This window comes from Candidatus Centipeda massiliensis, assembly GCF_900290285.1.
GTDB classification, from domain to species: Bacteria; Bacillota; Negativicutes; order Selenomonadales; family Selenomonadaceae; genus Centipeda; species Centipeda massiliensis.
The window spans coordinates 1,140,791-1,198,461 of the sequence record NZ_LT985754.1; the positions used below are offsets into that span (position 1 = coordinate 1,140,791).

Sequence of the window (57,671 nt, forward strand, 5' to 3'; positions counted from 1 at the left end):
AGCAATACATGGTCAGCCTGTTTTCCTATGAGGTAAAGAGGCTCTCTGCCCTTGGTGCACTCTGGCAGACGGAGAGTGGGATCTTATCTCTGCGGGAGGAATACTATGATGAGGCGTTTGGCGTGCAGGTCAATGAACAGCGCAATACGTGCTGCATGATATAAAGAGGTGAAGGCATGAGAAATGCAATCGAGTTTCAGGTCTACGGACGGATGGCGCTCTTTACCGATCCGATTACGAAGATTGGTGGAGAACGCTCCTCATATTCTGTGCCGACCTATCAGGCACTGAAGGGGATTACAGAAAGTATCTACTGGAAGCCCACGTTCTATTGGGTCGTGGATGAAGTTCGTGTCATGAATCGAATCGCAACGCAGTCGCGTGGGGTAAAACCTCTGAAATATGGCGGCGGAAATGACCTCTCCATCTACAAATATCTGAGCGATGTGTGCTATCAGGTGCGGGCGCATTTTGAGTTCAATCTGCATCGTAAGGAGCTAGCGGAGGACAGAGATGAGCATAAACATCACAATATCGCAAGGCGGATGGTGGAGCGCGGTGGTCGACGTGATATTTTCCTCGGCACGCGGGAGTGTCAGGGCTATGTGGAGCCTGTGAGGTATGGAGCAGGTGAGGGATACTACGATCACGCGGGCGAGATGCCACTCGGCACAATGTTTCACGGATTTAACTATGTCGATGAAACAGGCGGATCTATGTTGCAAGTCCGCCTTTGGCAGCCAGTGATGGAGAATGGTGTGATTCGCTTCCCGCGTCCGGAGGAGTGTACCCTCGTGAGAGATATCCGCCAGGTCAAGAGCAAGCTCTTTGATAAGAACAGTGTCACCTTTGCCGCAGAGGAATACGAACTCCTAGGAGAGGAGGGACGTTTATGAGCTGGATGGAGCAACTGGTACAGACATACGATGAGAATGAGCACTTTGCCGGAAGGGATGATGTTGATGGGATGAAAGCTATGCTGCCCCCCGTTGGTCATATTATCCAGAATGCACAGATCGAGATAACATTGAGTGAGGAGGGGGAGCTGATTCGGGCAGAGGTGATTCCGAAGGAATACCGTTCTACACTGATTCCCTGTACTCCAGACTCGGCATCGCGGACATCCAGTCCCTCACCGCATCCGCTGCATGATAATCTTTCTTACATCGCAAGAGACTATTATGACTATGTGAAGAAGCCACCTCGCGGGGAGACAATGCCCTACCTCTTGTATAAGAATCTTCTTGGTACATGGGCTGCCTCGTCCAACAATCCGAAGGTACAGGCGGTCTATCAGTATATCAGCGGACATGATATCATTCATGATCTGATTGAGAAAAAAGTGCTCTATGAAGATGACGCTGGCAAACTGATTGAGAAATGGACGGATAAGGAAGTGGCAAGACCACTTATTTTCTCAGTCATTGCAGGCGACATTCTTAAATCCATGGTGCGGTTTCGTGTTATTGTAGATGAAGATGATTGTCCGGAACTGTGGAAGGACACGAATCTGCAAAAAGAGTATCAGCTTTTTATTCAGAAGACATTTGCAGCAGATGACGAGAGCCTCTGCTATGCAACGGGGAAATATCTTACGCCAACCGATAAGCATGGTAAAGGGATTCGATTTCCGGGGGATGGGGCAAAGATCGTCTCATCCAATGATGTGAGCGGATTTACCTTTCGTGGGCGCTTTACTGATGGTGGTGAGTGTCTCTCCATTGGCTATGAGACATCTCAGAAGGCGATGAATGCACTGATGTGGTTGGTGCGCAGTCAAGGCTATACCGTTGATGGACGCGTATTTCTTGCGTGGGGGAGATGCGGACAGATACCGCCGTCTGTATTCGATGATACGGCGCGCCTGACGCGTCGACGGCGACCTGCAGGAACAGCAAGACCGTCCTCGCTGAAAGGTTGGGCAGAGTCCCTGATAAAGACACTCATGGGCTATCGCCACGAATTCAAGCAGGCAGAGATGAGTCAGGTGAATGTCATGATTCTCGATGCGGCGACGAAGGGGCGCCTCTCGATCTGTTATTACAGTGAGATGGCGGGTGAGGACTTCATCGAACGCATCGAACGCTGGCACAGGCTTGGGCGTTGGCGCCAACATGGCTATGACAGTGAGAAAGATGAGTCGTTTACCTATTTTGGCGTACCGGCTCCGAAGCGTCTGGTCGAGGCTTGTTATGGCGTGAATGTCGGCGATAGTCAGATGAAACTCGAACTGGAGCGCATCTTTTACGCCATTTTACAGGGGAGTCCCCTGCCCGTAGACATGGAGCGCATAGTGATGGGGCGTGCAGTAAAGAGAGCCGTTTGTGACGGCTACTACGACTGGCGCAGGCAACTTCTAGAGCCGGCATGCTCCATCATTGTGCGGCGTCTCAACCAGGAGAGGGAGGAATATACAGTGGCACTTGATGAAACGAAGGATGATCGGTCGTATTTGTTCGGTAGGCTCATAGCGGTAGCGGATCAGATGGAACGTGCAACCTTCAGTCGCGATGAACTTGGCAGCCGCACCACGAATGCAATGCGCTATATGGAGATTTTCTCCTCCCGTCCTGCCTCTACATGGATGACCCTCCAAAAAAAGTTGTTGCCTTACCAGCAAAAGAGGGAACTGTATGGCGGGAAAGAGCGCCAGCTGATTAACCGGATTGGCAGTATGTTCAAAGAGGAAGATTTTCTCTCTGACCGCCCGTTGAATGGGAAGTTCTTGTTGGGGTTCTACTGTCAGCAATATGCCATGGAGTTGGCGCGGGAAGAAAAACGTAAGAATAAAGAAACGCTGCAAGAGGAGGAAGTATGATGGCTGTATTAACCAAGAAAATTGACTTTATCGGATTTATTACGGTAGAACGCTCAAATCCAAACGGTGATCCCTTGAATGGAAATCAGCCGCGCACCGATTACGGTGGTTATGGTGAAATCTCCGATGTTTGCCTCAAACGGAAACTACGTAATCGGCTGCAGGACGCAGGAGAGAAGATTCTTGTTCAGTCCAATGAACGTGCCGACGATGGCTGTGACAGCATTCGTGCACGCGTTGAGGAAAATCCTGCGATGGAAAAGCCTCTGAAAATGAAGGACAAGGAGCAGGGACGCACGCGGATCTTTGCGGAAGAGGCCTGTAAGGCATGGATTGATGTGCGAGCATTTGGTCAGGTATTTGCACTCAAGGAGGCAAAAAAACAGGGCGTTGATTCGGTCTCTGTTGGTGTGCGCGGTCCGGTGACACTTCATACAGCGGTCAGTCTCGATCCTGTAACTATCACGGGAGTACAGATTACCAAGAGTGTGAATAACGAGCCAGGGGATAAGAAGGGCTCTGATACGATGGGCATGAAGTATCGCGTTGACTTCGGCGTTTATAAGTTCCAAGGAAGCATCAACGTCCAGCTTGCAGAGAAGACGGGCTTCAGCGAGGAGGATGCGGCAAAGATCAAGGAGGCATTGCGTACAATCTTTGAAAATGATGCATCGTCCGCTCGGCCTGAGGGCAGCATGGAGATGAACCGATTCTACTGGATTGAGCACGGCAACAAGACCGGAAGTGCCCCAAGTGCCAAGGTGCATCGCAGCGTTCTTGCACAGAAAAAAGAGGGCGTAGAAACGCCTGCGCGGATAGAAGATTATACCATTGATGATGGTGCTCTCTACGCAATCGATGGAATTCGTATTGAAAAGTATGTCGAGGGGAGTCTGGTCAACTGATATGGGCTATGCTGAGGAAGAGTATCTTATGCTCTCGGAGATTCAGCATTATGTATTTTGCCCACGTCAGTGGGGACTGATTCATCTCGAGCAGCATTGGCAGGAAAATGTTTTGACGGTTGAGGGGCACGCTCTGCATGAAAGAGCACATGATGAAAATATCAAGGAAAAACGAGGCAATAAGATCATTGTGCGTGGCATGCGCGTGGCATCTCCTCGGATTGGAATTTCCGGTGCCTGCGATGTTATCGAATTTCACGCGGATGCTGCAGGGGTGTGTATTCCCTCCTATCAGGGAAACTATCGCATCGTCCCGATAGAGTATAAGCGCGGCAAACCAAAGGAGGGGGAGGAGGATGTACTCCAACTGACACTCCAGGCACTCTGTCTTGAGGATATGTTCATGACGGATATTCCATTTGGCTATCTGTATTATGGGGAGATTCGGCGGCGAGTTAAGGTAGAGTTTTCAAATGAGCTGAAAGAACGGATTCCCGTGCTGGTACAGGAAATGCGGCGGTATATCCAGAGAGAGCATACGCCGCGTGCGAAGCGCCGCAAAGGCTGCAAGAACTGCTCTCTAAACAATATTTGCGTACCGAAACTGAATCGGCTCGGATCTGCTAAGCATTATCTTGAGAGGAGACTGGCAGAAGGATGAAGCCTCTTTTGAATACGCTTTTTGTCAATCAGGATGAGGCATACTTGGCATTAGACGGCGGCAATATTGTAGTCATTCGGGAGGATAAGGAGCTGGCTCGTTTTCCGCTTCATAACTTTGAGCAGATTACAACCTTTGGCTATACGGGTGCAAGCCCTGCACTCATGCGGAAATGCGCAGAGGAGAATATTGCCTTGACCTTCATGAGCCCAGAGGGGAGATTTCAGGCGCGCGTTATCGGCAAGATGAACGGTAACGTTCTCTTGCGTAGGGAGCAGTATCGTCGTGCAGATAATGAGACAGACAGCCTCGCACTTGCGAAGAACTTTATCCTTGGCAAGATCTATAATGCGCGTTGGGTGATGGAGCGTACGCGCAGAGACTACGCCATGCGAATTGATGAGGAGAAATTTCAGAGTGTCAGTGATTTTCTTCGGACATCCTGTCATGAGGCAACGTGTGCATCTGCCTTGGAGGAACTCCGTGGTATCGAAGGAAAGGCTGCCGTCAGCTATTTCTCTGTGTTTGATGATATGATACTCAAACAGAAAGAAGAGTTCTTTTTCACTGAGCGTAATCGTCGGCCACCGCTTGACAACATGAATTGTCTCTTATCCTTTCTCTATGCACTTCTCATGAATGACGTGGGAGCAGCGCTTGAGGGAGTAGGTTTGGACTCCTACGTTGGATTTCTTCACCGAGATCGCCCAGGACGGCAGTCGCTTGCGCTCGACCTGATGGAGGAATTGCGGCCAATGGCGGATCGCACTGCATTTTCTATGGTTAATACCAAGAAAATCAGTGGAAAGGACTTTCACATGGAAGAGGGAGGCGCAGTATATCTGACCGATGATGGTCGTAAGAAAATTCTGGAGGCGTGGCATACACACAAAGAGAGTATGATGACACATCCTTTTTTAGAAGAAAAAATCAAATGGGGACTTGTTCCGCATGTGCAGGCGATGCTGCTTGCACGCCATCTGCGTGGTGATCTTGATGCTTACCCGCCATTTTTGTGGAAGTAGGTACTTGCCATGTACGTTTTAATCACCTATGATATTAGTACCGTTGATGCTGACGGGAGAAGGCGTTTGCGGCAGGTCGCGCGAAAATGTAGAGCCTACGGACAGCGTGTGCAGAACTCTGTCTTTGAGTGTAAGGTTGATCCGACGCAGTGTAAGCAGTTGGAGCTTGCGCTGCTGGATATCATCGACCTGCAGGAAGACAGTCTTCGATTCTACTATCTTGGCAAAGACAAAGGACCGAAAGTAACGCACTATGGTGTTAAGGAATCCTATGACCTGGAGGCCGCTATTATCATCTGAGCCTGTTGTATGAGTGCGAAGGTGAAGTGAACAGAAAATGACAAAAAAATCTAGGTGCGAGAATCACGTTATAGGAGGGGCGTGAGACTTAGGCACTGAGAAAATCATAATTTGTGGAGGAGAATACCCATAAATATGTGGCAAAAGGGGGAAGTCGTGCCTCCAGTTGCTGTCGCGCCCCGTACGGGGCGCGTGGATTGAAACTGCACAGTCGCTCCACCTCCTGCATCGCGCAGTAGTCGCGCCCCGTACGGGGCGCGTGGATTGAAACGCACCGCTCACCAGTGCCGCCTTAATATCTGCTACGTCGCGCCCCGTACGGGGCGCGTGGATTGAAACGCCAGATCAATCAACAAAAGCAAGCGTAGCAAGCGTCGCGCCCCGTACGGGGCGCGTGGATTGAAACCAGCCATACACGCCCGCGCTATAGGCGTATGGCTGTCGCGCCCCGTACGGGGCGCGTGGATTGAAACCGGAAAGCGTGAATTTGAGAATCATTTCACGCACAGTCGCGCCCCGTACGGGGCGCGTGGATTGAAACTCCGCTCCTCCGCAGATCCCCTCTGTAGGTTAGGTCGCGCCCCGTACGGGGCGCGTGGATTGAAACGTTACATAATCCCTTGTAAAATATGATGGCTTGAGTCGCGCCCCGTACGGGGCGCGTGGATTGAAACCGCTTGTGCTGCAAATTGATACCCAACAGCCTACGTCGCGCCCCGTACGGGGCGCGTGGATTGAAACCGCTTGTGCTGCAAATTGATACCCAACAGCCTACGTCGCGCCCCGTACGGGGCGCGTGGATTGAAACCCGCTTGTGCTGCAAATTGATACCCAACAGCCTAGTCGCGCCCCGTACGGGGCGCGTGGATTGAAACTTTGCCGCTATCGCTACAGCCCGCAGCCCTACAGGTCGCGCCCCGTACGGGGCGCGTGGATTGAAACCTGTTGATTTTGCGCCGGATGAGATCAACGACAGTCGCGCCCCGTACGGGGCGCGTGGATTGAAACGCTCATGAATACCCTCCTGTGTGTCCAAGACGACGTCGCGCCCCGTACGGGGCGCGTGGATTGAAACCTATCACGCCGGAAAACCGTGCGGAGCTGGTACGGTCGCGCCCCGTACGGGGCGCGTGGATTGAAACGGTTTGAGTGCAGCGAATGCCTCATCCTTGACAGGTCGCGCCCCGTACGGGGCGCGTGGATTGAAACATCGATCTGCGGCTGTGCTGTGATCCCGCCGTTGGTCGCGCCCCGTACGGGGCGCGTGGATTGAAACATCGATCTGCGGCTGTGCTGTGATCCCGCCGTTGGTCGCGCCCCGTACGGGGCGCGTGGATTGAAACTTGTCCACATAGACGGCTCGCCAGTCGTCATATGTCGCGCCCCGTACGGGGCGCGTGGATTGAAACTCCTCTGTATGCTCGGGCGGCAGATAGGTCGCAAGTCGCGCCCCGTACGGGGCGCGTGGATTGAAACAGGACAATTCAAGCAGTCTCGCCGAGGCGCGTGGATTGAAACATCGAGACTGCAACGTGGGGGCTGCCCTCATGGGTCGCGCCCCGTACGGGGCGCGTGGATTGAAACTCGAGATCCCGTGCGATCTGGCGCTCATCCTTGGTCGCGCCCCGTACGGGGCGCGTGGATTGAAACCCCCAAGAAGCTCCATATCCGTCGTAGAATGGACGTCGCGCCCCGTACGGGGCGCGTGGATTGAAACACGTGAAACAATTACGCTATCAGATTCCGCATAACGTCGCGCCCCGTACGGGGCGCGTGGATTGAAACTCTATATAATGTAGCTTTCTGTTTAGTTTTTGTGTGTCGCGCCCCGTACGGGGCGCGTGGATTGAAACTTGATCGAGTGTCATTGTCTATTACCTCCACGCCTGTCGCGCCCCGTACGGGGCGCGTGGATTGAAACGTACGTTTGCGACGCAGCAGGTAACTGCTACGGAAAGTCGCGCCCCGTACGGGGCGCGTGGATTGAAACTCAAGATTTCCGAGGAGCGGTGCGATTGCTCCGAGTCGCGCCCCGTACGGGGCGCGTGGATTGAAACTTCCCCCCGTAAACACCACGGCGGGACTGCCCGGTCGCGCCCCGTACGGGGCGCGTGGATTGAAACGTATCACTGGTTGACATAAAACTTGACGATAAAGTCGCGCCCCGTACGGGGCGCGTGGATTGAAACACAGAAAAAGGCGGATTGGCGATAATCGCACGGAAGTCGCGCCCCGTACGGGGCGCGTGGATTGAAACATTAAGAACGCAAAGGCAGAATCTGCACGGCTGGTCGCGCCCCGTACGGGGCGCGTGGATTGAAACCGGCATCTAGCTTGGTAGCGTCTGCGATCCGCAGTCGCGCCCCGTACGGGGCGCGTGGATTGAAACATCTAAAATCTCCTGTAATGCGGCCAGAAGCGGGGTCGCGCCCCGTACGGGGCGCGTGGATTGAAACATGATGGCGGAGATACGAGCAAATGGCGACTGAGTCGCGCCCCGTACGGGGCGCGTGGATTGAAACGTGCTACCTGCCACGCGCCGCAGCACCGAGAGGAGTCGCGCCCCGCACGGGGCGCGTGGATTGAAACCATCACAACGCCCGTATCCTGAAACCCCTTGTCGTCGTACCCCGCACGGGGCGCGTGGATTGAAACAAGTCGTGGTCAACGACTTGCAGAACCGCAGATGGTCGCGCCCCGCACGGGGCGCGTGGATTGAAACTGTTAAGGATAAGAAGAAGGAGGCGGCTGCATGGTCGCGCCCCGCACGGGGCGCGTGGATTGAAACCAGCCGAACACGCCCGCCGCATAGGCGAACGGTTGTCGCGCCCCGCACGGGGCGCGTGGATTGAAACGCAGATGTGGCACGACGTATTCCGCCTGTGCACGGTCGCGCCCCGCACGGGGCGCGTGGATTGAAACAAAAAGTAACGGATGATCTCGCGCTCCTCCGCAGTCGCGCCCCGCACGGGGCGCGTGGATTGAAACCCCGGCGGCAGACTTATCATGTGCGGCTCGAACTGTCGCGCCCCGCACGGGGCGCGTGGATTGAAACTGCTATAAAAAAGTAACCCGATAAGGGATATAGGGTCGCGCCCCGCACGGGGCGCGTGGATTGAAACTTTTCTTGACTAGAGGATAACATAAAATAAATGGTCGCGCCCCGCACGGGGCGCGTGGATTGAAACAAGGAACGGCTGCGGCGATTTAAGGAACACGTTCGTCGCGCCCCGCACGGGGTGCGTGGATTGAAACATACGTTGAAAGATCACTGCTCCGAATGCTCGGGGTTGCGCCCCGCATGGAGCGCCTGGATTGAAACAGGACGCCTAAAGAATCGCTGATAAATTCTTTTGTATGCCTCTTCCTTGCAAATTACAATAAAGGAAACTGCCACACGACGAGGGAGAGAGGCAACATCATGGTACAGTAGATCTTTACGGAGATGGAATACGAAAACCAAAAGGGGATAACACGGCGTGAAGCCTTTTTGGAAGCCATGGAATCCATCATTCCTTGGAACGAATGGATGGCACTCATCCACCCGATGCCACAACATTCCTGCACTTTCGTCACCTGCTCGAAAAATCCGACATCGCCCACAAGATATTCGATAATGTGAAACAGCGGCTGGACGCTTCAGGACTCATCATGTACGGCAGTACGATTGTGGACATAACGATCATTCATACACCGAGTTCGACCAAGAATGCAACGAGGTCGCGTGCCCTTGAGATGCACTTTACGAAGCAGGGGAAACAGCGGTACTTCGGCATGAAGGTCCATTTTGGTGCGATGACGGAACAGGCTATGTTCATACGACTACACCAATAACTGCCAACGTGCACGACATTACCCAACCCCATGCGCTGGTTTGCGAAGATAATCATATTGTTTATGGTGTTTCGGGATATCCGGTGTGGAAAAGCGCACGGAAATCAGAAAACTTCCGTCCTTTAAGAGGTGGATTATCGCATTGCAAAAAACTCGCAGAACCACATGACGAAAGAATACAAAAGAATGAATCGGGAACTGTAGAATTTATGCCTGTGGGTAACATGAGTCTTATGGATCGTGTTTTATCAGCGTTTCCTTATGCAAATCTCTCGAAAACCCTTGCGCGCCGTCTTCAAACATGTTATACTGTTTCTTGTCGCGTGAGCGTGTGCTTCTTTCGTGCGCGCTCGCATAGGATTAACTCTGCCGTTCCGATAGGGGCGGCCATAGACCGAAGAGGAGGTGATTTCGTGAGATTGTACGAAGTCATATTTATTGTGAAGCCGATGGAGGAAGAAGCGACAAACGCCGTCATCGAGAAGTTCACGAAGCTCATTCAGGCAAATGGCGGTAAGATCGAGAAAGAGGATCGCTGGGGTAAGAAGCGCCTCGCCTATGAGATCAAGGACAACACAGAAGGATACTACGTTCTGCTGTACGTCAATGCAGAGCCCGCCTGCGTCGCCGAGTGCGACCGCGTGATGAAGATCACGGACGAGCTTTTGAAGCACATGATCGTCCGTGCGGACGGCGTCGAGGAATAATCGACTGACGGGAATCCATGCAGGAGAGAGAAACCGATGAACAGAGTCATATTGATCGGTCGCCTTGCGCGCGACCCTGAGATTCGCTATACACAGAGCGGCAAGGCGTTTTGCCGCTTCACGATCGCGGTTGATCGTCGCTTTTCGCGGGCAGCTCAGCAGGAAGGTCAGCAGACGGCGGACTTCATTCCCGTCACCTGCTGGGAAAAACTTGCCGAGATCTGCGGAAACAATTTGACAAAGGGGCGCCGCGTCGGCGTTGAGGGGCGCATTCAAGTGCGCAGCTACGACGGCAATGACGGACAGCGCAAGTATGCGACGGATGTTGTGGCGGACAATGTGGAGTTTCTCGATTCGAAGAATGCCGGTGGCTCATCGGGTAGCTATGATGCGCCGATGGGGCGCAGCGCAGCACCTGCCGCTGGCGGTGCTGCACCGGATATGATGGGTCCCGTGATTCCTGACGACGACATTCCATTCTGAGCAGTTGATGCTCAGCACATCCCGTAATAAGGAGGGACAGCGAAATGATGAAACGAGATCGAGGCCGCAAGCCTCGTCGTAAGGTCTGCTCGTTCTGCGTGGACAAGGTGGATCATATCGACTATAAGGACGCCGCAAAGCTGCGTCGCTTCACGACGGAGCGCGGCAAGATCCTGCCGCGCCGTATTTCCGGCAACTGCGCGAAGCATCAGCGTCAGGTGACGCTTGCGATCAAGCGCGCGCGCAACATTGCGCTTCTTCCGTTCACAGCGGAGTAAGGGAAACTTCAGGGGGCTGCTGCACGAAACAAACGTGCAGCAGCCTTAATTTTGTGCAAAAAACACGGGGCAGTTGTACGAGTGCATCGTATAACTGCCCCTAAAATATATTCTGTAGGAATCGCTGATAAAATGAAGTCCGTCAAATTGGCGTAGATTTTTTCGTCCGAACAAGGAGACAAACCGGACGCATAGCAGGGGCTATGTGGAGGATTTGTCGACACAGTGCGGGCAAAAAAGATGCGTCAAGATGGCGTGTCTGAATTTATCAGTGCTTCCTGTACTTCTTTAGAGCTTAAAGCCCCCGACGATCCGCTGCAGATCCTGTGCAAGCTGCGCCAGTGTCTGACTGGATGCCGCAATCTCCTGCATGGAGGCTGCCTGCTCCTCAGAGACGGCAGAAACATTTTCTGCCTCCGTGTGGACGGCGTTCGAGACTTTCTGAACAGCCTCGACGGAGTTCATCATGTTCTCACTGCCCGCCTTGATGCCCTCGGTACTCTTCAGGATCGCATCCACTTTTTCGGTGAGCTCGCTTACAACGCCAGCAATGCGATCAAACTGCTCACCCGCCTGATTGACCTGCTTGACGCCCTCACCGACGTGTTCCTTCTGCTGCTGCATGACCTTGAACGTGTCTTCAATACGGTTTGCGTTTTCGGTGATGAGACCTGTGATCTCCTGCGCTGCCGTTTCGGACTGCTCGGCGAGCTTTCTGACTTCCTCGGCGACAACGGCGAAGCCACGTCCCTGTTCTCCCGCGCGTGCCGCCTCGATGGCTGCGTTGAGTGCAAGGAGATTCGTCTGTCCGGCGATTTCGGTGATCATCTCGACGATCTCGGAGATGCGCTTGGAACTCTCGTAGAGTGCGGTGACGGCATCGGAAACATCCTGTGCACTCTGATTGAGCACGTCCATCCCCTTGACGGCGATGCCAAGCCCTTGTTGTCCCTCTACCGTTGCTGTTTCGGCGCGGTGGGTAGCGGCAGAGACGTCTGAGATCCCCTTTGTGATGTCGTTGATCGCATGGGTAATGCCATCGACGGTCTTAAAGGACTGGTCGACGACTTCGTTCTGTTCCACCGTACTGCCTGTGATCTTGACGATCGCCTCGGCTGCGCTCTGCGCACCCTGCGCTGATTGATCTGCCGAAGCGGTCAGCTCCTCGGAGGCCGCGGCGAGCTGCTCGGAGGTCTGCGCTGTTTTTTGGATGAGTTCGCGCAGATTTTTGACCATGGTGAGCAGGGAGTTGTGGAGCTGCCCGATCTCATCGTCGCGATCCATCTGGGGCGGGACGATGCCAAGATTTCCCTTTGCAACCTCCTGCGCTGCCCCTGCCATATTCTCAAGCGGTCCCGCAATCGAGTCGGAAATCTTGTAGAGAAGACCGCCGATCAGGGCGAGGGAAACGATGAGCCCAACGATCATTGCCCACTTGAGATTGTTCACATCGGCGAGCACTTCGTCCTTCGGTACGAAGAGAACGAGAGACCAACCCGTTGTGCCGACCGGATGGACGGCGTAGTAATTCTCAACACCTGCGTATGTGTTGGTAAAGAAAATAGGCTCCTTTGAGAGGAGGCGGCGCGCGTCTTCCTCGCCTTGTGCGTGCACATTGTCATTGAGTCCGAGCGAAGAGTGGTAGATGAAGCGTCCCTGCTCATCGAGGAGGAAGGCAGCACCGTGCTCGCGGATCTTGATCTTTGCGACGATATTCTGAATGTCGGAGAAATTGGTCTCGAGCCCCATAACGGCGAGCAGCTGCCCTTCGTGACGGATGGCGCGGCTCAGGGCAAGCGTCGACTTTCCGGTGCGCTCGTTCGTGGAGACCTCGTTGAGCTGTACGCCCTCCTTGGATTCGGCGAGTTTGTACCATGGACGGCTCGTTGCGTCGAACTCGTTCAGTGGTACGATTCCCTCCTCGCTGTAGAGGAAGGGGCGGTTTGTCTCGCGCGGGAACCCCATATAGATGGAATCAATGTCTGGGCGTGAAGTGAAGTCCTTGGCTGTTTCAAGAAAACGCTCATCTGTCGGTATATTCGTCGACCATACACGACCAATGCCCTCGAGGATCCCCTTCGGTCCCTCGACCATGCGGTTGACCTCCTCGGCATGGAACTCCGAGAGCGCCCGCATCTCGCGTTCCGTAGCTTTTTCGATCATGTCGCTTGCTTCCCAGTAGGAGAACACTGCCATCGCGGTAAAAATCACGACGAGCGGCGTTCCAATCCACAGGAGCATCTTTGACTTTAGTTTCATTCCGTCACCTCTCTAGTAATGTATCATGGATATCATGGGAAGCGCAGAACGCTTCTTTTCAGATAAATATAATTCAACACAAATGAAATAAATCCTCCAAAAGTCCTAAGGATTTTGGAGGATTTATTTGTAAAAATTTCGTCAGTCGGATTTTTTCATGCGACTGGATAGGTAGTTTGCAGCCAGTGACCCTGATATGTTGTGCCAGACGCTGAAGAGTGCGCCCGGGATCGCAGCCGCCGCACCGAAGTGGAGGAGAGCCAAGGAGGTCGCAAGTCCCGAGTTCTGCATGCCGACCTCGATGGAGACTGCCTTGACCTTTGCGATGTCCATACGCAGTACCTTTGCGACGACAAAGCCGAGTGCATAACCGAGGAGATTGTGGCACATGACGACGAGCATGATGAGTGCGCCCGTTTCGATGATACGCCCCGCATTTGCCGCGACGACACCACCGACGATGAGAACGATGGCAATGACCGAGATGAGCGGGAGTACCTTGACTACTTTTTGTACGGGGCGTTCAAAGAAATGATTGATGAGGATGCCGAGGAGGATCGGTGCAATGACGACCTGCGCGATGGAGATCATCATTTTCCCCGCCGGTATGTCAATCCACTGACCTGCCAGCCAGAGTGTGAGAAGCGGGGTCATGATCGGGGCGAGGATGGTGGATGCCATCGTCATGGAGACGGAGAGCGCCACATCGCCGCGTGCGAGATAGGTCATGACGTTGGACGAGGTGCCGCCGGGGCAGGTGCCGACGAGGATGACGCCCGCCGCAAGCTCGGGCGGGAGTGAGAAGGCGTGTGCCAACGCCCAAGCAAGGAGCGGCATAATGCCGAACTGCGCGACTGTGCCAATGAACACGTCGCGCGGACGCTGCAGGACGAGCTTAAAGTCCTCAAAGCGCAGTGTCATACCCATGCCGAACATGACAATGCCGAGCAGAATTGTGATCCAGGGAACCGCCCAAATAAATGTCCATGGTTGGAAGAGTGAAATACCCGCGATGAGAATGACGAATAATGCCATGTAGCGAGAGACAAAATTACTGAGATGTTCGAGTGTCTGCATAGATGCAAACTCCTTTCGTTTTAGGAATCGCTGATAAAATGAAGTCTGTCAGATTGGTACAGATTTTTCGTCCTGTCAAGGAGATAAACCGGACGCATAGCAGAGGCTATGTGGAGGATTTGTCGACGAAGAGAGGGCGGAAAAGATGTGCCAAGATGGCAGTGCTGAATTTATCAGTGCTTCCTTAATGGGAGATCTTGATGAAATCCTCAAGTTTTTTGAGCGCCGTGCCATCCGTGATGGTCTGACGAGCTGCCGCGATGCCGTCCGCGATGGAGGGGGCGGCACCGCCGATGTAGATGGCGGCACCTGCGTTCAGAAGGCAGACATCCGCGCGTGCGTCCGTGATCTCGCCGCTGAGGATGCCGCGCGTGACGGCAGCGTTCTCGTCGGGCTTGCCGCCGCGAATCGCTTCCTTGGATGCGAGGCTGATGCCGAAGTCCTCGGGGCGGATCTCGTATGCGCTCTCCGCACCGTTCGTGATTTCGTAAATCTTCGTCGGTGCGCCGACGGAGATCTCATCCATGCCGTCCGTTCCGTGAACGATGAGTGCACGCTTGATCCCGAGATCCGGCAGTACCTTTGCGAGCGGGCGCAGTAGATGCTCACCGTAGACGCCGAGGAGCATATAGGAAGGACGCGAGGGATTCGTGAGCGGTCCCAGAATATTGAACACCGTACGGATGCCCAGTTCGCGGCGAATTGCCCCGACGTGCTTCATGGACTGATGATAGCGCTGAGCGAAGAGAAACGCCATGCCGACGGCAGCCAGTTCCTCGCGGACTTTTTCGGGTGACTGGTCAATGTTTACACCGAGTGCCTCGAGGCAGTCCGCCGTGCCGCTCCATGAGGATGCAGCGCGGTTGCCGTGCTTGCAGACCTTGAGTCCTGCCGCCGCCGCAAGGAACGAGGCAGTCGTCGAAACGTTGATGCTGCCGGAGTGATCGCCGCCCGTGCCGACGATGTCGATGACGTCCATATCGTGCTCTACGCGCTCCGCATGCTCGCGCATGGCCGCCGCAGAGCCGGAGATCTCTGCGATGGTCTCCATGCCGCTGCTCTTTGTGGACAGCGCCGCGAGATAGGCGGCGTTCTCGACTGCCGTGGTTTCGCCCGACATGATCTCGTTCATGACCGCGTATGCTTCGACGTAGGTGAGATCTTGCTTGCCCACGACCTTTTTGATTGCTTCTTTGATCATTCCATTTCCCCCTTGAAAAAGAATTTTGCAAGAAAATGACAGGGCAGTATTATAGCACACATATCGTTATATGACAAAAGTGTATTTGTGGGGACTGCACGAATGTGATATAATCTCTTATCCTGTGTATTATATGGTTCGCTGGCAACGAAATAGGAGAGGTTATGTTTGAACCGCGTTTTACGACGCTGAATATGAACGAAATTCTAAAGTATCTTGGATTCCGCGGGCAGGAGCTGACGGAGGAGATTGCGGCGCAGATCAAGCGCTGTACGGATGAGGTGCTCGCCGCAGCGACGCCGCGCCTCACGTATCGGCAGGCACCGCTTGTGGACGGCGCCGTGCTCGGCGTGACCTTTGCGGGCAAGGATATCCCGCAGATGCTCGCACCGTGTGAGGAGGCGGTGCTCTTCGGTGCAACGCTCGGCTCCGGTGTCGAGCGGCTGATGATGCGCTATGAGGTGACAAATGCCGCTGACTCCGTGATCATGGACGCGTGCGCGAGTACGGCGATCGAGAATATATGCAACAACTTCGAGAGCGATATGCGCAGTGCCGTCGAGGCGGAGGGGCGCTATCTGACGGATCGGTTCAGCCCCGGCTACGGTGACCTGCCAATCTCGGAGCAGCCGAAATTCTTTGCACTGCTCGACATGACGCGGCGTGTCGGCGTCTCGCTGACGCCGACCACGATCATGGTGCCGCGCAAGTCCGTGACGGCGATCATGGGGATTGCGCGCACGCCGCAGCCGCATCGGCCGCCCGACTGTGAGCACTGCCTCATGTTCCGCAACTGTCCGTTCCGCAAGGCAGGACGCAGGTGCAGGGAAGGGGCAAAAACACAATAGCGGTATGAAAAATATGGGAGATATGGAATGAACGATATCATTATACTGGACGGGGGCATGGGAACGGAGCTGCAGGCACGCGGACTTGCGCCGGGGGAGCGCCCCGAACTCTTCGGCATGGAGCATCCCAATGTGATCGAGGAGGTTCACCGCAACTACATCGCGGCGGGCAGCCGCATCATCTACAGCAATACCTTTGGCGCAAACGGACACAAGCTCGTCGGCACGGGAAAGACGGTGGCCGAGGTGATTGCTGCGAATGTCGCGACTGCGCGCCGCGCAGCAGAGAACTCCGGCATCACTGGGGTACGTGTCGCACTCGACATCGGCCCCATCGGGGAACTGGTTGAGCCGCTCGGCACGCTCTCGTTTGAGGATGCCTACGAGCTTTTCCGCGAGATGGTGACTGCGGGCGAGGAGGCGGGTGCCGACCTCGTGATCTTTGAGACGCTGACCGACCTCTATGAGGTCAAGGCGGCGGTGCTGGCGGCAAAGGAGCATACGAAGCTGCCGATCTGGGTGACGATGACGTTCGAGCAGAACGGGCGCACCTTCCTCGGCGCAGCCGTCCCATCCGTTGCGGTCACGCTCGACGCACTCGGCGTTGCGGCGCTTGGCGTCAACTGCTCGCTCGGTCCCGTGGAGCTTGTCCCGATTGTAGATGAATTCATGGAGTGGACGGATCTGCCGATCATTGTAAAGCCGAACGCAGGTCTTCCTGACCCGCGCACGGGCGCGTACGAGATGACGGCGGAGGACTTCGGGCGTGAGATGATGGAATTCGCGCGGCGCGGTGCCGTTATCATGGGCGGCTGCTGCGGCACGACCCCCGACTTTATCCGTGCACTTTCGACTGCTGTCGCGGGCGGCGCGTCGGAGCGCCCCGTGCGGAAGAAGCGCAAGGGAGTCGCCTCTCCGGGGCGCGTTGCGGAGTACGGCAAGCTCAACGTCATCGGCGAGCGCATCAACCCGACGGGCAAGAAGCGCCTCCAACAGGCGCTCCTCGAGGAGGACTACGGCTACATCAAGAAGCTTGCCATCTCGCAGCAGGAGGCGGGGGCGCAGGTGCTTGATATCAACGTCGGCGCACAGGGCGTGGACGAAGAAAAGATCATTCCGTACGTTGTCAAGGCGGTACAGAGCGTTGTCGACCTGCCGCTCCAGATCGACTCGGCGAATCCAAAGGTGATTGAGGCGGCGCTGCGCGTGACAAACGGGCGCGTCATCATCAACTCAGTCAGCGGCGAGCGCGAGCGCATGGATGCCATCTTCCCGCTTGCAAAACACTACGGCGCGGCGGTGCTCGGTCTCGCGATGGATGAGCGCGGACTCCCAGAGACGGCAGCACAGCGCGTTGCCATCGCTGAGCACATTGTCGCGGAGGCAGAAAAGTACGGCCTTGACCGCGAGGACATCATCATCGACTGCCTGACACTCACCGTCTCGGCACAGCAGGAGCAGGCGATGGAGACCCTGCGCGCCGTGCGCGAGGTGCATGAGCGCCTCGGACTCCACTGCGCGCTCGGCGTCAGCAATATTTCGTTCGGACTGCCCGCGCGCGGACACATGACGGAGAACTTCCTCATACAGGCGATGCACGTCGGGCTGGATTTCCCGATCATCAATCCGAACACGAAGGGCGTCATGGATGCTGTCGTATCCTTCCGCGCGGTGTCGGGGGAGGATGTGGACTGCGCCGCCTACATCGAGCGTTTTGCTCCCGAGCAGGCGGAGATGCGCCGCCGCAAGGAACTCGGCATTACGGGCGATGAGGCGGCGGGGGCGGTACAGACTGCCGCAGCGGACAGTGCGGGCGAGGTTGACCCCCTGATGGATGCGATCATTCGCGGACTCAGCGACGATGCGGAGCGCATTACGCGCAAACTCCTCACGGAGATGGCGCCGATGGAGATCATACAGGAGAAGGTCATCCCCGCACTTGACATCGTGGGCGACCGCTACGAGAAGGAGATCATCTTCCTGCCGCAGCTCATCAATGCGGCGAATGCGGCAACGGCGGGGCTTGAACTCATCAAAGTACGCCTCGCCGAGGAAGGGCAGGGCGTCTCAAAGGGAAAAATCATCCTCGCGACGGTGGAGGGGGATATCCACGACATCGGCAAGAACATTGTGAAGGTCGTCCTCGAGAACTACGGCTACCAGATCATCGATCTCGGTCGTGATGTGCCCATCCAGCGCGTTGTGGAGGTCGCCATTGAAAAGAAGGTCGGACTGATCGGGCTTTCGGCGCTCATGACGACGACGGTCACGGCGATGAAAAAGACCATTGAGGCACTGCACGAGGCAGGGCATCCCTGTGAGACCGTTGTCGGCGGGGCTGTGCTGACCGAGGACTATGCGAAGGAGATCGGCGCGGACTACTACGCGGGAGATGCGCGCAGCATTGTCGAGATCGCACGCCGCGTATTGGGGTAGCGACTGGCAGCAAGGAGGCTTATGAATATGGCGCAGGAGCGCGTGGATATACGGGAACATATAAAGAAAGAGCCGCTCATCTTTGATGGCGGCATGGGTACCTATTATGCTCAAAAGACGCATACGCGCGGCAAGGGCGTGGAACTTGCCAACGTTGAAACGCCGCTCGTTGTAGAGGCGATCCATACGGAATACCTGCGTGCAGGCGCACAGGCAATCAAGACCAATACATTTGCAGCGAACCGCATCGTCTATCAGGGCGAAGAGGCACTCGTGCAGGGGATTCTGCAAGCAGGTTGGGAGCTTGCCACGCGCGCCGCAGAGCCGTTTGGCGCATATATCTTTGCTGACATCGGCCCTGTTACGGGGCTGCCGCCCGCAGACATCGCCGAGGAATACCGATTTCTTGTCGATACCTTTCTTGCACTCGGAGCAAAGAACTTCCTCTTTGAGACCAACTCCTCCACAGAGGGGCTGGTCGAGACAGCGGCACATATCAAGCAGGTTGTGCCTGATGCGTTTGTCCTGACATCGTTCTCCGCATTCTCCGGGGGCTATACGCGCGACGGTTTCTTTGTGGAGGAACTTGTGCGCGAGGCAGCGTCGAGCGGATATATTGATGCGGTCGGCTTTAACTGTGTCAGCGGCGTTCAGGCGATGAAGGAACTCGTACACATCATCGGGACATGCCCTCTGCCGCTTTCCCTCATGCCGAATGCAGGGCATCCGATCATTGTTGACGGGCGCACCTTCTACGAGAGTGCTCCGGACTACTTCGGTGAGGGGCTTGCCGCCCTTGTGCGCGAGGGGGTCGCTATCGTCGGTGGCTGCTGCGGTACGACACCGGAGTATATTCACGCGCTGTGCAAGGCGCTTGAAGGCGGAACTGCGGCTGAGGGGGCGCACGTCCAGCAGAAGCGCACAGAACTTGTGCCCGTACGCAGCCTTTTTTTTGAGGCGCTGCAAACGGGAAAAATACCCATTGCTGTCGAACTGGATCCGCCGGAGACCGGCAATGCGGATAAATTCATGGCAGGAGCGCAGGAATTAAAGGAGGCGGGCGTTCACGCCATTACGATTGCGGACAACCCCATTGCACGTGCGCGTATGGATGCGGCGATGCTTGCGGGGCGTGTTTACCGCAGCCTCGGACTCGAACCGATTCCGCACATGACCTGCCGTGACCGCAACCTTAACGCCATCAAGTCCATCCTCCTCGGGCTGAGTGCCGAGGGCATCCACAATATGATCGCGATTACGGGCGATCCGATCCCGACGGCGGAGCGCGACGAGGTAAAGAGCGTCTATCAGTTCAACTCGCGCAAGCTGTCCACATTCATCAAGAATCTGGGCGAGCGTGGTGATGTCGTACCGTTCCACGTATTCGGAGCGCTCAATGTCAACGCCGCACATTTTCCGTCCCAGCTCGGGCTTGCGAAGAAAAAAGTGGAGGCAGGCATTGTTGGGTTCTTCACACAGCCTGTTCTGAGCACACGGGCAAAGGAGAACCTGCGTACAGCACGCGATACCTTGCCGGGCGCACTCATCCTCGGCGGCATTATGCCCGTCGTCAGCGAGCGCAACGCGCGCTTTATGGACAGCGAAATCTCCGGCATTCACGTTGAGGAGCGTATCATAAACGCCTATCACGGACTTGACCGTGTGGAAGCAGAGGAACTTGCCGTGAAGCTGTCGCTCGAAATTGCAAAGGATATTGAGCCGTATATCGACGGATATTACATCATCACACCGTTTGCACGGACAGCATTGGTCGCTCGTATTGTAAAAGAAATCATTGGAAGGAGACGAACCGTATGAACACCACAGTCAAAGACATCATCGAACGCCGCAGCATTCGGAAATTTAAGCCGGATGCCGTACCGCAGAAGCTTATTGATGAGGTAATCGAGGCGGGACTCTACGCTGCCAGTGGAAAGGGAAAACAGGAAGCCATCATTGTTGCCGTGACGAACCCCGCGCTCAGGGAGCAGATCGCACGTGATAACTGCCGCATTGGTGGCTGGAAGGAAGGCTTTGATCCCTTCTACGGTGCCCCCGTCATTCTCATGGTGCTCGCACCGAAGGAGGGGCATACACCTGTTGAGGACGGCAGCCTTGTTCTCGGCAACCTCATGCTCGCGGGACATGCGCTTGGTCTTGGGACGATCTGGATCAATCGAGCAAAAGAGGCGTTTGAGGAGCCTTACTACAAGGAACTGCTGAAAAAGATAGGTATTGAGGGCGACTATATCGGTGTCGGACATTGTGCGCTCGGCTACGCCGATGGCGACCTGCCGAAGCCGTCTGCACGCCGCGCAAATCGCGTGTACTACGTTTCGTAAAAAAGGGCACCCCTTCCGCTGCTTGCTGGAAGAGGTGCCCTTTTCAGTGCAGTTTGGCATTCTCAAGCGCCATAGGCAATGTATGCGCTGCCGATGCCATCGCACGCAGATCGGCAGCGGATTTTTCCGCCCAGATGGCAGCGACCTTTTTCTGAAATGCAAGCGCCGAAGGTGGTGCAGCCATCTGTGCGCGTACATTTTTGCGTATCATCTCTGCGAACTCCTCAGGTACGCTTGCCGTTCGCTGCGCAAGCAGAATCTTTAAGTTCGTATCGACGAGGTAGAGATGAATGGTCGGATCGGCAAGACTCTCTTCGTCGGGAAGCAGTTCTTCCTTTACGAGAGAGAGGGAGAGCGGTGCGTCGCCCCAGCCGTCCTTGAAAATACCGTCAATGCGGTAGAGAAGGAAGAGAACGCCGTCCACCTCCGTCACAGCCAGCTCGATCTCACCCGTGCGAAACGCCTCAACGGCAATCGCATCCGTGCGTGAGAGCTGGAGCAGGAACATCATGCCGTTCTTGTCGACCTGAAACATTCCGCCGTCCGCCTGTGCAAGCACGGGCAGTGGAAATGGCTCGCCCACAGCGAAATTCATGGAAGTCATCATATCGTTCTCCTATAGCAGACAGCATTTGCGTCTTTGCGCGTCAGCGTTGATTATATATCGGAAGGAGAGATTCTTCAATCTCTATTTACCAAATATGGAGACAGATCCTTTTTGTAGTAGGTTTTGCTTGCCTTATATCGTGAAACGCCGTAAAATAAAAAGAAAATGCAGAGAGGTGACGGAATGATTCAGAAGGGAATTATCCTTGCGGGAGGATCCGGGACGCGGCTCTATCCGCTGACAAAGGTCGTATCGAAGCAGCTTATGCCGATCTATGACAAACCGATGATCTACTACCCACTGAGCACGCTGATGCTTGCAGGGATTCGGGACATCCTCATTATCACCACACCGGACGACAACGCACTTTATCAGTCACTGCTCGGGGACGGCAGTCAGCTCGGCATCTCCATTTCGTATGCCGTGCAGCCAAGCCCCGACGGCCTCGCACAGGCGTTCATCATCGGCGCAGACTTTATTGCGGGGGAGGGCTGCGCGCTCGTACTTGGCGACAACATCTTTTACGGCTCCGATTTTGCGCAGGTTCTGCAGCGCACTGTGCGCAGCGACGACGGCGCGACCGTGTTCGCCTACTACGTGTCCGACCCTGAACGCTACGGTGTCGTTTCCTTTGATGAGAACGGAAATGCACTCACACTTGAGGAAAAGCCCAAAGAGCCGAAGTCGAACTACGCCGTCACAGGGCTGTACTTCTATGACAGTGACATCGTCGAGATTGCGCGCGGCATTCGCCCCTCGGCACGCGGCGAGCTTGAGATCACCGACGTGAACAAGGTATATCTCGCGGCGGGCAAGCTGCGCGTTGAGCGCCTGCGGCGCGGCTATGCGTGGCTCGACACGGGAACGCATGAGTCCCTTCTCTCGGCGGCGACATTCGTTCAGACCATCCAGGCGCGGCAGGGACTGAAGATCTCCTGCATCGAGGAGATTGCCTACCGCATGGGCTACATCGATGCCGAGCAGGTGCTTCGCCTCGCCGAACCCTTGGCGAAGAACGAGTATGGCGTTTATTTGAAACGACTCATCAAGGACGTATAGGGAGCGTATATGAACGTGATTGAAACGGCGCTTGCGGGTGTCCGCATCCTCGAGCCTCAAGTATTTGGTGATGCACGCGGCTGGTTCATGGAGAGCTGGTCAAAAAAGAAGATGGAGGACGCAGGCATTTTCGTTGACTTTGTGCAGGATAATCATTCCTTTTCCGCACAGAAGGGGACGCTGCGCGGTCTGCACTATCAGCTGAACCCCATGGCACAGGCAAAACTCCTGCGCGTCTCACGCGGTGCAATCTTCGACGTTGCTGTCGACATTCGGCGCGGCTCGCCGACCTATGCAAAATGGGTCGGCGTGGAGCTCACGGCTGAGAATTATCGGCAGCTCTTCATTCCGCGCGGCTTTGCACATGGCTTCATCACATTGACCGATGATGTCGAGGTGCAGTACAAGGCGGATAACCTCTATGCACCCGACTGCGATGGAAACATCCGTTGGGACGATCCAGAGATTGGCGTGGAGTGGCCAATCCCTCCCGTCGTTCTCTCGGAGAAAGATGCCGCTGCACCACTTCTTGCCGCGCGTACAGAACTTAATTTTACTTACAGCCTGTAGGGATCGAACCCTCTCTGCAGAAGAAAAGCAAAAAAGATTGAAAAAAGTGCTTGACGGATTTAGCAGGCTGTGTTATATTATGACAGTCGCGCCGATGAGGGCAACGAAAGCGGAGAAAAACGCTGAAAGCCTCTGAATGGCGCAGGATGTACCCTGAAAACTACACAATGCAAAACATGTTAGAATTAAATCTAACAAGCCAGATGCAACATCGTTGATGTCAGTCAACGAACACAATTCTTTTACAAGAATGAACTTTTGAGCCAACAGGCTCTTCACATTAGCGGAGAGTTTGATCCTGGCTCAGGACGAACGCTGGCGGCGTGCTTAACACATGCAAGTCGAACGGGATGATTTAGAAGCTTGCTTTTAGAGAATCTAGTGGCAAACGGGTGAGTAACACGTAGACAACCTGCCGACAGGATGGGGACAACATTCCGAAAGGAATGCTAATACCGAATGAAGCGGAGGAGAGGCATCTCTCTTCCGTGAAAGATGGCCTCTGAATATGCTATCACCTGTCGATGGGTCTGCGTCTGATTAGCTAGTTGGTGAGGTAACGGCTCACCAAGGCGACGATCAGTAGCCGGTCTGAGAGGATGAACGGCCACATTGGGACTGAGACACGGCCCAGACTCCTACGGGAGGCAGCAGTGGGGAATCTTCCGCAATGGGCGCAAGCCTGACGGAGCAACGCCGCGTGAGTGAAGAAGGTCTTCGGATCGTAAAGCTCTGTTGATGGGGACGAACGTACGGAGTGCAAATAGTGCTCTGTAATGACGGTACCTATCGAGGAAGCCACGGCTAACTACGTGCCAGCAGCCGCGGTAATACGTAGGTGGCGAGCGTTGTCCGGAATCATTGGGCGTAAAGGGAGCGCAGGCGGGCATGTAAGTCTTTCTTAAAAGTGCGGGGCTCAACCCCGTGATGGGAAAGAAACTATATGTCTTGAGTACAGGAGAGGAAAGCGGAATTCCCAGTGTAGCGGTGAAATGCGTAGATATTGGGAGGAACACCAGTGGCGAAGGCGGCTTTCTGGACTGCAACTGACGCTGAGGCTCGAAAGCCAGGGGAGCGAACGGGATTAGATACCCCGGTAGTCCTGGCCGTAAACGATGGATACTAGGTGTGGGAGGTATCGACCCCTACCGTGCCGGAGTTAACGCAATAAGTATCCCGCCTGGGGAGTACGGTCGCAAGACTGAAACTCAAAGGAATTGACGGGGACCCGCACAAGCGGTGGAGTATGTGGTTTAATTCGAAGCAACGCGAAGAACCTTACCAGGCCTTGACATTGACTGAAAGTGCTAGAGATAGCACCCTCTCTTCGGAGACAGGAAAACAGGTGGTGCATGGCTGTCGTCAGCTCGTGTCGTGAGATGTTGGGTTAAGTCCCGCAACGAGCGCAACCCCTGTTCTTTGTTGCCATCACGTAAAGGTGGGCACTCAAAGGAGACTGCCGCGGAGAACGCGGAGGAAGGCGGGGATGACGTCAAGTCATCATGCCCCTTATGGTCTGGGCTACACACGTACTACAATGGAACGGACAGAGAGCAGCGAACCCGCGAGGGCAAGCGAACCTCAAAAACCGTTTCCCAGTTCGGATTGCAGGCTGCAACTCGCCTGCATGAAGTCGGAATCGCTAGTAATCGCAGGTCAGCATACTGCGGTGAATACGTTCCCGGGTCTTGTACACACCGCCCGTCACACCACGGAAGTCGTTCACACCCGAAGCCGGCGCAGCCGTCTAAGGTGGGGAAGGTGACTGGGGTGAAGTCGTAACAAGGTAGCCGTATCGGAAGGTGCGGCTGGATCACCTCCTTTCTAAGGATTAAGAGAAACCTCACGGTTTGAAATCTTAGGTCGGTCATTTGGCTACGTTTTGCATTGTCTAGTTTTGAGGGCGCATCCAACGCAAGAGATTGCGTAGTTGTGACCTCTTTGTTCACTGAAAACTGCACAGAAGAAACAAGAAAATCTAAAACAAGGGAGACTTTGTGTACTCATGTCATAAAGTTTTCCTCACTGAGGTCTTCTACCGCAAGGTAGAAAGTAACAGAATAGATTTTCCCAAGCAAATTAGGATAAAGCGAAAATACCTTTTATCGCGAGATAAACCGTTCCAATTCGATGTAGGAACGGTGCTCTAGGTGTCATTAAATGCAAGGAGGCGCAAGGAGGCGTAGTAAGCTACGTCGACTGAGCCGACACCGCAGATGATGGCAGATAGAGTGCCGCCCCTGTACGAAGGGACGAGTAAGTCAAGTGAAGAAGGGCATACGGCGGATGCCTAGGCGTTTCGAAACGAAGAAGGACGCGATAAGCTGCGATAAGCCATGACGAGCTGCAAGTAAGCCTTGACTCATGGATTTCCGAATGGGGCAACCCGGCAAGAGTAACGTCTTGTCACTCTACCTTCGAGGTAGAGAGAAAACACCCGATGAACTGAAACATCTAAGTAGTCGGAGGAAAAGAAATCAACGAGATTCCCTGAGTAGCGGCGAGCGAAACGGGAGGAGCCCAAACCAAGAGACTTCGGTTTCTTGGGGTTGCGGACCTGCAACAAACTGGACACTTTAGTGGAAGCATCTGGGAAGGTGCGGCAAAGAGAGTGAGACCCTCGTACACGAAAGAGTGAAAAGCGGGCAGGGATCCAGAGTACCACAGGGCACGAGGAACCCAGTGGGAAGCAGGGTGGACCACCATCCAAGGCTAAATACATCGAAACGACCGATAGCGATGAGTACCGTGAGGGAAAGGTGAAAAGAACCCCGGGAGGGGAGTGCAATAGAACCTGAAACCGTATGTCTACAAACAGTCGGAGCACGATCTATGTGCGACGGCGTGCCTATTGAAGAATGAACCGGCGAGTTAATTTATGCTGCGAGGTTAAGCGGGAGGCGCGGAGCCGAAGCGAAAGCGAGTCTTAAGAGGGCGTCAAGTAGCATGGATTAGACCCGAAACCACAGTGATCTATACATGTCCAGGTTGAAGCTCAGGTAAAAATGAGTGGAGGACCGAACCCGTGCGTGTTGAAAAACGTTGGGATGAGATGTGTATAGGGGTGAAATGCCAATCGAACGTGGAGATAGCTGGTTCTCCCCGAAATAGCTTTAGGGCTAGCCTCAGGCGAATAACCATAGAGACGGTAGAGCACTGATCGGGCAAGGGGGCGTAAAGCCTACCGACCCCAGTCAAACTACGAATGGCTCATATGGGCAGCCTGGGAGTCAGAATGCGAGTGATAAGACCCGTATTCAAGAGGGAAACAGCCCAGACCGCCGGCTAAGGTCCCAAATGCTGTGCTAAGTGGAGAAGGATGTAGGACTTCGAAAACAACCAGGATGTTGGCTCAGAAGCAGCCACCATTAAAAGAGTGCGTAATAGCTCACTGGTCGAGAGGCCCTGCGCCGAAAATATCCGGGGCTAAAGCACAGAACCGAAGCCGCGGCATCGTACTAGGTACGATGGGTAGGGGAGCGTTCCTGTTTGGACGAAGGTAGACCGGAAGGACTGCTGGACGAACAGGAAGTGAGAATGCCGGTATGAGTAGCGAAACGACAGGTGAGAATCCTGTCCACCGAAAGCCTAAGGTATCCCGGGCAACGCTCGTCGTCCCGGGGTTAGTCGGGACCTAAGCCGAGGCGAAAAGCATAGGCGATGGACAACTGGCGAAAATTCCAGTACCGGGCGTCTTCGTTTGAGGATGGAGTGACGCAGGAAGGAAGCTGAGCGCGCGATTGGAAGAGCGCGTCGAAGGCGGTAGGCTTGTATGGAGGCAAATCCCCATACTACAAGGCCGAGAACCGATAGATAGAGTAAGCTACGGCGAACTTGAATTCAGCTGCACTACACTGCCAAGAAAAGCTTCTAACGAGAAGACGTCTGCCCGTACCAAAACCGACACAGGTAGGCGGGGAGAGAATCCTAAGGTGCGCGGGAAAACCCTCGTTAAGGAACTCGGCAAAATGCATCCGTAACTTCGGGAAAAGGATGGCCGTTGATGGTGAAGGTGTTTACCACCGGAGCTGTTGACGGCGGCAGAAAAGAGGCCCAAGCGACTGTTTACCACAAACACAGGTGCCTGCGAAAGCGCAAGCTGAAGTATAGGTGCTGACGCCTGCCCGGTGCAGGAAGGTTAAGGAGAGTTGTTAGTCCTTGAGATGAAGCAGCGAACTGAAGCCCCTGTAAACGGCGGCCGTAACTATAACGGTCCTAAGGTAGCGAAATTCCTTGTCGGGTAAGTTCCGACCCGCACGAAAGGCGTAACGATTTGGGCACTGTCTCAACGAGGGACCCGGTGAAATTGAAATACCTGTGAAGATGCAGGTTACCCGCGACTGGACAGAAAGACCCCATGGAGCTTTACTGCAGCTTGGCATTGGTCTTTGGCATATAACGTACAGGATAGCCGGGAGACTGGGAAGTCATATCGCTAGATGTGATGGAGTCACCGTTGGGATACCGGCCTTTATATGCTAAGGATCTAACCGGAACATTAACAGTGTTCGGGACAGTACCAGGCGGGCAGTTTGACTGGGGCGGTCGCCTCCGAAAGAGCAACGGAGGCGTCCAAAGGTTCCCTCAGCGCGGACAGAAATCGCGCGAAGAGCATAAAGGCAGAAGGGAGCTTGACTGCGAGACTGACGGGTCGAGCAGGTACGAAAGTAGGGCTTAGTGATCCGGTGGAAAGAGAGTGGAATTGCCATCGCTCAACGGATAAAAGCTACCCTGGGGATAACAGGCTAATCTCTCCCAAGAGTCCATATCGACGGGGAGGTTTGGCACCTCGATGTCGGCTCATCACATCCTGGGGCTGAAGCAGGTCCCAAGGGTTGGGCTGTTCGCCCATTAAAGTGGTACGTGAGCTGGGTTCAGAACGTCGTGAGACAGTTCGGTCCATATCCATCGCGGGCGTAAGATACATGAGGGAGGCTGCTCCTAGTACGAGAGGACCGGAGTGGACGGACCAACGGTGTACCAGTTGTCCTGCCAAGGGCATGGCTGGGTAGCTGCGTCCGGAAGGGATAAACGCTGAAAGCATCTAAGCGTGAAGCCTGTCCCGAGATGAAGTATCTCATTCCTATAAGGAAGTAAGACCCCTTGAAGAAGACGAGGTAGATAGGCTGGGTGTGGAAGCACAGCAATGTGTGGAGCTGACCAGCACTAATCGGTCGAGGGCTTGACTTACAAATATTCAATTTGCTTACAGTTTCTTCTGTGAAGTTTTGAGTGGACAACACTCAAGAAGATGCGGTGATGATGCCTGAACGGTTCCACCTGTTCCCATTCCGAACACAGTAGTTAAGCGTTCAAAGGCCGAGGGTACTTCGTTGGAGACGACGTGGGAGAGTAGGTAGTTGCCGCAAAGAAAAGCTCGTGATGATTCACGGGCTTTTTTCTTTTATTCAAAATAAACACCATAGTTGCTATTGAAGAGGAATGCTGATAAAATGAGATCGTTTACGAACAACTTTCCTCTATTATTCACCAAATAGAAGGGGTGACCATACTGACTACATCATCAAAGCCGTTCGATTTTCGGACGATGTTATATCTGAATCTGCTGCTCATGTGCGTTCTGATCTTCTCGGGGCGGCAGGAGGTGCTGATTCTGTCCTTTGTACTCTCGATTTTCGTCTTTGCGACGGTTGGCAGTGCGGCGCAGACGGTGAAGTTTATCCTCGGCTTTCTCGCGCTGCTTGTGCTCCAATATGGGGCGGAGCTGCTGCGCGGCACGGATCTGCCGCGCGGGTTAATCCTCGTGCCGCAGTTGATTGCCTTTATCGCACTGCGCATCTATCCGTTTGTCGTGCTCGGCATCGCGCTCAAGAAGAGCACGAATATCGCGGAGATCACGACGGCGCTCTCGCGTCTGCGTCTGCATCGGGGCATCATTCTCAGCATTGTGGTGATGATCCGCTATCTGCCGGCGATGAAGAACGATTTTCACGTAATTGTGGATGCAATGCGTCTCAAGGGGATTCCTGTGTCGCTCGGCTATGTCGTGCGTCATCCGATGAAGGCGATCGAGTATTTCGTTGTGCCGATGCTGTTTCGCAGTGAGAAGATCACGGAGGAGTTCTCGGGTGCGGCGCTCGTCAAGGGCTATGAGTACAGCGGGACGCGCACGTCCTATTTCGATGTCCGCATGGGCGGCAAGGATTGGGCGATGATCTTCCTTGCGCCGCTTGCCTTTGCGCTCTGTCTTACCGTTGTTTGAGGGTATGCGCTATGATTGAGTTACAGAGTGTAGGCTTTCAATATCAGAACAGGGCGCAGCGGAGCATCAGCGGGAACTCCTGCACGGCAGGGGCGAGCGAGGTGATCGTGATCGCGGGGGAGAGCGGCTGCGGGAAGTCAACGCTCCTGCGCCGCATCAATGGTCTCTGTCCCGGCTTCTACGAGGGCACGACGGAGGGGAAGGTTCTCCTCGCCGGACAGGATGTGCAGAATCTCCGCATTGGGGATATTTCGCGGATTGCGGCGACGGTGTTCCAGAATCCCGACAATCAGTTCTTTACGCTCGATGTGCTGTCCGATCTCGTGTTTGGCTGTGAAAACTTCGGTGTGCCGCGTGATGAGATTGAGCGGCGGCTGCGCTCGGTGGTGGAAATGCTTTCGCTTGAGCGTTTTCTTGGACGGAAATTCTCGGAGCTGTCGGGCGGGGAGAAGCAGAAGATTGCGATTGCCTCGGCACTGATGCTGGAGTGCAGGATTCTGCTGCTGGACGAGCCGTCGGCAAATCTGGACTATCCGTCGATCGCACTTCTCCGCCGTACGATTGAGGAGCTGAAGGAGCGGGGATATACCATCGTGGTGGCGGAGCATCGTCTCTACTATCTGCACGGCGTATGCGACCAACTCATCATTATGGAGCAGGGGACGATTGTGCGCCGCTATCGCGGTGCGGAGATGGACGTGCTTGACAACAAGGCACTGAACGCGTTCGGCATACGCGGCTTTGACCTTTTCCATACGTGTGCGGCGTGTGAGCACACCGCTGCTCCTGCGATGGGCGGTGCAGAGCTGCTGTTACTTGAACATATTTCGTTTGGCTATGTGCGCGGGCAGGATGTCCTGCGCGATGTCTCGCTCTCCGTACGGGCGGGTGACCGTATCGCTCTCCTCGGGCATAACGGCTGCGGCAAGAGTACGCTCGCGAAAATCATCTGCGGGCTGCTGCGGGAGCGGGGCGGTCGTCTCTCTGTCGGCGGGGAGCCCCTTGCCGTACGCAGGCGCTATACGGCGGTCAGCTATGTGATGCAGAATGTGGATTTTCAGATCTTCGGCGCAAGCCTATACAATGATCTCCTGCTCGGCAATGAGGAGGCGGAAGACATTGATGCGCGCATTCGTACGGTGCTTGCGCAGTTCCGTCTGCTGCCGCTGATTGACGAGCATCCCATGCGGCTGTCGATGGGGCAGAAGCAGCGGCTCGTGATTGCCGCCGCCTGTCTTCTGCACAAGCGCATCGGTATTTTCGATGAGCCGACGAGCGGGTTGGACTACGGTAATATGCGGACGGTCTGCACGCTCATTGATGAATTTACGGGGGCGGAGAATGCCGCTATCATCATTACGCATGACTACGAGTTCATCATGAATTCGTGCAACCGTGTCATTCTCCTCGAGGATGGGCGGATTGCAGAGGATTTTGCACTGCGGGATGCAGCCGTGCTGGAGCGGCTCTTCCGTGAACGTATCAGATAACGATACATTGGAGGAAAAAATATAATGAATGCTTGGAAAATCAGCGACTTTGTCCTGATCGGTATACTCTCGGCACTGTACGGCGTGCTCGTGCTGGGCATCGGCGCACTCACCGTGCTGCTCTCGCCCGCGATGCACGCTCTGAGTCCTGCGCTGATCGGCGTGCTGCTCGGTACGGTATTTCTGTTCGTGGTGAAGAAGATTCCGAAGTTCGGAGCGATCACGCTGTTTGCGGCGATCAGCACGGCGCTCTTTGCCGGATTCTCGGGGATGATGTATGTACCATTCGTCGGCTCGGTGACAGCGGTAGCGCTCATCATCGATCTGATCGCTTCGCGGCTCAGCTATCGGATTCCCGTGCTCGCGGCGGGCTACGGGCTGATTCAGGCAGCGTACGTGTTCGGCGGCGCGATCCCGCTCCTCTTCTTCCTCGACCAGGAGCTGATTCGCTGGCAGGAGGCGGACATGGATATGGAGCGGATTCAGAAGTTCGTCGAGCACAGTACGGGCGTATTCCTCGCGGCGGGCATGGGGATTGCCTTTCTCGGGGGCTTCATCGGCATCTATATTGGAAAGCGGATTTTGAGGAAGCATTTTAAGGAAATTGCATAATCGGTGTGCATCTCTCTCGTTTCGACGGGGGAGATTTTTTATTTTAGGACTAGAAATTGAGGAAATAATGTGTATAATATTATAATTATAGTGATAATGAATCTTGTTCCATGATAGAAAGGCGGTCTTTGTGAAGATCAAAGGGAAGTCGGCTCTGGCTTGCGCCGTGTTAATTCATCTGATGATGCCTGTGTCGAGTGTATGGGCGGATGAAAGTCAGGGGAATGGGGTTTCCACGGAAGATATTCATGTGGAAACAGATGCCGCTAAGGAAGAAGCGAAATATGAATCGCAATCGACGACGATCATTACGGCGGAGGATATTGCGAAGAAACAGGCGAAATCGGTTGAGGATATAATTTTCAGCGAAACAGGCATGACTCGTAATGTGGATGCGATGGGACGTGTGACTCTTTCGATTCGCGGGGCAGAACCACGGCATACACTCATCCTCATCGATGGGCATCCCGTCATGGGAGACTTTGCAAAGTACAGCGGACAGGCGGATGAGCTGCAGCGCCTCGGGACGGAAAATGTCGAGCGCATCGAGATCGTTCGCGGTGCGGCGAGTGCGAAGTACGGCGCAGATGCTATTGGCGGCGTTGTCAATATCGTTACGCGCAGAGCTGAGGATGTGCCCGTCCTGCGGTTCAATGCGGAGGCCCTTCGCATCAAGTCGGATGATGGCGCCTTACCCTACAAGAACTTTTTCCTGCGGGCGGACAGTGGCAAACTCGGGAAATTCCAAGGGGCGATCTATGGCAGTAAACGGGATATCATGCCGATCTATAGTGAAAAGATATTCTACAACGGGGTGAATACGAACGGCGCGATTCGGAATTCACTGCGCTATTTTGGCGATATCAAAAATATCGGTTTTTTGGGGACGTATTCATTTGATGACAAACATGCGATTGATTTCTCCGTAGATCGTGCCGATGAGGAGATGGATCGCTTTACGAAGCATTCGGAGGATGCACCGGATCCCGTGGTTCATTACAAGCGAAGCATCAACCGCGATACGTATCGTATGAGTTACTACGGGCATGCGAAAAATACAAACTGGAAGATCGACTTCAATCATGCAAAGATGATGGAGGATGATGTGACGCTGTCTTCTGTCGCGACGTTCTCAAAATACGAGGGAAAGAATACGCTGCGTTATCTGGATCATATTCTGCATAAGGAATGGAATCTCAAGGCAAGTGCTGGGACACAGCTGAATGATCGACATCTGCTGAGCTACGGATTCGGGGTCAGCAAGGAAAGCGGAGAGGGAAGCCGCCTGAAAGGTGCTCGAAATATCCGAACACGATATATTGATCCGTGGGATTACGATAAGAATTTACACAGCGAGGAGGATGGTTCACCTAGCTCGCGCATCAAAGACCATCCGATGTATCTGAACGAGAACGGGATTCCACAGTACGATAAGGAATACGCGCTCTATGGTTACAAGGATGCCGATGGGAAGACACAAGTTCCACCATATACCTTTGAGGACTATGAAAATGGAACTAATGAAGATAAAATTCCAGACTTTGTGGCGGAGCTGCGCAGAGATAATCCAGCCGAGCTCTTCCTCGATGAGGACGGTGATCCTCTGGATGATGATACGATTATGCGTCGGTATTACGGCACATATAACAGGACGCTCACGTGGCACGGCAAGAAATTCGAACAGGAGGAGACGGATCGAAAGAACCGTCAGACCATCGGGCAGGCGGATATCAAGAAACAGCACTTCTTCGTCCAGGATTTCTGGCAGATGGGGAAGGATACGATCTTCATGCCGAGTGTGCGGCTCGACCACAGCAGTCTATTCAGCTCGCATGTCAGCTTTAACATGGGGCTGACACATTCGCTCGGAGGAAATACCAACCGGCGGTTCAAGGCGAATATCGGTACGGGATATACGGAGCCGGGGATGGGGGAACTCTACTATCACTGGGAGATGTATGCTGGTATGCCGTACGATATCGGCGTCGGGAAGCTCGGTTATTACTGGTTCGGCAATCCCAATCTGAAGCCGGAGAAATCGCTTAATTTTGACTTGGGCTTTGAAGCAGAACAGGGAAAGAGTCAGATTCGCATCAATGCATTTCACAATCGAATTCGGGATTATATGACGACGTATTTCACGGGCGAGCTGATGCACTTCCACCCAGAAGCGGATGCGAAGAAGGAGACGTGGATCACGCCGCCCGATATGATCTACAGTTTTAAGAACATCGGAAGGGCGGAGATCACGGGGATTGAGACAGAGCTGTCGCAAAAGATGGATGAACATTTCTCTTGGAAGCTCGGCTATACCTATCTCTATGCGATCAATAAGAGTGATCCCAATATGCCGCGTCAGCTCCTCAATAAACCCCGGCACAAGATTGACATCAGCCTGACCTATGAAAATAAAAAAACGGGATGGCGTGCCTCACTCTGGGGTGACTATTATCTGCGCATGCTCGACAGCAATACCATTGCGAACAATGGGAACTATGTGCATAACGATCTCGGAGACGGCAGTACGCAGTATAATTTTGCAAAGGGCGGGCAGCAGACCTACGAGCGCAAGAGTTTCGGTATATGGAACCTCCTTGTTCAGAAGCAGATCGACAAGGATTCCGTCGTGTATCTGGGGATCGATAATCTGTTCAATCATCGGGACGACGATCAGGCAATGCGGGAGCGCGTATATAAGCTCGGCATCAATCTGAAATTTGATGGCATCTCAGGACGTAGGTCGCTTGCGCGGGAGGCTCTTGCCAAGGCACAAGAAGACGGGGGCATTCTCAGGAATTTTATCACGCCTCCATTTGATACAAAACGCGAAGTGGGCACTACAATCTTTGGAGACTACCGTTTGCGCTACAATTCGTTCACCGGAAAGAACAAGCCCAGTGAGGCACGCGTAACAACACGTTCTAGTATCGGTTCAGCATATAAAAACTATTTGGAGAAGGGAGATCAGGGATTTGAACAGCGTCTTCGTGTCGGTGCGGATATGCGCGTTGGTACAAATACGAATGTCACGCTAATCGGCAGCGCCTCCGGTACAAAAGATGTTGATACGACGCAGGACGTTGGTGCTCCTTCCCTCAAAGAGGCACGTGTTGAAAATGTCGATGTGACGCAGCATGCGAAGGTATGGGATCTCAGCCTCGGACGCCTGACCGAGCCAATGGGGGTAACGGGCTATTGGTTTGGAAAGGAGTATGATGGTGCGCGTGCCGTATGGACGGGGCAACGCAGTCAGGTGCGTGTCGGCTTCGGTGATTTCAGCAAGAGCACGGGGATTTCGGACTCTGCCTATAGCCGTGCGGTGAACGAGGTGTTTCTGCGTCCGCCGACGAAGAAGGAGTGGCTCGGATATGACCGCGATCTTGTCAATGATGAGAACTACAGTGTGCCCAGTGTGCAGACGGCAGGCTTTGAGTCTCTCTATGACAAATTGAGGCGAGCCTCCTCGTTCGAGGAAGAAAAGAGCATCCTAGACTCGTACTTTAATCTGATCGGCCAGGATGATCCAACTGCCTATAACAAGATCAAGCAGGCCGCGCAGTATGAAACAAACAGTCACATCTGGCGTATTGTCACGGCGCGGGATCGGAATGGGAATGTCAAGGGGCGTTATCTGATGACCGATCTCTTTATGACTGTTCCCGGGGGCAGTGATCCATTTGATAAGAACAATCTGCGTACCGCAGGCGAAACTTCGTGGAATACAGTCATGACGCGGAGCGGAGAGAATCCTGAGACATGGCGGCGGTATGTTTCGAGTTCGGCTCTCTTGTCGTCACAGCAGTATACGTTCACTTCGGAGTTCTATGGTTATGGTGTCTATAAGGGGAGCGAAACCCTGCAAGCACTTGGCAGTGGAACCACGTATAATGGAAAGAACTATGCGGGGATTCCGCTGGAGAAGTTTAATCCTGCAGATTTTCAGACGATAACGCAGGCGGAGGCCAAGGAGAAGGCACTCTCATCCTTGTACGAAAAAAGTTCTGCGCTGGAACCGCTCTATAAGAAAATGTCGAATGGAGACAATGCAATCGGCTACCGTCGTGCATCGCTCTCGCCTGTTGCGCAGCGCATCCTCGCGCTTGCGGCATCGGATAACTATTGGAGGCCCGAGGAAAACAGCAAATTGCCGCTCCATCTGCTCGCCCGTGCAGGATACCTCTTCCCACAGCTTGGCGTTGTCCTCCATACGGATCAGATTCCTGCGCTCAAGCGAGCAATCTTCGTGCAGGCACGACATGAGGTGACGCCTCAGGTCGGTATTGCTGCATGGTATCTGCGCTCGGTCGGCGGTAATTCGCATCGCTTCCTGACGGCGAATGGGACAGGGAATGATGTCGATGTCTTTGATACGACGGCGAATGTGATTGGAATCGGTGCAAAGTGGCAGCTTGGGAAGAATCTTGCACTTTCGGTTGACTATGGGCAGAACCGCAGCGCTTTTGGCCGCTATATGAACGGAGCTACACGATGGGCGCATACAGCGGGGACTTCGGCATTTACGCCGCAGGGACGTGCGTATGGCGGCACGCCTACGTTTCGTGTGCTGCGTCTCGACGTAGGCCGCGCGGATATGGATGCAGCAGGCAGCTGGAATGCCTTTGTCGACTACAAGGCGTTCGAGCATGGTTCTTTCTTTGGCGGCAATGGAACGGAAGCTCTGCCGGATCGCTATCTTGACGGTATTCGAAGCTTTACGGTCGGAGCAGGATATGTGCCTGTAGAGAATTTGCTTGTCGAGACATTCTATACCTTCGGTGCGAAGGGGCTTCATGCGCGTGACACATTGTATGGGGCAGAGAACTTCAAGCTCGGAAACTATACGCGTGTGCAGGTGACCTATCGATTCTGAGGAAATCGGAACAATATGATAGAGGGACTGTTGTAAGGAGAATATAGCTCCTGCAACAGTCCTTTTTTTGTGAAAAGGAATCTCAATTATTTGTTTTGTTTATAGATCGTGTCTTAGCTTATTGACTTTTTATATGAAAGCAAATACAATGATGAAAATATCAATCCCGAGTATTTTTGTAAGGATTAAACCATAGATTATTTTAAGGAGAGTTTACCATGGCAGATGTATTGCTGCAGATAAAGGATCTTCACGCGGGTGTGGAGGGCAAGGAGATTCTGAAGGGGTTGGATCTCACGATCCGCAAGGGTGAGGTGCACGTCATTTTAGGGCCGAACGGCTCGGGCAAGTCGACGCTGATGAATGTCATCATGGGGCACCCAAAGTATGAGATGACGGGCGGCAGTCTCGTCCTCGAAGGGGAGGATATCGGCGAGCTGCGCGCGTTCGAGCGTGCGCGTCGTGGTCTTTTCCTCGCATTTCAGTCGCCGGAGGAGATTCCCGGCATTACGGTGGAGAATATGATTCGCACAGCGCGTCAGATGATGACGGGCGAGAAGGTGAAGCTCATGCCATTCCGCAAGGAGCTGAATGCGATGATGGCGGAGCTGAAGATCGACCCGAGCTATGCACAGCGCTATCTGAATGTTGGTTTCTCGGGTGGTGAGAAGAAGCGCAGCGAGGTGCTGCAGCTGCTTATGCTTCGTCCAAAGTTGGCACTGCTCGATGAGACGGATTCGGGTCTCGATGTGGACGCCGTGCAGATTGTGTCCGAGGGCGTTGCGCGGTTCCACACAGCGGAAAACTCATGTCTTATCATCACGCATAACGCGCGCATTCTTGATAAGCTGAAGGTGGACTATGTGCATGTGCTTGCACAGGGAAAGATCGTGCGTGAGGGTGGCGCGGAACTCGTTCAGCAGATCAACGATGAGGGGTTTGCCCGCATCCTTGCAGATCAGGATAAAGTGGGGTGAGCCGAATGGAGGACTTCACGTCAAAGAAAAAGACGCAGGTCGCCGACATTGAGCGGACAATTTACGATATTACGAATGAGGATCGCTCGGCATATAAGTCGCAGTCGGGGCTGACGGAGGAGATCATCCGCGACATTTCGGCACGCAAGAACGATCCGGAGTGGATGCTGAATTTTCGTCTGAAATCGCTGGATGTGTACCATGCAACGCCGATGCCAGCATGGGGACCGGATCTCTCCGCTCTGAATATGGACGATATCGTGACTTACGTGCGCCCCGATGCGAAGATGGTCGGGGACTGGAATGAGGTGCCCGAGGACATCAAGGACACGTTCGACCGTCTGGGCATTCCCGAGGCGGAAAAAACGTCGCTCGCGGGTGTCGGTGCCCAGTATGACTCCGAGGTGGTCTATCACTCGATCCAGGAGTCGCTCGTGGAGCAGGGCGTTGTGTATACGGATATGGAAACGGCGCTGCAGGAGTACGGTGATATTGTTCAGCAGTATTTTATGACGCTCGTGCCGCCAAAGGCGCATAAGTTTGCCGCGCTGCACGGTGCGGTCTGGTCGGGCGGCTCGTTCGTCTATGTGCCCGAGGGGGTCAAGGTGGACATTCCGCTGCAGTCCTATTTCCGTCTGAATGCGGCAGGAGCAGGGCAGTTTGAGCATACGCTCATCATTGTGGAGAAGGGTGCGAGCCTGCATTTCATCGAGGGGTGTTCTGCGCCGAAATACAATGTGACGAACCTCCATGCGGGTTGTGTCGAGCTGTTCGTCAAGGAGGGGGCGCGGCTGCGCTACTCGACGATCGAGAACTGGTCGCGCAATATGATGAACCTCAACACGAAGCGCGTGAAGGTGGAGAAGGACGGTGCGGTCGAGTGGGTCTCCGGCTCGTTCGGCTCGCATGTTTCCATGCTCTATCCGACGAGCATTCTGCACGGGGAGAATGCGACCTGTGAGTTCACGGGTGTTACGTTCGCCTCGAAGGGGCAGGAGCTGGACACGGGCGCAACGGTGATCTTTGATGCGCCGAATACGTCGGCGAATATCAGCACGCGCTCAATCTCGAAGTCGGGCGGTGTCGCAATTTACCGCAGCGGTGTCAAGGTGACGCCGCGTGCGGTCGGGGCAAAGTGCTCGGTCAACTGCGAGTCGCTGATGCTGGATGCAGAGTCGCGCAGCGATACGCTGCCCGTGATGGATGTTGCGTGTGACGCGGTGGACATCGGACATGAGGCAAAGATTGGGCGCATCAGCGATGAGGCGATCTTCTATCTGATGAGCCGAGGCATTGACGAGGAGGAAGCGCGCGCGATGATTGTGCGCGGCTTTGTCGAGCCGATTGCGAAGGAGCTGCCGCTTGAGTACGCAGTTGAGATGAACAATTTGGTTAATATCGAACTGGAAGGAACGATGGGGTGATGGCAATGCAGGACGTATTCAGCCGTATCCCCATGCCAACGTGGCGCTGGCTCGGGGTGAACGATCTTCCCATGCCTGCGGGGCTTGCGGATACAAAGAAGGAGATTCGTCTCTCGGCAGTGACGGGAGAGAAGGTGCAGCATGTTGTAGAGCTGCGCGAAAATGGAGCACAGGAGATCTCTGTGGAGGTCGCTGAGGGAGCGGAGTTTGCGCTGACCTACATTCAGTTTGCGCCGACCGATGCACCTGCAGCGAGCCATATTCATGCGCGTGTGGCGCGTGGAGGCTTGTTCTCCTGCACACTCATCGAGGCGGGCGCTGCGCATACGGCGTCGGAGCTGCACGTGACACTTGCGGGGGATGAGGCGCGTGCAGATGTCTGGGGACTTTACTTCGGCGATGAGGCGCGTAAAATTGACCTCAACTATGTAATCCGTCAGGAGGGACGGCGGACAGATGCGAATATGCAGGTGCGCGGTGCTCTGCTGGATCATAGTGTCAAGACGTTCCGCGGGACGCTGGACTTCATTCAGGGGGCACGCGGCTCGGTCGGCAAGGAGGATGAGGAGGTAATGCTTTTCTCGCCTCATGTGCGCAACCGCAGTGTGCCGCTTATGCTCTCGCACGAGGGCGATGTGGACGGGCATCATGCGGTCAGCATTGGACGTATGGACGAGGACAAGCTTTTCTATCTGATGAGCCGAGGACTTGATGAGCGTGCGGCACAGCAGCTGATTGTAGAGGCATCCTTTGAGCCGGTACTGGCTCGTATCGAGCAGGAAGAGCTGCGTACGGAGATCAAGGATTATCTGGAGAGGAGACTTTTGGGTGGAGCGGAGGAATAATGAGTATCTGCGGGATTTCCCAATCCTGCAGACGAAGATGAACGGGCGTCCCATTGTCTACCTTGACAATGGTGCAACGACGCAGAAGCCGGAGGCGGTCATCAAGGCGGTCGCCGACTACTGCACCTACTGCAATGCAAACCCACACAGGGGCGCGTATGAGCTGTCGATGAAGGCGACGGACATCTATGAGACAGCGCGTGTACGGACGCAGCAGTTCATCGGTGCAGCGCGTCCCGAGGAGATCATCTTCACGAAGAATGCGACGGAGGCACTCAACCTTATCGCATACAGCTACGGACGCACCAACATTCGTGAGGGCGACGAGATTGTCATTACGATCTCGGAGCATCACAGCAACATCGTGCCGTGGCAGTTCGTCGCAAAGGCGCGCGGCGCAACGCTCAAGTATATCTATCTCGCGGAGGACGGCAACCTCTCGGCGGAGGATATTGCGGCGCAGATCACGGAAAAGACGAAGATCGTGGCAGTGACACATGTATCGAATGTGCTCGGCTTGGTAAACGATGTGCGTACGATTGCCGACCGCGCTCATGCGGTTGGAGCGGTTATCGCCGTGGACGGCTCGCAGAGCGTGCCGCACATTGCGGTGGATGTGCAGGCGATGGATGCGGACTTCTTCGCATTCTCGGGACACAAGATGCTCTCGCCGATGGGGATTGGCGTGCTCTATGGGAAATACAATATCCTTGATGCGATGCCGCCGTTCCTCTTCGGTGGGGATATGATCGACTATGTCGGCGAGCAGGATACAACATACGCGGAACTGCCGGCGAAGTTCGAGGCGGGGACGCAGAATGTCAGCGGGGCATCGGGTCTGATTGCGGCGATTGACTATCTTGAAAAGGTCGGGTTTGACCGCATTGAGCGGATCGAGCGCGATCTCATTTCCTACGCACTGCCGAAGCTGCGTGAACTGCCGTTTGTGGAGCTTTACGGCTGCGACAGCACGCAGGACAATAAGACGGGGATCATCACGTTCAATGTGAAGGATGTGCACCCGCACGATGTTTCGACGATTCTCGACAGCTATGGGGTTGCGATCCGCGCGGGGCACCACTGTGCACAGCCCTTGATGCGCTATCTTGGGCAGAATGCGACCTGCCGCGCGAGCTTCTACCTCTACAACACACATGAGGACATCGACCAGTTCATTGAGGCTCTGACAAAGGTACGGGGGGTGCTCGGCTATGGCGATTGAGAATGCGGCACTCGGCGATCTCTATACGGAGGTCATCGGCGAGCACAGCCGCTTGCCCGAGAACAAGGGGGCGCTCGCCTCGGCGACGGTTCGTGAGCGTGGACATAATCCAAGCTGCGGCGATGAGATCACGCTCGAACTTGAGATTGCAGATGGTATCATAAAGGATGGCGGATTTACGGGCGTCGGCTGTGCAATCTCACAGGCGAGTACGGACATCATGATCGACCTGATGCGCGGCAAGACGGTCGAGGAGGCACATCGGCTTGCACAGCTCTTTACCTCGATGATTAAGCGCGAGGTGACGGATGATGCCGCACTTGAGGAACTGGATGAGGCAGTGGCACTGAAGAACATCTCCAATATGCCGGCGCGTGTGAAATGCGCGGTGCTCGCATGGCATACCCTTGAGGATGTGTTGAAAGAAGGACAAACGTCATAAACTGTGGGACTGCTTTGGGAAGTTTTCACTTCTCAGAGCAGTCCTTTCGCATTTTTCGTTGTATGAATACTAGCTTTTTTGTGCGTGTCCATGTATAATAAATCAGTATTGTAAACTTACAACAATAGTAAAGGTGGGAATTCGATGCGGATGACAACGACAATGAAAGCCATCGCTCTTGGCATCGCGGCGCTCGGACTCGGCATGATGGCGGGCTGCGGCGGCAATCAGCAGGCAAGTGGTGAGAAGTCGTATAAGATCGGCATTGTCCAGCTGGTCGAGCACAATGCTCTCGATGCGGCGAATCGTGGGTTCGTGGATGGACTCAAGGCGCGCGGCTACGAGGAAGGCAAGAACCTCACGATCGACCGCCAGAATGCACAGGCGGATCAGTCGAACCTGCAGAACATTGCACAGCGCTTTGTCAGCGACAAGGTGGATCTCATCTGTGCGATTGCGACTCCGGCGGCGCAGTCGGTGGCAAATGCGACGAAGGACATCCCCATCGTTGGTACGGCAATCACGGACTATGTGAGCGCGAAGCTTGCGCAGACGAACGAGAAGCCGGGCGGGAACATCACGGGGACGAGCGACCTCAACCCGATCAAGGAGCAGATCGATCTGCTCTTCAAGCTCTATCCGAATGCAAAGACCATCGGCACAATCTATTCCTCCAGTGAGGTCAACTCCGAGATCCAGATCAAGGCGATGACGGAGTACGCTGAGTCGAAGGGGCTGAAGGTGCGTGCGGCAACGGTTTCGACGGTCAATGACATCCCACAGGCGGCACAGAGCCTCGTGAGTGATGTGGATGTATTCTATGAGCCGACGGACAATGTCATCTCTTCCTCGATTCCGACTCTCGTGGGCGTGACGGACGCAGCGGGGAAGGCGGTGATCTGCGCGGAGCCGTTTATGGTGACGGGCGGCTGCCTTGCGACCTACGGCATCGACTACTACAAGCTCGGCGTTCAGACGGGCGATATGGCGGCGGATATCCTGGAGGGCAAGAAAAAGCCGGCAGATATGCCGATTGAGACGGCGCGTGACCTGACGCTCGTCATCAGCAAGGGCAATGCGGCGAAGCTGGGGCTGACAATCCCCGAAGATGTGCTGAAAGATGCAACCCTTGTGGACTGATATGGATATAGAAAAGGTGGGGATTCGATGCGGATGACAAAGCTCGTAAAATGTGCTGCTCTTGGCATCGCCACCCTCGGGATTCTGGCATTGGCAGGATGTGGGCAGCAGGCGGCGAAGGGCGAGAAAACATACAAGGTCGGGATTGTTCAGCTCGTGGAGCACAGCTCGCTCGACGATGCGAATCGTGGATTTGTGGACGGGCTGAAAGAACGCGGCTATGAGGAGGGGAAGAACCTGACGATTGACCGCCAGAACGCCCAGGCGGATCAGTCGAATCTCCAGAACATTGTGCAGCGCTTTATCAGTGACAAGGTGGATCTCATCTGCGCGATTGCAACGCCTGCTGTGCAGTCGGCGGCGAACGCGACGAAGGATATCCCCATCGTCGGAACAGCGGTGACGGACTATGTGAGCGCAAAGGTGGTAAAGTCGAACGACGTTCCGGGTGGAAATGTCACGGGGACAAGTGATCTCACGCCGATTGCCGAGCAGATTGACCTTCTTATGAAGCTCTATCCGAATGCAAAGACGATTGGCACGATCTACTCCTCCAGTGAGGTCAACTCTGAGATTCAGGTCAAGGCAATGAAGGAATACGCTGAGTCGAAGGGTCTGACCGTGCGCGTTGCGACCATTTCGACGGTCAATGATATCCAGCAGGCAGCCCAGAGTATCATCAATGATGTGGATGTGTTCTACGAGCCAACGGACAATGTGATCGCATCAGCGATGCCGACGCTCACGAGTGTTACCGATCCGGCGGGCAAAGGCGTGATTTGCAGCTATGTCGGCGGCGTTACCGCCGGTGCCCTTGCAACGAAGGGGATTGACTACTACAAGCTCGGCGTTCAGACAGGCAACATGGCGGCAGACATCATCGAGGGCAAGAAAAAGCCGGCGGATATGAAGATCGAGACGGCGCACGATCTGACGGTCGTCATCAACAAGAAGAATGCGGAGAAAATCGGTCTGACGATTCCTGCCGATGTACTAAACGGCGCGACGATTGTGCAGTAAGGAATCGCTGATAAAATGAAGTCCGTCAGATTGGCGTAGATTTTTTCGTCCGAACAAGGAGGCAAACCGGACGCATAGCAGGGGCTATGTGGAGGATTTGCCGACACAGTACGGGCAAAAAAGATGCGTCAAGATGGCGTGGCTGAATTTATCAGTGCTTCCTAAGTAAGACGAACACAGCGGAGCGGGCACGCAGCGTGTCCGCTTTTTTTCGGACTAATAGGGAGTGACGTTATGGATCTCGTCATTGCGACGGCGGCACAGGGAGTTCTTTGGGGACTCTATGCGCTCGGTGTCTATCTGACTTATCGTGTTTTGGACATTGCTGATCTGACGGTTGAGGGCAGCTTCCCATTGGGCGCCGCCGTTTCTGCCGCGATGCTCATAGCAGGGCATACGCCGCTTACGGCAATTCTTGTTGCCTGTGCGGCAGGCTGTGTCTCGGGTGTCGTTACGGGATTTTTCTGTACGAAACTCAAGATTCCCGCGCTGCTCGCCGGGATCCTGACGATGATTGGACTCTATTCCATCAATCTGCGTGTCATGGGCAAGGCGAACCTCCCTCTTCTCCAACAGGAAACGCTTTTTACCGAATGGAATATATGGGGGCTGGATACCGCGACAAATATTTTGCTCATCGGTACGGTTGTGGTTGTTATCGCCATTCTCCTCACCTATTGGTTCTTCGGCACGGAGCTGGGTATGGCGATTCGCGCAACGGGTGCAAACCCGCACATGATCCGCGCAAATGGTGTGAATACAGATGTGATGATCGTCCTCGGGCTGCTTCTCTCAAACGGCATGGTTGCGATCTGCGGCGCGCTCGTCGCACAGAGCAACGGCTTTGCGGATGTTGGCATGGGGACGGGCACGATTGTTATCGGCCTTGCGTCCGTCATCATCGGCGAGGTACTGTTCGGCACGCGCAGCTTTAAGAACTGGCTGATCTCCGTCGTGCTCGGCTCCGTCGTCTACCGTGCAGTCATTGCAATCGTGCTGCAGCTCGGCATGCCGCCCAATGACCTCAAGCTCTTTACTGCAATTCTCGTGGCGATTGCACTCTCGCTGCCTCTGATACAGTCGAAGTATCACGCGATGAAGAAGGGGGCAGAGTAATGCTGCACATAGAGGATATCAGAAAGACGTTCAATCCGGGAACGATCACGGAGAAAAAGGCTCTCTCGGGCATTACCCTCCACCTGAACCCCGGCGACTTCGTCACGGTGATCGGCGGCAACGGCGCGGGCAAGTCCACGCTGATGAATGCGATTGCGGGCGCGATCTCCGTGGATACGGGGAAGATCTCGATTGCGGGTGAGGACATTACAAAGTGGCCGGAGCACCGCCGCGCAAAGTTCATCGGGCGCGTCTTTCAAGACCCGATGATGGGGACGGCGGCGCGCATGATGATCGAGGAGAACCTTGCGATTGCAGCGCGCCGCGGTGAGACGCCGACGCTGCGCTGGGGGTCGACGAGCGAGATGCGCGATGTGTTCCGTGAAAAGCTGGCACGTCTCAAACTCGGTCTTGAAAAGCGCCTCTCCTCGCGTGTGGGGCTGCTCTCGGGCGGACAGCGGCAGGCGCTGACACTGCTTATGGCGACGCTTGTGAAGCCGAATCTCCTGCTGCTTGATGAGCATACGGCGGCGCTCGATCCGAAGACGGCGGCAAAGGTGCTCGAGCTGACGCAGCAGATCGTTTCGGAGGATCAGCTCACAACGCTCATGATTACGCATAACATGAAGGATGCACTCCGCTACGGCAACCGCCTCATCATGCTGCACGAAGGGCGCATCCTCTTCGATGTGCCGCAGGAGAAAAAGCAGGGACTCACAACGCGCGACCTCCTCTCCATGTTCGAGCAGGCGGCGGGCAGTGAACTTGCTAATGATAGTCTACTCCTTAGCTAATCGAACATTAACACCCTTCACAAGGCTTTCTAAGTCGATTCCGTTATATTATTCACGAAAGCAAGAGATACTAAGAATGCAGATATGCTTTCATACTCTCTGACTTTCGGTGCGTATTCTGCGGCCTTCCCTTCCGCGGAATTCACATACATTCCCTACATTTCTTTCTCTCTATCGAAATGCGCCTCCTGCTGCCCGGCAGGAGGCGTATTTTCTTGCATGAACTTGCTATTTTGGTGATTCGTAGTAAAATAAGAGATGTATATCGAACAGACGGACGGAGGTGTGCGATGGGGAACGGATGGGCAGCAGAGATTCTGCAGCGTCTTACGAGGCATGTTTACCACGATACAGAGATTCCAAATGCGCCCACGCCGACACCAAAGCCGCCGACGCCGAAGCTGCTGAGCGCGATGCGCTCGCTCGTTACAACCTCGCAGGACTATTGGCAGTCACGTTCGGAACTCTTTTTGAAACAGGCACGGCTGATGGCAAGCTATGAGGACGACTACGTTTACAATGGCACAGTCAATCAGTATTTTCCAACGTATGACTCGCTTTCGGATGCACAGCTGCGCGGATACTTTACATGGCGGACGGCGGTACGGCGAGGACAGATTGAGAGGCGGGGGATGTCTTATGCCTCTCTCTACGTCTATGAACTCCTGCATCTCATCGGGTGCAGGGACGCGCAGGATGGCTATGAGAAGCTGTGTGCATTCTGTGCGGCGTATTGTTCCATTGATCCCCAGATTGCACACTATATTTCGGATTGGGAAGATGAGTTTGTGATCTACTACGGACTCGATCCCAAGCGGATTACATACGGTGGGGATGGGCTTATACGTCATCAGCAGGATGATGCAATCCATACAATGCTTCATCGTGCGGAGCGTACGGCAGAGGCGGTCATGGCAGCACTCTGTACACTCTCCTCCTATCGTTTGGAACGCTCGAAGCTCTATCGTGCCCATACGACGGAGGTGAATGCGGTTGTGCTCCGCGTATTCGATCGTATTGCGGAATACTATGAGAAGCATCGGCAAATCAGCGCGTTTGCCGACCTGATTGCAGTGCCGCAGACAGCGCCGATTCGGCTCTTTTCCTCCGCCGTATTTCAGCCGTCCGGTGAGGAACAAGACCGCATCTATTGGGTTCATGCGCTGCGGTACTACGAGTGCGTGGGTGGATATTGGACGCTGCACTCCTACGAGCGGGCGGATCGTGCCGCGCAGCGGCTTGGTGCACTCCTGCGCGGCGTGGATGCGGCTCTGCGTGCACATTTTGGAATCACGGCGATTCAGCCGCCAAAGCTGAAAAAATGGCAGGCGAAAATAATTGATGAGGAGATCACCGCTTTTCTTGCGGAGCAGAGGGCGATAGAGGCGCGCCGCGTGCATCTTGATTTTTCACAGCTGGCACGCATCCGTGCGGATGCCGATGTGACGCAGGAGCGGCTGATCGTGGAGGAGGAAGAGGTTTCCCCGATGGCTGTGCCGCAGGCGGAGCAGTTCGCTTCGGAGGATGCGCTGCCTGTGACTCCGGCGCCCGTGCCGCGGATGGAGCCGTCCGTTGCAGATGATGTGTCGGTCACTCCGCTGACGGCTGCGAATGATGTGGGGTTGAGTGCGGCAGAGCGCCGTTTGCTCTGTGATCTGCTGGACGGCAGCGCACTCTCATGGGTACGCGCGGAGGGGCTGCTCCTCTCCGTCCTCGTCGATGGAGTCAATGAGAAACTGTATGATGATTTCGAGGACACGGTGATTGTGGGCGATCCGCCCGTTATTGTGGCTGATTATCGAGATGACCTGACAGCGAGGTATCTGAATGGCAGCGAATGAATCGAAGAAAATCCCGCGCCGTATTGCCCAGACGCTTGTGAGTGCGCTCAAGGGCGGCGTTGTGCCGCGCATCGGTCTGCCGTATATCACGGTCGGGCGGCGCAGCGAGATCGAGGCTCTGCTCTCCGATGTGGAGATGATCGAGGGCGGCGGTGCGTCCTTTCGCTTCATTGTTGGGCGTTACGGCAGCGGAAAGAGTTTCCTCCTGCAGACGATCCGCAGCTATGTCATGGCGAAGAACTTCGTCGTCGTGGATGCCGATCTCTCGCCGGAGCGCCGTCTGCAGGGGACGCGCGGGCAGGGGCTTGCAACGTACCGCGAGCTCATTCGCAATATGGCGACAAAGACGACCCCTGAGGGCGGTGCGCTCACGCTTATCCTCGACCGTTGGATCAGCCGCGTACAGCAGGAAATTGTGACGGAGGGCGGCATCGCGCCCGAGGATCCGAATTTTCCCGCTGCCGTTGACCGGCGCATTGCCGCGCTCATCTACGGGCTGAACGATCTTGTGCATGGCTACGACTTTACACGCCTCCTGACCCTCTACTACCATGCCTATCGCGACGGCGATGATGAAAAGCGGGCGCAGGTTGCGCGTTGGTTTCGCGGGGAATACACGACGAAGACCGAGGCGCGGCACGATCTCGGCGTGAACATCATCATCACGGATGACGACTGGTACGAGTATCTGAAGCTCTTCGCCGCCTTTCTGCGGCAGGCAGGCTATGCGGGGATGCTCATCTTCATTGATGAGCTGGTGAACATCTACAAGATCCCGCATGCCGTTACGCGTCAGTACAACTATGAGAAGATCCTCACGATGTATAACGATGCAATGCAGGGGCGTGCACAGTATCTCGGTATGATTCTCTGCGGGACGCCTGCCTGTATGGAGGACACGCGGCGCGGTGTCTACAGCTACGAGGCGCTGCGCTCACGGCTTGCAGAGGGACGCTTTGCGGGGGAACACCGCGACCTGCTCTCGCCCGTGATACGTCTCGCGCCGCTCACGCATGAGGAGATGCTCGTTCTCGTGGAGAAACTTGCCGCCATTCATGCGCAGCTCTACGAATACGAGCAGATCGTTACGCAGGATGATCTCGCGGACTTCATCCGCATCGAGTTTGGGCGGATCGGTGCAGATACGCATATTACGCCGCGTGAGGTCATCCGCGACTTCATTCAGGTGCTCGACATTATCTATCAGAATCCCAGCCTGAAACTCGCCGACCTGCTTGGTTCGGACGAATTTTCGTATGCGCAGAACGAAGTGGAGGGCGCGGAGATCAGCGCACAGTTTGCGGAGTTTGAGCTATGAGCGTATTTGAACGTTATGCGCCCTTTGTGCGTGACTATATCTACGCACAGGACTGGAAGCACCTGCGCGGCATCCAGATTGCGGCGGCGGAGGCGATCTTCGGGACGGACGATCACGTCCTGCTCACAGCCTCCACGGCATCCGGCAAGACGGAGGCGGCGTTCTTTCCGATCATCACGCTCTTTCACGAGGATCCGCCGACCTCCGTCGGCTGTATCTACATCGGCCCTCTGAAAGCGCTGATTAACGATCAGTTTGAGCGCCTGACGGAGCTGTGCTGCAGGGCGGACATTCCCGTCTGGCACTGGCACGGAGATGTGGGGCAGACGCATAAGGCGCGGTTGATGAAGCATCCGTCGGGCATCCTGCAGATCACACCGGAATCACTGGAGGCACTGCTGCTGCATCGTCATGCAGCGATTCCAAAGCTGTTCGGCGATCTGCGTTTCGTCGTGATTGACGAGCTTCATTCGCTTCTGCGCGGCGATCGCGGCGGGCAGACGCTCTGCCTCATCGAGCGGCTCTCCCGCATCGCGGGCGTGCAGCCGCGCCGCATCGGTCTCTCGGCGACGATCGGCGACCCGACGAGCGCGGGGGACTTCCTCGCGGCGGGGACGGGGCGCAGGACGCTTGTGCCGCAGATCGAGGCAAAGGGGAGCAGATGGCGGCTTTCCCTTGAGCATTTCTATGTGCGCGACACGCAGGCGGGGGAGGGGCGCGATGATATCATGGTGCCGGCTGCGCCCGATGTGCCGACCGATACGCCGCCTGAGGCGGCAGACCCGGGGATTGGCTATATCTTTGCGCATACACGCGGGAAGAAATGTCTCGTCTTTGTCAACTCGCGCGAGGAGTGCGAGGCGGTGACGACGACCCTGCGATCCTACTGCGAAAAACAGCATGAGCCGGATCGCTTTCTCATCCATCACGGCAATCTCTCCGCTGCGTTCCGTGAGACGGCGGAGGCACGGATGAAGGATGAGGACAGTCTTTTTACAACGTGTACGACGGCGACGCTCGAACTTGGCATCGATATCGGACGCCTCGAACGCGCCTTTCAGATTGATGCGCCTTGGACGGTCTCGTCCTTTCTGCAGCGCATGGGGCGCACGGGGCGGCGCGGGCAGCCGCAGGAGATGCACTTCGTCGTGCGTGAGGACGCACCCGAGGCGCGTGCGCTCCTGCCCGCAACGATTCCGTGGAAGCTCCTGCAGGGGATTGCGCTCATCCAGCTCTACCTTGAAGAGCGCTGGGTCGAGCCGCCGCGCCTTGACCGACTGCCGTTCAGCCTGCTCTATCATCAGACGATGAGTGTCTCCGCGTCCTGCGGAGAACTCTCTCCGCGCGCGCTTGCGGATCGCGTACTCTCTTTGCACGTCTTTCACCGTATTACGCAGGAGGACTACCGCGTGCTCCTGCGCCATCTGATTGCGCAGGAACACCTACAGCAGACGGAGCGCGGCGGGCTCATCGTGGGACTTGCGGGGGAGCGCGTCGTGCGATCTTTTCGCTTCTACGGGGTCTTTCAGGAGAACGAGGAGTATACCGTTCGCTGTGAGTCGCAGGAGATCGGAACGATTGTCACGCCGCCGCCCGTCGGGGAAAAAATTGCCATTGCGGGGCACGTCTGGCGCGTGCTTGAGGTGGATCGCAAGCGCCACCTCGTCTACTGTGAGATGGTACGGGGGAATGTGCCCGCCTATTTCGGCGAGTGTCCGGGTGATATCCACACGCGCATACTTGAGCGGATGCGGCAAGTACTGCGCGAGGATTTGATACCGTCCTATCTGCTAAAAAATGCCGTCGCACGCCTTGCACAGGCACGCGATACCGCGCGGCACTCACACGCGGCGGAGGATGTGCTCATCCCGCTCGGCGGAGAGATGTACGCGCTTCTGCCGTGGCTCGGCAGCTATGCCTTTCTTGCACTTGAGCGCTTTCTGCGCATCCGCTGCGGTGCGCGGATCGGGCTGCGCGGCTTTGCGTCCATGCGCCCCTATTTCATGCAGTTTACGATGAAGGTGACGCCCGCAGAGTTCTTTTGTGTACTTGCGGAGGAGGCGGCGGAGGCGTTCGACCCGATGGAGCTCCTCTATCCCGATGAAGTTCCGATCTTCGATAAATACGATGAGTTCCTTCCAACGGAACTTGTGCGGCGCGGCTTTGCGCACGGAATTCTGGATGTGGACGGGATGCGTACGGCAGTTCTCGCGTGGTCAAATGCACGGATTGACAGGTCTGTGCGGTCGTGATAGAATACGGTTGCTGAGTTTATCAGTGTTTCCTGCCCATGCGGATGTGGCGGAATTGGCAGACGCGCTGGACTTAGGATCCAGTGCCGCAAGGCGTATGGGTTCGACCCCCTTCATCCGCACCATATCGTATATTTTGCACGCCTGGTGCAGTTCGACCGACTGTTTTTCAGTCGGCTTTTTTTCTATGGGGAGTGATCGTAATGTCCATCCTTGCCGCATATCATGTGCCGCATCCGCCGCTCATCATTCCTGCGATTGGCGTGGGGCGGGAGCGGGAGATTGCCGCAACCGTTCGGGCGTATCATGAGACGATGCGCACAGCGGCAGAGCTGCGCCCCGATACGGTCGTCATCATCAGTCCGCACGCGACGGCGTACGATGATTTCTTTCACATCTCGCCGAGGGCGGAGGCAGAGGGGAACTTTTCCGCATTTGGGCATCCCGAACTGTCGGTAGGAATCGAGTACGACGAAGATTTTGTGCGTGTGCTGTCCTCTGCTGCATCCGAACAGGAGCTTCCTGCGGGAACGCTCGGAGAAAAGGACGCATCGCTCGATCACGGCACGATGATTCCGCTCTTCTTTCTGAGTGAATATCTGGGGGCTGCGCCGACCAAATTTGTCCGCATCGGCATTGCGGGGCTGCCCGCGCATACACATGCCCTGCTCGGGCAGTGCATCGCGGCGACGGCGGAGCGGCTTGGGCGGCGTACTGTCTGCATTGCGAGCGGCGATCTCTCGCATCGCCTCACGGAGGGCGGGGCAAACGGCTTTGCGCCCGAGGGGGCGGAGTTTGACGAACTCTGCACGGCGTTTCTAAAGACGGGGGATTTCCTCTCGCTCCTGCAGATTCCGGGCAGCTTCGCCGAGACGGCAGGACACTGCGGGCTGAACGGGCTGTGGGTACTGGCGGGGGCGCTCGACTGCGCAGCAGTGGATGCACGGCTGCACAGTTACGAGGCTCCGTTTGGCGTGGGCTATGCAGTTGCTTCCTTTATCGTCACGGGGCGTGATGACAGCAACGGTTTTACGGCGCAGCTGCAGCGTTCCGAGGATGCGGTGATTGCCGAACTGCGTGCGGCGGAGGACGACTACGTACGCCTTGCCCGCATGAGTGTCGAGCACTTTGTGCGGACACACAGCTATGCGCAGCTGCCGCAGGAACTCCCGCAGGAGCTGACGGAGAGCCGCGCGGGTGCGTTTGTTTCGATCAAGAAATACGGCAAGCTGCGCGGCTGTATCGGGACATTTGTGCCTGCGCAGCAGAGCCTTGCCGAGGAGATTCTCTACAATGCTGTCTCGGCAGCGGCGCACGATGGGCGCTTTGAGCCGATTGATGAGCATGAATTGAACCGTCTGGTCTATTCGGTAGACGTGCTGAGTGTCCCCGAACCAATCGAGTCGGCGGCACAGCTCGACCCGAAGATCTACGGTGTGATCGTCAAGAGTGTTGCGGACAATCGGCGCGGGCTGCTCCTCCCCGATCTTGCGGGCATCAATACGGCAGAGCAGCAGATTGCGATTGCACGCGAGAAGGCACGCATCCAGCCGAAAGAGCCGATTGCACTTGCACGGTTTACGGTGGAACGACATACATGACGCAAAGAACCCCATTCATGGAAATATCCACGAATGGGGTTCTTTTGCTGGTATGCTTACTGTGCCGCAGATTTCTCGCCGATCGTCGCGTTGAGCTCGGCGATGAGCGCGTCGATGTCGATGCCGTGTGCCATTGCACCCTGCTCGATGTTCTCGAAATGCGATGCTGCGCAGCCGAGGCAGCCCATGCCCGCATTCATCAGAACCTCAACGGTGTCAGGGTACGTCTGAACGATCTCAACGATGCTCATATCTTTTGTAATTGCCATGATGACCTCCTATATGATGAAGATAATTGACAGTGAAGGGGGAACCCCCGATTGCTTCAAATTATAGCACAAGATTTCAAAAAGGGAAGTAGCATTTGTGACATTTGCAGGTATGTACATAAGAAAAGATGTATGCTTCCCCTGTGGTGAATGGCGCACAATGATTGACCTTCATCACTTTTTTTGCTATAACATAACGAGTGTATCTATAAATATGGAAGACATATAGCATGACTTCGGTCAGTGAAAGAGGGAATAAACGTGAGCAATCTGGAAGTTGGAATCGTCGGCCTGCCGAACGTGGGCAAGAGTACGCTGTTCAATGCGATCACGAAGGCGGGCGCAGAGGCAGCGAATTATCCGTTCTGCACGATTGAGCCGAATGTGGGTGTGGTGGCGGTGCCGGATGCGCGCCTCAAGGTGCTGACCGATCTCTATCACTCCAAGAAGACGACACCTGCGAGCGTTCGGTTTGTCGATATTGCGGGACTTGTGAAGGGAGCGTCGAAGGGCGAAGGGCTTGGCAATAAATTCCTCGAACACATCCGCCAGGTGGATGCCGTGGCGCACGTTGTCCGCTGCTTTGAAAGTACGGATATCACGCATGTCGAGGGCGCAGTCGACCCGCTGCGCGACATTGACATCATCGAGACGGAACTCTGCCTTGCTGATCTCGAAGCGGTCGAAAAGCGCATGGCGAAGGTGACGAAGCTGCTCAAATCGGGCAGCAAGGACGCAAAGGCGGAGCACGCGGCGCTTGAGCGACTGAAAGCCGCACTCGATGCGGGAAAGCCCGCACGCGAGGTGGAACTCTCGGATGAGGAGCAGGCGATGCTGCGCGATCTGAACCTCCTCACGCGCAAGCCCATCCTCTATATAGCGAATGTCGGCGAGGACGAGGCGGCGACGGCGGACGCGGAGAATCCGCACGTACAGACGGTCAAGGAATACGCGGCACGCACGGGCGCACAGGTGGTGACGGTCTCGGCGCGGCTTGAGGAGGAGATTGCAGAACTGGACGCAGAGGAGGCAGCGGTATTCCTTGAGGATCTGGGGCTTTCCGAGAGCGGACTGGATCGCCTCATTCACGGGGCATTTGCCCTGCTCGGGCTGCAGACCTTCCTCACGGCGGGTGAGGACGAGTGCCGCGCGTGGACGATTACGCGTGGGACGACGGCACCGAAGGCTGCGGGGAAAATTCACACGGATTTCGAGCGTGGCTTCATTCGCGCCGAGATTGTGAACTACGATGATCTCGTTGCACTCGGCAGCGTGGCGGCGGCGCGCGACAAGGGGCTTGTTCGCTTGGAGGGCAAGGAGTATGTCATGCGCGACGGCGATGTGGTAAACTTCCGGTTTAATGTATGATTTTTTTCTGTGGCTCTGGACAAGCAGCACATTATGCGTTACAATTCATTCGGTCATTTTACGAGAATTATTTTCGAAAGGAAGTGAAGAGCGTGGACGATACACCTTTGCAGCCTGACCCCAACATATCTATCCCGTCCTCTCTTCACCTCTGCACTTTGCGGTGATGGGAGAGGACGGTCGGAAAGGAGCGTCCACCATTGCTGCAAATCTATAAATCAATGGAATCCGGTCCCCTTCAGGAGCTGTCCCTCAAGACGCTCACGAAGGGTGCATGGATCAATATTGTCAATCCAACGCCGTACGAGCTGAAGGTCGTGAGTACGCTGACGGAGGTTGACCCCGACTTCCTGCGCTCCGCACTCGACGATGAGGAACGTTCGCATACGGATGTCGAGGACGATTCCGTCATGATCCTGACGAATGTGCCCGTCTATCGCGGTGAGGACAGCTACGATACGCTGCCGCTCGCGATCATTCTCACGGACGAGCACATCATTACGGTCTGTCTTGAGGAAACCCCCGTAATGGCGGAGTTCAACGAACGCACGGCAAAGCTTTTCCGCACGTACAAGCGAACGCGCTTCCTCTTTCAGATTCTCTACAAGTCGGATGTGTTCTACCTGCGCTATCTGCGTCAGATCAGTAAACTCTCCGAGGAGATCGAGGATCGTCTGCGCCACGATATGAAGAACAGTGAAATCCTGCGCCTTCTGCAGCTGCAGAAGGGGCTGACATATTTCAACGCGGCGCTGCGCTCGAACGGCGCGGTGCTGGATCGTCTCATGCGTCTGCGTACAAATACAACGCTGCACCACATCTTCAAGATGTACGAGGAGGACGAGGATCTCCTTGAGGACGTTATCATCGAGAATAAGCAGGCGCGTGAGATGGTGGAGATGTACAGCACCATCCTTGCACGTCTCGCCGATACCTTCTCTTCGATTGTTTCGAACAATCTGAACCTCGTGATGAAATTTTTGACGGCGATCACGATCATCCTTGCAATCCCGACGGTGATATCAAGTTTTTTTGGCATGAACGTGCCTGTGCCGTACGAAGGTGACCCGCTCGGATTTATGCGCGTGGTTGTCATTGCAGCCTGTGTATCGACGACCGTTGTCTATATGCTCTGGCGGAGGGATATGTTTTGATACGCGAGGCGCAGCTGCTGCGCGGTATTATCTTCGGTGATCGGATGACCGATGAGTATGTCTATATGCCGGCGAGTGAAATTGGCGTTGACACACCTGTTTATGTGTATGAGGAGGGGAGTACACGCCGCGACATCGACCTAGCGGAGGCACTTCACCTTATACGTGTGCGCGATTTAAGACCGACCGTACATCCTTTGCTTGGAAAAACGAGCTGCTGATGGCAGCTCGTTTTTTGATAGGATGATTAGATATTCCTATCATAAAAAACAATGGGGAAATACTGTCTTTTCCAATACTGAGAAAGCCTATCCTGTTTACAAGCCCCATGTTCCGTTGTATAATAAACAGAAAGTATGGAATCAGTATTCCTCCATAGATATTCTTTTTGATTCTTTTTATCAAAAAGAATGTGAGGGGACAAATTCTTTGCTCATGTGGTTATATTTTAATATTTATGGGGAATGCACGTGCATTTCCATTGAGAGGGGAGCAGTAACATGGCCAAGAAAATGAAGACGATGGACGGCAACACCGCTGCCGGCTACATCTCCTATGCCTTTACGGATGTGGCGGCGATCTATCCGATCACACCGTCCTCGCCGATGGCGGAGCACGTCGACAGCCTTGCTGCAAAGGGAATGAAGAATCTCTTCGGACAGAAGGTGCGTCTCATCGAAATGCAGTCGGAGGCTGGCGCTGCCGGTGCAGTGCATGGCTCACTCCAAGCCGGTGCACTCACGACGACCTATACGGCATCGCAGGGACTCCTGCTCATGATTCCGAATATGTATAAGATCGCGGGCGAACTCCTGCCGGGCGTGTTCCATGTCAGTGCCCGTGCGATTGCAGCGTCCTCGCTGAACATCTTCGGCGATCATCAGGATGTTATGGCGGCACGTCAGACGGGCGTTGCCATGCTCGCAGAGTCGAGCGTGCAGGAGGTCATGGATCTCGCTGCGGTGGCGCATCTCGTTGCCATCAAGGGACGCATTCCGTTCATCAACTTCTTTGACGGATTCCGTACCTCGCATGAGATTCAGAAGATCGAGGTCGTGGACTATGCCGATCTAGCGAAGATTCTTGACTGGGATGCGGTCAATGAGTTCCGCCGCCGCGCACTCAATCCGGATCATCCGGCGGTACGCGGTACGGCACAGAACCCCGACATCTACTTCCAGGGACGTGAGGCGGTCAACCGCTACTATGACGCTATCCCTGAGCTTGTCGAAGAGGCAATGGCGCAGATGACGAAGATCACGGGGCGCGAGCACCATCTCTTCGACTACTACGGCGCGCCCGATGCGGATCGCATCATCATCGCAATGGGCTCGGTCTGCCAGACGGCGGAGGAGGTTGCCGAATACCTCAACGCACAGGGCGAGAAGGTCGGTCTGCTCTCCGTTCATCTCTATCGTCCGTTCTCGGTTGAGCACTTCTTCAAGTATCTCCCGAAGACGGTACAGAAGGTCGCCGTCCTCGACCGCACGAAGGAGCCGGGATCGCTCGGCGAGCCGCTTTACCTCGATGTCAAGGCGGCGTACTACAGCTCGGGGATGAACCCCGTCATCGTCGGCGGACGCTACGGTCTTGGCGGTAAGGATACGACACCGGATCAGGTCTTCGCGGTCTACGAGGAACTGAAAAAGGATGAGCCGATGCACGGCTTTACGCTCGGCATCGTTGACGATGTCACGCACCGCAGTCTCACACCGATCCACGGCGATGTCAACCTCACGAAAGAGGGAACGACGGCGTGCAAGTTCTGGGGTCTCGGCTCGGACGGCACGGTCGGCGCGAACAAGAGCGCGATCAAGATCATCGGTGACAAGACGGATATGTACGCACAGGCGTACTTTGCTTATGACTCGAAGAAGTCGGGCGGCATCACAATGAGCCACCTGCGCTTCGGCAAGTCGCCCATCATCAGCCCGTACCTCATCAACAGGGCGGACTTCATCTCCTGCTCGCAGCAGTCCTATGTCCGTCAGTACGATCTCCTCGCAGGTCTCAAGAAGGGCGGCACGTTCCTCCTCAACACGTTCTGGTCGGATGAGGAGCTGAACACACACCTGCCCGCGTCGATGCGCCGCTACATCGCCTCCAACGACATTCAGTTCTACACGGTGGATGCGGTTCACATCGCCCGCGAACTCGGTCTCGGCGGCCGCTTCAACATGGTCATGCAGTCGGCATTCTTCAAGCTTGCGAACATCATTCCCATCGACGATGCGGTTAAGTATCTCAAGGACGCAGTTGTCACATCCTATGGCAGCAAGGGCG

The 57,671-nt window shown here is 55.2% G+C and carries 45 protein-coding genes, 1 tRNA gene, 3 rRNA genes, 2 pseudogenes and 1 CRISPR repeat array (2 of these 52 running past the window's edge); of the genes and pseudogenes, 46 read left to right on the plus strand and 5 right to left on the minus strand.

Annotated features, from left to right (window positions below; genetic code table 11):
• From C8273_RS05500 to C8273_RS13105, 13 genes and pseudogenes are all read left to right on the plus strand, one after another.
• A protein-coding gene (locus C8273_RS05500) for a CRISPR-associated helicase/endonuclease Cas3 (RefSeq protein WP_106626850.1) crosses the window boundary here: on the plus strand, positions 1-164 show its 3' end. The gene continues 2,251 nt to the left of window position 1, outside the view; 164 of the gene's 2,415 nt are visible here — the last part of the coding sequence; the start codon falls outside the window, past its left edge; its stop codon occupies positions 162-164.
• Positions 165-176: 12 nt separating this feature from the next.
• Positions 177-896, plus strand: coding sequence for a type I-C CRISPR-associated protein Cas5c (cas5c, locus tag C8273_RS05505; protein ID WP_106626744.1), 720 nt, complete (start codon positions 177-179; stop codon positions 894-896).
• Complete coding sequence (gene cas8c / locus C8273_RS05510; RefSeq protein WP_106626745.1) at positions 893-2,818, plus strand: type I-C CRISPR-associated protein Cas8c/Csd1; 1,926 nt, start codon at positions 893-895, stop codon at positions 2,816-2,818. Before cas5c ends, cas8c begins: the two co-directional genes overlap by 4 nt.
• Positions 2,818-3,723 carry a type I-C CRISPR-associated protein Cas7/Csd2 gene (gene cas7c / locus C8273_RS05515; RefSeq protein ID WP_106626746.1) on the plus strand — a complete coding sequence of 302 codons (906 nt, stop codon included), beginning with the start codon at positions 2,818-2,820 and terminating at the stop codon, positions 3,721-3,723. The genes cas8c and cas7c overlap by 1 nt, the downstream gene beginning before the upstream one ends.
• A gap of 1 nt (position 3,724) precedes the next feature.
• Positions 3,725-4,384, plus strand: coding sequence for a CRISPR-associated protein Cas4 (gene cas4, locus C8273_RS05520; RefSeq protein ID WP_106626747.1), 660 nt, complete (start codon positions 3,725-3,727; stop codon positions 4,382-4,384).
• Entirely contained in the window at positions 4,381-5,409 is a 1,029-nt protein-coding gene (cas1c, locus tag C8273_RS05525; RefSeq protein ID WP_106626748.1) for a type I-C CRISPR-associated endonuclease Cas1c, read from the plus strand. Before cas4 ends, cas1c begins: the two co-directional genes overlap by 4 nt.
• 9 nt (positions 5,410-5,418) lie before the next feature.
• Positions 5,419-5,709 (plus strand): CRISPR-associated endonuclease Cas2, encoded by a 291-nt coding sequence (gene cas2 / locus C8273_RS05530; protein ID WP_006695535.1) that lies wholly within the window; start codon positions 5,419-5,421, stop codon positions 5,707-5,709.
• A gap of 171 nt (positions 5,710-5,880) precedes the next feature.
• A CRISPR array of direct repeats spans positions 5,881-9,031; the repeat unit is 33 nt; unit sequence GTCGCGCCCCGTACGGGGCGCGTGGATTGAAAC.
• A gap of 123 nt (positions 9,032-9,154) precedes the next feature.
• A complete protein-coding gene (locus C8273_RS13095; RefSeq protein ID WP_234343856.1) occupies positions 9,155-9,331 on the plus strand; it encodes a hypothetical protein in 177 nt (58 codons plus the stop codon).
• Entirely contained in the window at positions 9,328-9,543 is a 216-nt protein-coding gene (locus tag C8273_RS13100; protein WP_234343859.1) for a hypothetical protein, read from the plus strand. The genes C8273_RS13095 and C8273_RS13100 overlap by 4 nt, the downstream gene beginning before the upstream one ends.
• 413 nt (positions 9,544-9,956) lie before the next feature.
• Complete coding sequence (gene rpsF / locus C8273_RS05540) at positions 9,957-10,250, plus strand: 30S ribosomal protein S6 (RefSeq protein ID WP_021685852.1); 294 nt, start codon at positions 9,957-9,959, stop codon at positions 10,248-10,250.
• A 36-nt stretch (positions 10,251-10,286) separates the two neighbouring features.
• Positions 10,287-10,733, plus strand: a complete 447-nt coding sequence (locus C8273_RS05545) for a single-stranded DNA-binding protein (protein ID WP_106626749.1) — start codon at positions 10,287-10,289, stop codon at positions 10,731-10,733.
• Positions 10,734-10,777: 44 nt separating this feature from the next.
• On the plus strand, positions 10,778-11,011 hold the full coding sequence (rpsR, locus tag C8273_RS05550) for a 30S ribosomal protein S18 (RefSeq protein ID WP_006306231.1): 234 nt from the start codon (positions 10,778-10,780) through the stop codon (positions 11,009-11,011).
• Between the two features lie 132 nt (positions 11,012-11,143).
• Positions 11,144-11,303 (plus strand): annotated as a pseudogene (locus tag C8273_RS13105) (secretion protein HlyD).
• On the opposite strand, the gene C8273_RS05560 reads toward C8273_RS13105, so the two are convergent.
• The gene (locus C8273_RS05560; RefSeq protein WP_106626750.1) at positions 11,300-13,270 is read right to left on the minus strand and encodes a methyl-accepting chemotaxis protein; all 1,971 of its coding nucleotides are present in this window, start codon (positions 13,268-13,270) and stop codon (positions 11,300-11,302) included. The pseudogene C8273_RS13105 and the gene C8273_RS05560 sit on opposite strands and share 4 nt — an antisense overlap.
• A gap of 141 nt (positions 13,271-13,411) precedes the next feature.
• Entirely contained in the window at positions 13,412-14,347 is a 936-nt protein-coding gene (locus C8273_RS05565; RefSeq protein WP_106626751.1) for a bile acid:sodium symporter family protein, read from the minus strand.
• A gap of 38 nt (positions 14,348-14,385) precedes the next feature.
• On the opposite strand from C8273_RS05565, the gene C8273_RS13110 reads away from it, so the two are divergent.
• On the plus strand, positions 14,386-14,535 hold the full coding sequence (locus C8273_RS13110; RefSeq protein ID WP_234343862.1) for a secretion protein HlyD: 150 nt from the start codon (positions 14,386-14,388) through the stop codon (positions 14,533-14,535).
• Here C8273_RS13110 and trpD read toward each other — a convergent pair.
• Positions 14,532-15,548, minus strand: coding sequence for an anthranilate phosphoribosyltransferase (gene trpD, locus C8273_RS05575; RefSeq protein ID WP_106626752.1), 1,017 nt, complete (start codon positions 15,546-15,548; stop codon positions 14,532-14,534). The genes C8273_RS13110 and trpD overlap by 4 nt on opposite strands.
• Before the next feature lie 164 nt (positions 15,549-15,712).
• Between trpD and C8273_RS05580 the strand changes: the two genes are divergently transcribed.
• Genes C8273_RS05580 through C8273_RS05595 form a run of 4 tightly spaced genes read left to right on the plus strand, consistent with a single transcriptional unit; the run spans position 15,713 to position 21,174 of the window.
• Positions 15,713-16,396, plus strand: a complete 684-nt coding sequence (locus tag C8273_RS05580) for a vitamin B12 dependent-methionine synthase activation domain-containing protein (RefSeq protein WP_106626753.1) — start codon at positions 15,713-15,715, stop codon at positions 16,394-16,396.
• 27 nt (positions 16,397-16,423) lie between these two features.
• The gene (locus C8273_RS05585) at positions 16,424-18,832 is read left to right on the plus strand and encodes a homocysteine S-methyltransferase family protein (RefSeq protein ID WP_106626754.1); all 2,409 of its coding nucleotides are present in this window, start codon (positions 16,424-16,426) and stop codon (positions 18,830-18,832) included.
• 27 nt (positions 18,833-18,859) lie between these two features.
• Complete coding sequence (locus tag C8273_RS05590) at positions 18,860-20,650, plus strand: bifunctional homocysteine S-methyltransferase/methylenetetrahydrofolate reductase (protein ID WP_106626755.1); 1,791 nt, start codon at positions 18,860-18,862, stop codon at positions 20,648-20,650.
• Entirely contained in the window at positions 20,647-21,174 is a 528-nt protein-coding gene (locus C8273_RS05595) for a nitroreductase (RefSeq protein WP_106626756.1), read from the plus strand. The genes C8273_RS05590 and C8273_RS05595 overlap by 4 nt, the downstream gene beginning before the upstream one ends.
• Before the next feature lie 43 nt (positions 21,175-21,217).
• Here C8273_RS05595 and C8273_RS05600 read toward each other — a convergent pair whose 3' ends face one another.
• Complete coding sequence (locus tag C8273_RS05600) at positions 21,218-21,781, minus strand: hypothetical protein (RefSeq protein ID WP_106626757.1); 564 nt, start codon at positions 21,779-21,781, stop codon at positions 21,218-21,220.
• Positions 21,782-21,964: 183 nt separating this feature from the next.
• On the opposite strand from C8273_RS05600, the gene rfbA reads away from it, so the two are divergent.
• The 24 genes and pseudogenes from rfbA to amrA all read left to right on the plus strand — a co-directional run bounded on the left by rfbA (position 21,965) and on the right by amrA (position 52,597).
• Positions 21,965-22,840, plus strand: coding sequence for a glucose-1-phosphate thymidylyltransferase RfbA (gene rfbA / locus C8273_RS05605; RefSeq protein ID WP_106626758.1), 876 nt, complete (start codon positions 21,965-21,967; stop codon positions 22,838-22,840).
• A gap of 9 nt (positions 22,841-22,849) precedes the next feature.
• Positions 22,850-23,410 carry a dTDP-4-dehydrorhamnose 3,5-epimerase gene (rfbC, locus tag C8273_RS05610; protein ID WP_106626759.1) on the plus strand — a complete coding sequence of 187 codons (561 nt, stop codon included), beginning with the start codon at positions 22,850-22,852 and terminating at the stop codon, positions 23,408-23,410.
• A 280-nt stretch (positions 23,411-23,690) separates the two neighbouring features.
• Positions 23,691-25,234 (plus strand): 16S ribosomal RNA (locus C8273_RS05615).
• 435 nt (positions 25,235-25,669) lie between these two features.
• Positions 25,670-28,600, plus strand: a 23S ribosomal RNA gene (locus C8273_RS05620).
• A 62-nt stretch (positions 28,601-28,662) separates the two neighbouring features.
• Positions 28,663-28,779, plus strand: a 5S ribosomal RNA gene (gene rrf / locus C8273_RS05625).
• Together the 16S, 23S and 5S rRNA genes form the textbook arrangement of a ribosomal RNA operon.
• Before the next feature lie 179 nt (positions 28,780-28,958).
• Positions 28,959-29,633, plus strand: a complete 675-nt coding sequence (locus C8273_RS05630) for an energy-coupling factor transporter transmembrane component T (protein WP_234343865.1) — start codon at positions 28,959-28,961, stop codon at positions 29,631-29,633.
• Between the two features lie 11 nt (positions 29,634-29,644).
• Positions 29,645-31,123, plus strand: a complete 1,479-nt coding sequence (locus C8273_RS05635; protein ID WP_106626761.1) for an ABC transporter ATP-binding protein — start codon at positions 29,645-29,647, stop codon at positions 31,121-31,123.
• Between the two features lie 24 nt (positions 31,124-31,147).
• Positions 31,148-31,735: an MptD family putative ECF transporter S component gene (locus C8273_RS05640; protein WP_106626762.1), complete on the plus strand. Its 588-nt coding sequence runs from the start codon at positions 31,148-31,150 to the stop codon at positions 31,733-31,735.
• Between the two features lie 181 nt (positions 31,736-31,916).
• On the plus strand, positions 31,917-36,605 hold the full coding sequence (locus C8273_RS05645; protein WP_106626763.1) for a TonB-dependent receptor domain-containing protein: 4,689 nt from the start codon (positions 31,917-31,919) through the stop codon (positions 36,603-36,605).
• A 218-nt stretch (positions 36,606-36,823) separates the two neighbouring features.
• Positions 36,824-37,582, plus strand: coding sequence for a Fe-S cluster assembly ATPase SufC (gene sufC / locus C8273_RS05650; RefSeq protein WP_106626764.1), 759 nt, complete (start codon positions 36,824-36,826; stop codon positions 37,580-37,582).
• Between the two features lie 5 nt (positions 37,583-37,587).
• The gene (gene sufB, locus C8273_RS05655) at positions 37,588-39,006 is read left to right on the plus strand and encodes a Fe-S cluster assembly protein SufB (RefSeq protein WP_106626765.1); all 1,419 of its coding nucleotides are present in this window, start codon (positions 37,588-37,590) and stop codon (positions 39,004-39,006) included.
• Positions 39,006-39,851, plus strand: coding sequence for a SufB/SufD family protein (locus C8273_RS05660; RefSeq protein WP_106626766.1), 846 nt, complete (start codon positions 39,006-39,008; stop codon positions 39,849-39,851). The genes sufB and C8273_RS05660 overlap by 1 nt, the downstream gene beginning before the upstream one ends.
• On the plus strand, positions 39,835-41,073 hold the full coding sequence (locus tag C8273_RS05665) for a cysteine desulfurase (protein WP_106626767.1): 1,239 nt from the start codon (positions 39,835-39,837) through the stop codon (positions 41,071-41,073). Before C8273_RS05660 ends, C8273_RS05665 begins: the two co-directional genes overlap by 17 nt.
• Positions 41,063-41,515, plus strand: a complete 453-nt coding sequence (gene sufU / locus C8273_RS05670) for a Fe-S cluster assembly sulfur transfer protein SufU (RefSeq protein ID WP_106626768.1) — start codon at positions 41,063-41,065, stop codon at positions 41,513-41,515. The genes C8273_RS05665 and sufU overlap by 11 nt, the downstream gene beginning before the upstream one ends.
• A gap of 144 nt (positions 41,516-41,659) precedes the next feature.
• Entirely contained in the window at positions 41,660-42,655 is a 996-nt protein-coding gene (locus C8273_RS05675; RefSeq protein ID WP_106626769.1) for an ABC transporter substrate-binding protein, read from the plus strand.
• Positions 42,656-42,682: 27 nt separating this feature from the next.
• A complete protein-coding gene (locus tag C8273_RS05680; RefSeq protein ID WP_106626770.1) occupies positions 42,683-43,675 on the plus strand; it encodes an ABC transporter substrate-binding protein in 993 nt (330 codons plus the stop codon).
• A gap of 15 nt (positions 43,676-43,690) precedes the next feature.
• Positions 43,691-43,844, plus strand: a pseudogene (locus C8273_RS13115) (secretion protein HlyD).
• 65 nt (positions 43,845-43,909) lie between these two features.
• Complete coding sequence (locus tag C8273_RS05690) at positions 43,910-44,791, plus strand: ABC transporter permease (RefSeq protein ID WP_106626771.1); 882 nt, start codon at positions 43,910-43,912, stop codon at positions 44,789-44,791.
• Complete coding sequence (locus tag C8273_RS05695; protein WP_106626772.1) at positions 44,791-45,585, plus strand: ABC transporter ATP-binding protein; 795 nt, start codon at positions 44,791-44,793, stop codon at positions 45,583-45,585. The genes C8273_RS05690 and C8273_RS05695 overlap by 1 nt, the downstream gene beginning before the upstream one ends.
• 290 nt (positions 45,586-45,875) lie before the next feature.
• Positions 45,876-47,426, plus strand: a complete 1,551-nt coding sequence (locus C8273_RS05700) for a TerB N-terminal domain-containing protein (RefSeq protein ID WP_106626773.1) — start codon at positions 45,876-45,878, stop codon at positions 47,424-47,426.
• Complete coding sequence (locus C8273_RS05705; protein ID WP_106626774.1) at positions 47,413-48,744, plus strand: ATP-binding protein; 1,332 nt, start codon at positions 47,413-47,415, stop codon at positions 48,742-48,744. The genes C8273_RS05700 and C8273_RS05705 overlap by 14 nt, the downstream gene beginning before the upstream one ends.
• Positions 48,741-50,996 carry a DEAD/DEAH box helicase gene (locus C8273_RS05710; RefSeq protein WP_106626775.1) on the plus strand — a complete coding sequence of 752 codons (2,256 nt, stop codon included), beginning with the start codon at positions 48,741-48,743 and terminating at the stop codon, positions 50,994-50,996. The genes C8273_RS05705 and C8273_RS05710 overlap by 4 nt, the downstream gene beginning before the upstream one ends.
• A gap of 40 nt (positions 50,997-51,036) precedes the next feature.
• Positions 51,037-51,121, plus strand: a tRNA-Leu gene (locus tag C8273_RS05715).
• A 78-nt stretch (positions 51,122-51,199) separates the two neighbouring features.
• Positions 51,200-52,597, plus strand: coding sequence for an AmmeMemoRadiSam system protein A (amrA, locus tag C8273_RS05720; RefSeq protein WP_106626776.1), 1,398 nt, complete (start codon positions 51,200-51,202; stop codon positions 52,595-52,597).
• A 56-nt stretch (positions 52,598-52,653) separates the two neighbouring features.
• On the opposite strand, the gene C8273_RS05725 is transcribed toward amrA, so the two are convergent.
• Positions 52,654-52,866, minus strand: a complete 213-nt coding sequence (locus C8273_RS05725; protein ID WP_106626777.1) for a DUF1858 domain-containing protein — start codon at positions 52,864-52,866, stop codon at positions 52,654-52,656.
• 261 nt (positions 52,867-53,127) lie between these two features.
• Here C8273_RS05725 and ychF point away from each other — a divergent pair, with 261 nt between their 5' ends.
• The 4 genes from ychF to nifJ form a co-directional block, all read left to right on the plus strand.
• Positions 53,128-54,234 carry a redox-regulated ATPase YchF gene (gene ychF, locus C8273_RS05730; RefSeq protein WP_106626778.1) on the plus strand — a complete coding sequence of 369 codons (1,107 nt, stop codon included), beginning with the start codon at positions 53,128-53,130 and terminating at the stop codon, positions 54,232-54,234.
• Between the two features lie 200 nt (positions 54,235-54,434).
• Positions 54,435-55,388, plus strand: a complete 954-nt coding sequence (locus tag C8273_RS05735; RefSeq protein ID WP_006307124.1) for a magnesium transporter CorA family protein — start codon at positions 54,435-54,437, stop codon at positions 55,386-55,388.
• Complete coding sequence (locus tag C8273_RS05740) at positions 55,385-55,609, plus strand: hypothetical protein (protein ID WP_106626779.1); 225 nt, start codon at positions 55,385-55,387, stop codon at positions 55,607-55,609. The genes C8273_RS05735 and C8273_RS05740 overlap by 4 nt, the downstream gene beginning before the upstream one ends.
• A 279-nt stretch (positions 55,610-55,888) precedes the next feature.
• Positions 55,889-57,671 carry the 5' portion of a pyruvate:ferredoxin (flavodoxin) oxidoreductase gene (nifJ, locus tag C8273_RS05745; RefSeq protein ID WP_106626780.1) on the plus strand. Its footprint extends 1,745 nt past the window's final position, so 1,783 of the gene's 3,528 nt are visible here — the first part of the coding sequence; the start codon lies at positions 55,889-55,891; the stop codon falls past the right edge of the window.

Bases quoted from the DNA above. Each gene is read 5' to 3' on its own strand.
- cas5c (WP_106626744.1), top strand. From the start codon at position 177: ATGAGAAATGCAATCGAGTTTCAGGTCTACGGACGGATGGCGCTCTTT.
- cas8c (WP_106626745.1), top strand. From the start codon at position 893: ATGAGCTGGATGGAGCAACTGGTACAGACATACGATGAGAATGAGCAC.
- cas7c (WP_106626746.1), top strand. From the start codon at position 2,818: ATGGCTGTATTAACCAAGAAAATTGACTTTATCGGATTTATTACGGTA.
- cas4 (WP_106626747.1), top strand. From the start codon at position 3,725: ATGGGCTATGCTGAGGAAGAGTATCTTATGCTCTCGGAGATTCAGCAT.
- cas1c (WP_106626748.1), top strand. From the start codon at position 4,381: ATGAAGCCTCTTTTGAATACGCTTTTTGTCAATCAGGATGAGGCATAC.
- cas2 (WP_006695535.1), top strand. From the start codon at position 5,419: ATGTACGTTTTAATCACCTATGATATTAGTACCGTTGATGCTGACGGG.
- C8273_RS13095 (WP_234343856.1), top strand. From the start codon at position 9,155: ATGGAATACGAAAACCAAAAGGGGATAACACGGCGTGAAGCCTTTTTG.
- C8273_RS05545 (WP_106626749.1), top strand. From the start codon at position 10,287: ATGAACAGAGTCATATTGATCGGTCGCCTTGCGCGCGACCCTGAGATT.
- rpsR (WP_006306231.1), top strand. From the start codon at position 10,778: ATGATGAAACGAGATCGAGGCCGCAAGCCTCGTCGTAAGGTCTGCTCG.
- C8273_RS05560 (WP_106626750.1), bottom strand. From the start codon at position 13,270: ATGAAACTAAAGTCAAAGATGCTCCTGTGGATTGGAACGCCGCTCGTC.
- C8273_RS05565 (WP_106626751.1), bottom strand. From the start codon at position 14,347: ATGCAGACACTCGAACATCTCAGTAATTTTGTCTCTCGCTACATGGCA.
- C8273_RS13110 (WP_234343862.1), top strand. From the start codon at position 14,386: ATGAAGTCTGTCAGATTGGTACAGATTTTTCGTCCTGTCAAGGAGATA.
- trpD (WP_106626752.1), bottom strand. From the start codon at position 15,548: ATGATCAAAGAAGCAATCAAAAAGGTCGTGGGCAAGCAAGATCTCACC.
- C8273_RS05580 (WP_106626753.1), top strand. From the start codon at position 15,713: ATGTTTGAACCGCGTTTTACGACGCTGAATATGAACGAAATTCTAAAG.
- C8273_RS05585 (WP_106626754.1), top strand. From the start codon at position 16,424: ATGAACGATATCATTATACTGGACGGGGGCATGGGAACGGAGCTGCAG.
- C8273_RS05590 (WP_106626755.1), top strand. From the start codon at position 18,860: ATGGCGCAGGAGCGCGTGGATATACGGGAACATATAAAGAAAGAGCCG.
- C8273_RS05595 (WP_106626756.1), top strand. From the start codon at position 20,647: ATGAACACCACAGTCAAAGACATCATCGAACGCCGCAGCATTCGGAAA.
- C8273_RS05600 (WP_106626757.1), bottom strand. From the start codon at position 21,781: ATGATGACTTCCATGAATTTCGCTGTGGGCGAGCCATTTCCACTGCCC.
- rfbA (WP_106626758.1), top strand. From the start codon at position 21,965: ATGATTCAGAAGGGAATTATCCTTGCGGGAGGATCCGGGACGCGGCTC.
- rfbC (WP_106626759.1), top strand. From the start codon at position 22,850: ATGAACGTGATTGAAACGGCGCTTGCGGGTGTCCGCATCCTCGAGCCT.
- C8273_RS05630 (WP_234343865.1), top strand. From the start codon at position 28,959: ATGTTATATCTGAATCTGCTGCTCATGTGCGTTCTGATCTTCTCGGGG.
- C8273_RS05635 (WP_106626761.1), top strand. From the start codon at position 29,645: ATGATTGAGTTACAGAGTGTAGGCTTTCAATATCAGAACAGGGCGCAG.
- C8273_RS05640 (WP_106626762.1), top strand. From the start codon at position 31,148: ATGAATGCTTGGAAAATCAGCGACTTTGTCCTGATCGGTATACTCTCG.
- C8273_RS05645 (WP_106626763.1), top strand. From the start codon at position 31,917: ATGATGCCTGTGTCGAGTGTATGGGCGGATGAAAGTCAGGGGAATGGG.
- sufC (WP_106626764.1), top strand. From the start codon at position 36,824: ATGGCAGATGTATTGCTGCAGATAAAGGATCTTCACGCGGGTGTGGAG.
- sufB (WP_106626765.1), top strand. From the start codon at position 37,588: ATGGAGGACTTCACGTCAAAGAAAAAGACGCAGGTCGCCGACATTGAG.
- C8273_RS05660 (WP_106626766.1), top strand. From the start codon at position 39,006: ATGGCAATGCAGGACGTATTCAGCCGTATCCCCATGCCAACGTGGCGC.
- sufU (WP_106626768.1), top strand. From the start codon at position 41,063: ATGGCGATTGAGAATGCGGCACTCGGCGATCTCTATACGGAGGTCATC.
- C8273_RS05675 (WP_106626769.1), top strand. From the start codon at position 41,660: ATGCGGATGACAACGACAATGAAAGCCATCGCTCTTGGCATCGCGGCG.
- C8273_RS05680 (WP_106626770.1), top strand. From the start codon at position 42,683: ATGCGGATGACAAAGCTCGTAAAATGTGCTGCTCTTGGCATCGCCACC.
- C8273_RS05690 (WP_106626771.1), top strand. From the start codon at position 43,910: ATGGATCTCGTCATTGCGACGGCGGCACAGGGAGTTCTTTGGGGACTC.
- C8273_RS05695 (WP_106626772.1), top strand. From the start codon at position 44,791: ATGCTGCACATAGAGGATATCAGAAAGACGTTCAATCCGGGAACGATC.
- C8273_RS05700 (WP_106626773.1), top strand. From the start codon at position 45,876: ATGGGGAACGGATGGGCAGCAGAGATTCTGCAGCGTCTTACGAGGCAT.
- C8273_RS05705 (WP_106626774.1), top strand. From the start codon at position 47,413: ATGGCAGCGAATGAATCGAAGAAAATCCCGCGCCGTATTGCCCAGACG.
- C8273_RS05710 (WP_106626775.1), top strand. From the start codon at position 48,741: ATGAGCGTATTTGAACGTTATGCGCCCTTTGTGCGTGACTATATCTAC.
- amrA (WP_106626776.1), top strand. From the start codon at position 51,200: ATGTCCATCCTTGCCGCATATCATGTGCCGCATCCGCCGCTCATCATT.
- C8273_RS05725 (WP_106626777.1), bottom strand. From the start codon at position 52,866: ATGGCAATTACAAAAGATATGAGCATCGTTGAGATCGTTCAGACGTAC.